Genomic DNA, 57524 nt, shown 5'->3' on the forward strand with positions numbered 1-57524 from the left:
CTTAATAAAGGCAGCTTCGGGCTTGTTCAACACCCGGATGAAGTGTCGGCTGCGCGACACTTATCCTTATTTGTTAGTCGCGAGGCACCGAGCGACAATTTTAAGCCGAACTAAACTTTGCGAACAACAAACTTTATGTGCTTTGATGCATTTAAGTCAGGCGCAGTCTCAAAGCGGCTACTCAATGAAACCACTTGGAACAAACAACGCCGCAGAAAACGAACTGACAACACCAAAAGGCGCTTTTGAAAAGCTAATCTCACAGTGCGGACTTTCAAGGAAGTCACTGAAACCACGTGGAACTTACCACACCAGAGAAAACGTCCTTTCAACAAATAAATCAGCTTTTGAACCAACAAACTCGCCGAGCCGAGTTGCAACCAAAAACAGACTCTCGATTATCCTGCTCTGTCAGCACCAAAGAACAAAATAACCGCTAAGAAACTTGCAAAACTTTGGACTTAAAACAGCTGAAACTGAGTTTTGACCATCGACGATGGATCTGTGTACCAAACAAACAGCAGCCAAATTTTGGGCTTAGAAACATGATTTTGATTGCTAGCTTTTTCTGGCGACTAACGCCGCCAACACAGGCGAGCGTAGCGAGTCCAGCCAGCTTGCTGGCGATTGTGATTGGCCTTGTTAAGTGTTCTTAGTGATATAGCTTATTAGGTGAGGTCTTGCTGCTGATGCTGGGCTAAGACCTTTTAATTCCGTTTCCCTCGAATCACCATCTGGTAGGTATACTGTTAATGTATCACCATTCACAAAATATTCGGCAGTGTATTTTTTCCCATTTACCTCAATACTTATTTCTTCATTCATAGATTATTCCGTTATTTTTTCATCTTTTATCGGTGTATAGCTGTAGGACATAGTTCCATTCCAACTTCGTATTTTATTACCACATGAACAGGTAAAGCTATCCTTGTCTCTACATGGATATTGCTTGCCAGTAACAGAATATATAGTGCCACATTGATCGCAGGTTTCTTTACCTAAATCTGATGTATCCCAAGTAGCCATAAAATTTCTCCTTATTCGTGGTTGACACTTAACGCCGCGCTCTGCGGCAAATTTGGAGCGCAGCGGAAAATTTGTCCGACAGCAGCGCCTTGTTAGCAGTGACTCAGTTCGACGGTTAGAAAGTCGAGCTGAGCCTAAACTACTCGACATTTCTTGACGCTGATATATTACTTTTTGTAACTGAATACATCTTTGAAGACGGCTATAATTCGATCTGAGTTCTCTGGTAAAACGACTTCTCCTGTTTCTATGTCGAAGAAATTTTCCAATACAGAAATATAGGCATGACCGACAGCTTGCGTAATAGCGATCGCTGTGGTAGCAGAAATTGCGCCTCCAATCAAGGTGCCTGCACCGGGAATGAATTTCAAGGCATTAGACACTACGGTTTTACCCACTTGTGCTAGTGCGGTGACACCCATGATGCCGGTTAAAACCGATGTCATTTTTGAGTTATCCGCATCTAGTTCGAACTCGGTATTAATTTTATAAATCATAGTACTTTGTATTGCCGCAATTATAGGTGCGTCAGACCCAGGAATCGGTGAAGCTCCAGCTGTTCCTGCAGCGGCGGAAGCAACGTGAACGACATTCCTAGCTCCCTTTTTTATCGCCGCAAGGCGCTTTTCTATTTTTAAGCGTTGAGCTTTGAGAAAGGCATTTTTTGCCGATTTCTTACCCTCAGGAAATCGCGCCTCAGTGACCTCAATCAGGGATTCAAGCCCTTTGACCTTTACCACAATATCTTCATCAATTTCATAGGGGACGGAATTAACGGAAACATAAGCTCCGTGCAAAAATTCTTTATATTTTTTGTCAATTATAAGCTGTGCTTCTTCGACAAACTCTCTCTCCGCTTTACCTATAACACGGGTGAAAACTACGATAGCAGGGATTTTACGTTTCTCAAGAAGACCTATTAACGTAAGGTCGCGGTCTTCCACTCTATCACTGCTGGCTTTAATACAAACCCAGCCAACATGAGGAATGTCACAGTCGTCATTGGCGTTATCAATGGCTTGCTTGAATTCATTTTCCAGTGATGACATTGTGTCTTTATAGTCTTCGGCCTCTATGCCTTTGGTGTCCCAAAGGCAAATACCTTTTTCAGGGATGGCAACCTTCTCAAGGTGCTGAGTGACAGGCTTTCCTACTCCGGCTTTAACAACTTCCTCGCCAAAAATAGCGTTAATCAAAGTGCTTTTACCTACACCACTGGCACCAGAAATAATGATATTGCATTGTTCTTTTTCATTCACGGCCTTATTTTTGGCTTTGTCATGATTAAATTCACCGTTTTCCTCATTGTAGCTGTCGCCAAGGAAATCCTTATAATCGCTCATTTCTTTTTCTCCATATCATTTCAGTTAAACGTTAGAATTATTTTTTTACTTATCGACTGCTCAGTGGTTGCTCTCGCTAACGCCGCCAACACAGGCGAGCGTCAGCGAGTCCAGCCAGCTTGCTGGCGTTTGTGATTGGCCTTGTTATGAGCTTCAAGTAAGACCAAAGAATTCATCACCGAACGTTCAACTAGGAGCCCATCCAAGATCTCAAATATTGAGATCCCAAACCAAGTGCCTTGCCCTGCCCTCCAACAGACGAGCCGATGTTAAACTTTTTGTTTTTATGCATCTCACGCGCGCGCATTAATTCCGAATTCTCTTCCTTGATTTCTATACATAATATCTATCGCATTCTGCAATCGCTTCGCTAGATCTGGATCATGGTTATTCGCCCATTCAATGCCTGAACGAGCCTTCTCAACATAATTGGCGCGTGTGGTGTCAGTGGCCATATCTACCGGCTGACCGGTCGCCACTGAGATTTTCATTGTCATTCCAAGAAACGGGGAACTTTCATCGAGCGACATTTTTCCAGTCTGGATTTGATCATTCATCCAATCAAACATTTCTTGCCGAGTCATACTTGTAAAGTCGGCTTGATTAGAGTCTTTTGATTTACTCGAATCGGTAGAGGCTGACTGCGCGACTTTAGTATTTAGAATGCTAGCAAATGATGCTGAATCATTACTGCTCTCTATTGAATTTTTCGGACCGGTGCGTTGACTGCTGTATTGATGGCTGGTTACTGTATCAATCTTCATAATGCTCTCCATTTTATTTTGTACACAACTAGAGTAATGCAAAATCTATTCCATACTTAAATTAGTATGATTTACGCAATCACTAGCTGCAATAGTCATCCTTAAATGGCAATAACTTTCCTCCATCGGTAATCAATTGCCGCTGGCAGATTACTGGCTCATAACGCCAAGCTCACCGGCACATATTGCGGAGAGCGCTTTTGTGTAAAATTGGAGCAACGCGACATACACAAAAACGAGCGTAGCAATATGTGTCCGCGTGCAGCTTTTTGTTATGTGCCTTCACTAGCGTTTCATTTTGTTGCGAATAGCAAAAGTGAGCAATGCAGCCTGTACAACACAGTATAGCCGCCCGAATCCTGCTAATAAGTTATACAAAATCAATAATAGCCAGTTCTGATCTATGAATGAGAGCAGTGTATCCTTTGTTGGCGTGACAAAAAAAGGCACGAAATCTCTTAGACTAAAAAATATAGAGCGAGCTACACTCCAATCTACTTGAAAACCGAATCCTGTATAAGCTACTCCCAAGGAAGATAGCACTACCAGCACAAATGCAATATAGATACAAAGTGAAATAATCGCTTGCGAAGGCTTCTCACCAAAACCACTCAGATATTTATATGCAATGAGAAAAACATATACCAAGTAATTTTTATCTTTCCTTGCGTTTATAGTAGCCATTTCTTTTTCTAGAAAATGCCACTTTGACACAAGCGAGTAATCTCTTTGATCAAACGCAATCTTTTTAAGATCTCTGTAAATTTCCTCAGCCTTTGAGGTGGAATCATCCTCTATTTCTTTATATTTTTCTGGAAATTTACAATTAGTAAATCTTAGGTATTCTAGATTTAATGAGGACAGCTTGATTTTTCCTGCATCAATATATTCGAGATATGCCTTACCCCCATTGAACTTGCAATACTTAAAATTTATGAAATCGTTGATTTCATTATCATGATAGTAAAGGTTCTTCTCGAAGATAGAGTTCACAATCCGGAATTCGGAGTTCTCATCATTATATTTAATATTATTGATTTCAACATCTTGATAAAATATCATCTCGTTAAAGTATATTGAGCACTTATAGTTATTTTTTCTGCACTCATTCACTTTGTGAATTCTTAATCGGCAGTCAAATTCTGAATTGTGAAAGGACATAGTGCCGATTTTACTATCACGAAGTTCGGCTCGCCTGCGAATAGTTGAGGATGTTACTGTAAGTTCTTCTATCTGCATATTGTGAGCATGAAGACCGTTCATCTCACATTTATCTATCCTTACGGATTTAATTTCTCCGTTAGAAAAAGAGCCTAAATTGTAACAACCAATAAATTGAAATATCTTTTCTGGCTGATTATATGAGTCAAATGAATTATTGAAACTTTCTGGAAAATAGATGTTATCAAAGCGTATGATCAGTTCTGCCTCCTGATTTTTTATCAGAATTTCGAGCTGCTCATCAAATTTCTTTTTTTCGAATTGACGTGATTTAGGACTGTAATCTGCCTTTTCGCCAATAAAAAATCCCTTTGGTCCTATGTAGTACTTCGGGGTGTGTAATAAACAGTAATGATGGCCATTCCTATCTTCATAAACTATCTCAGGAGAGATAGCTCTACAATCTGATCCTTTAGATCCACCCCAGTGGTAGCATGTTGCCACTTTATAATACCCCTTCTAGCACATAACGCCGCCAGCAGCGGCCGAGTGAAACGAGGTCCAGCGACCGCAGGGAGTGATGCTGACTGGCCTTGTTATGCCTAGTTGCAGACATCCATAGCCTCTATTTCCTTTACAGACTTACCATGAATAGAGTTTTTACTATAATGGTGCTTTACATACTTAAGGGCATCGACCTCATATGAAGAATTGTTAACACATAGCTTCCATTGGCTGCCATCTTTGTAAAGAATTCCATCTTCATGGTATCCAATATAACCGACGTACCCGTAGCCAGTTTTTTCTAATACTGACCCATCGACAAGTTTAAAAATATCGTCATTATGCTTATCAATCTCGACTTCAAATGCTTCAGTTGGCTGTTGCTTTGCAAGCTCTAGTTGAATCATATCCTCAAGTTGATTTGGGTTTTTTAATTCAGTTATTGCGAGACTAACGATGTCTTTTTTCTCGTCATCGAACATGGCAGTAACAGGGATGCAAACACCATTTATGTTTGAGTCTGGATATTCTTTTCCAAAAAAGACTGTAGATTTACACTCGCCTTTCCCATTTGCTAAGTAAGCACCTACGAAGTCAGCGAACTGACCTGAGTTTGCATTCAATGAGATCAGAAAAAAGATCAAGATGGTTAAATATCGCATTGACCCTCCATGGGCATAACGCCGCGTTAACTGGTGAAGTGATGGATGATGGCGGCTGTTTTGCGTATTTTTGCAAAACAGGTGACAGCATTATTGAGTCCGAGTTGAAGCCTGGTTATGTGAGTTAAATTTCACTAAGAATGCTCGCTCTCAGTTTTTGATACTCTTCTTCAGTAATGACACTCTGCTGTTTTAATTTGTGAATTTTTTGTAGCCTGTCTTCAGTATTGCTACTTGATTCAATCCCTTCAATTTTTAGGGTTCCCCCTTCTCGAAGAGATCCTTTAGAATTTAAACGCCAGCCATCACGCTCCAACAGATATTTCGCTCTTTTGACGCCACGAACTTTCGTTTTTTCAGCAACTTTTTCAAATCGTTCGAGTGCAGACTCATATATAGCTGAGTCCATTGATGGCCCCCTAAAGATCAGGGTACCTTCACCAGAGACCTCAGGATAATAACCTCGCACTTCAACACCATCGTCGTTTTTACCTACTGCTGGGAATACTCTAATCATTGAAGTCCAATAATCCAAGGCCCACTTTCTTGTTAAGGAATAACCTCTTATTGGGCCTGTAATATCTCCTATAGGTGTTTCTCTTCTACCATCTAACATTGCATCATAGGCGGCATTAAAGATAGCTTCTTCATCATTTGTAACAAAGATGTATTGCTCGCTATTTTGAAGTGTACTTTTGTGAGTAGCACACCCAAACAATAGAAAGGTTGCTAATAATAAGATAGTTAATCGCATTGTTACTCCTGTAGCACATAACATTTTAATAGTGAGCATGCGCATATATGTTCCAGTGCATGCGTTAAATAAAATATATAAGTTTATGATTATACTATTATTTTTCTCTTTTAGGGCAATAACTCCGTGTTAAAAACGAGCATGCTCGATATCTACACTACTTTGCGCGTTATCCACATCATCAGATTCTAACATCATCAATTTACTACCTTTTTCTGCATCTGGCTGCTGTACACGCGCAAGCTTTGTTGATAACGCGCATGCAAACTTCACAGCTTGCAATACACTGTATATACATACAGCCATCAACAAGAAGGAGCTGTCATGGCTGCCAGTCCGTTTTTGAATCGCATACGCCAAGAGCTGCGGTTAGGCGGCTACAGCATGAGAACCGAAAAAACCTACCTGCACTGGATCAAACGGTTTATTCGGTTTCATCAACTTCGTCATCCGGCCGACATGGGTGGGCCTGAGGTGCGCAGTTTCCTCACCTGGCTGGCCGCCGAGTGTCATGTTGCCGTCAACACGCAGAAAACGGCCCTCAATGCCCTGGCCTTTATGTATCACAAGGTATTGAACATCGAACTGGGCGAGCTGGATTTTCACCGCGCTACTCAATACCGCAGCCTTCCTGTGGTGCTTACCCAGGCCGAAGTCGCGTTAATCTTCAAACAACTGGATGAACGCAACCAACTGATTTTCTCTTTGCTCTATGGCAGCGGCCTCAGAATCACCGAGTGCCTGCGGCTTCGTGTGCAAGACATTGGCTTTAGCGACGGCTCCGTCACAGTGCGTAATGGCAAGGGCAATAAAGATAGAAAAACCATGTTAAGCCACCGGCTTCACGGCATGCTGCACCAGCAGATAGAAAGCGCCTTGTCGATCCAGCAGGCAGATAATCTGAAAGGCGTCGGCCCCTCGCTACCCTTCGCCCTTGGCAAAAAATACCCTAATGCCTTTCGGCAACCGGCCTGGATGTTTGTTTTTCCGTCGGTCAGCTTGTGCAAACATCCCATAACGGGAGTGATTTGCCGGCACCACCTGCATGACTCGGTACCACGCAAAGCGCTGAAAACCGCTGTCAGACAGGCCGGCATCAATAACAAACGCATTAGTTGCCACACCTTTCGCCATTCCTTTGCCACTCACCTGCTGGAAAGCGGACGTGATATCAGAACGGTACAGGAGCTGCTTGGCCACAGCGATGTTCGCACCACCCAGATTTATACTCATGTGATCGGTCAGCATTTTGCCGGCACCCACAGCCCGCTCGATTTCCTAGCCAGCTCGGAGAAAAATCAACCACATTAATCCATCGCTTTGAACAGCGCCCACGCTACCGCCGGACCGTGCAGGCGATCATCCCGGTTGCAACCCTGTAATTTTGCGTCTTATTTTGACGCACTGGCAGATTATTTCAATTGAGACCTATATAAAAATGGCCAGCAGGCTCAAAACGCCTATGCAGGAACACTTTTGCCCTCTTGGTCGAATACTCTTACCTAAAATAAGTCGACCCTACGAAAAACAACGATACCTCAGCTCCGTAGGCGCCAACTGAAGTGGCGGCTACCGGAACGCTGAACTTCGTGAAGGCTGGCATTATGTAGAATTAATCAATCTCCCCCTTTTAAACCTCACTTAATATGAAGAACAAAACCTTCAAGGGTAAAAGTATCTCGCCCGAAGTGGGCCCTGCATAGCCAGGCTGTTGCGCCGGGCCTTGCCGACTGCTACATTTGAATACATCATTTGTATGTTGGCATAATGCTATGTTTACTCCGGCAGCCCGGTTGCGTCATACCTTTAGTGAACTCGAAACGGCCATGGCGGCACTGGCCGATCTCATTAGCCAGGCAGCCGCCACGGCGCCGGTCAATGCCTGCTGCTTTCCCCTGCCCGAGGTGGCCAGTGGCGACGAGCACGAGCCGGTCACGCACATAGAGGTGTCCCGGCTCGATGGGGCGGCGGCCATCGCGGCCACGCTGGACGGTTATCGCCAGTGGTATATTCGGCCCGGCTGTTCGGCCAAGGCCAGTTTTCGCCTGCCCGGCTACCTGGTGCTGCCCTCGGCCCTCAAGCCACCACTTGCGGAAGTGACCGACGCCATCAACCGGCTCAAGACAGAATTCAAGGCCCGGGTGCAGGAAACCGAGGGCCGCGATCAAAAGTTTGCCCTGGTGCATGACACCCTGCCCGGCCTTATTACCCTGCAGGTTTACCGCCAGCTGGTATTGTTACCGCACCCGGTATCGCGGCTGGGCTTTACCTGGGCCAACAAGCAGATCATCCAGAAAATAGACAAGGACAAACTGGTCAAGCAACTCACCGACGCCCGTTTGTCTCCGCCCCCGCTCACCGATGCCCAGACCTGGATACAGTGTGTGGACCGGGAAATCTACGACGTAAAGCGGCTGCCGCCGGGGGTCGAGCTGCGCCTGCGCCGACCGGTCAAGACCCACCCCATGGTCAATGTGCGCTGGCGTGAAGACATCACCCCGCGCCAGCAACAGGTCAAGGCGCACCTGCCGCTGTTGCTGTGTCAGGACGAGCCGCCGGCGGTCACCGCGCTCGGTAACTATCCGCCCGCCACCACCCGCAAGCGACGGGCCGCCCGCATCACCGACGAGCCGCTGATCCCCCGGCTGTATATCTACCCCTACCGGCCGGAGAAGAGTGAGCCATAAACGGGATCCGGTCGCGGGCATCCATATCAAAAACCGAACATAGCGCAGGCTGAAACGGCGCCTGCGGCAACAAGACAAGATGCATTAACGCCGTGTATCGGATCTTGCGCTTCCATTGCCCTTGTGGTCACTCGTTGCCGGCGTTACCGGCTGCGGGCTCACCCCATAGATAAGAGGATCGGGGCAGATCCGGCACTGAAAGCCGTTTTTTAATGGGGCCGCAAGTGTTATAACTAGGGGCTGTCGCGATCTGCGACCCGAAAGACACTCTTTACTACAAGGATTTAACAAGACTATGTTTGAGAAGGTCACTGCTGCACCGGCCGACCCCATCCTGGGCCTGACCGATGCTTTCCGCAAAGATCCCCGTACCGACAAAATCAACCTGGGCGTGGGCATCTATAAAGACGAAGCCGGCCAGACTCCGGTACTGCGCTGCGTTAAAAAAGCCGAAGCCCGCCTGGTGCAAGAGCAAACCACCAAAAACTATCTCAGCATAGAAGGCGTCGAGGCCTACGGTAAGGTTGTGCAACAACTGCTGTTTGGCGCCGACTCTTCCATTATTGCCAGCCAGCGTGCCCGCACCGCCCAGGCCCCCGGTGGCACCGGTGCCCTGCGCATTGCCGGTGAGTTTATCGCTCGTCAGCTCGACACCAACACCATCTGGATCTCCAACCCCACCTGGGCCAACCACAGAGCCGTGTTTACCGCCGCCGGCCTGGAAGTGAAAGAGTACGGTTACTACAACGCCGACGCCAAGGATCTGGACTTTGACGCCATGCTGGCCGATCTGGCCCATGCCAAGGCCGGTGATGTGGTGCTGCTGCACGGCTGCTGCCACAACCCGACCGGTATCGATCCCACCGCCGAGCAGTGGGAACAACTGGCCAAATTGTCTGCCGAAAAAGGCTGGCTGCCGCTGTTCGACTTCGCCTACCAGGGCTTTGCCAGGGGCATCGAAGAAGACGCCTTCGGCCTGCGGGTCTTTGCCGAGCATAATGTCGAGCTGATGATTGCCAGCTCTTTCTCCAAGAACTTCGGTCTGTACAACGAGCGCGTGGGTGCCTTCACCCTGGTCGCCAAAGACGCCGATACCGCCAACACCTCGTTCAGCCAGGTGAAAGGCATTATCCGCGCCAACTACTCCAACCCGCCGTCTCATGGTGCCAACGTGGTTGCCATTGTGGCCAACGATCCCGAGCTGTATCAGGACTGGCTGGCGGAGCTGGCCGAAATGCGTGATCGCATTCAGGAAATGCGCACCCTGTTCGTGGAGAAGCTGTCCAGCCGCGGCGTGAATAAAGACTTCAGCTTTATCGCCCGCCAGAACGGCATGTTCTCGTTCTCCGGTCTGAACAAGGATCAGGTGGCCCGCCTGAAAGACGAATTCGGCATTTACATCGTCGGCTCCGGCCGTATCAGCGTGGCCGGTATCACCAAGTCGAACATCGACGCCCTGTGTGACGCCATCGCCGCCATTATCTGATTACTCCATCAGATAGCAAAAGGCCCCGCAGTGCGGGGCCTTTTTCGTTTATGGTCGCAACCGGTTCACGTATTCATTCCGGTCAGCACCTGCGCTCGCTCAAAACGACTGCCTCTATGGGCATTCGCTCCTTGCTTCATCGGCCAACCGGCAAACACGCCCTTTGCCCCCGGCCTTGGCACCGTACATGGCATTATCGGCGCGGCTCAACAGCTCGTCGGCACTGTCACCGTCTTGTGGATACACCGCAATGCCGATAGAGGCCGACACCTGCAGTTGATGCTCTCCCCAGGATAAGGGCGCAGACAATAGCGCCAGTATCGACTCGGCAATATCCCGGGTCACCTTCTCATCGTTAACCGAATCAAGCAGGATCACAAACTCGTCGCCGCCGATACGGGCGCAGCAATCGGTGGCGCGAAACCGGTTTATCAGCCGCTGGCCCAGCGCCGTCAACAAGGCATCGCCGGCGTCGTGGCCGTGGGTGTCGTTCAACATCTTGAAACCGTCCAAATCGATAAACAACAGGGCAAAAGACTGTTGCTCACGCCGGGCCCGATGAATGCTGCGCATCAGCTGTTCATTGAGCAGGCTACGATTGGCCAGGCCGGTCAGGGAGTCGTGCAACGCCAGATACTGAATCTGTTCCTGCTGTTGCTGTCGTTCCAGAATCAGTGCCGTTAAATGTGAAATGCGCTGAATCACCATCTGCTCATGCAAGCCGGGATGGCTTTTATGACGAGGAAACACCGCCAACAGACTCTGAGACATTTGGGTACTGAGCTGAATCGGCATTAACCAGCAGCCGTTCATCTCATAATCCCGTGCCAGCGTCAGCCAGGATTGCCAATGCGTACCGGGCTCTTTCGCCACAAAAACCTGCAACTGCCCCTGCTGCAACCCCGGCCGTAATACGCGCAGCAGGCTGTCGGTCTGCAGTTGATACAGCCGCTGCGAGAAGGACTCCGGCAACCCGGGAGCATGGTCAACCCGCAACCGCTCATTCGTGTCCATCTGTAACACCGCCACCCGGCAGCAATCCAGTTGTCGTTCCAGTGCCAAACACAGATGAGTCAGTATGTTGGCGGGCTGCTCGCCGGCGGTCGCCATTTCCAGCATTTCCCGTTCCAGGCGCAACAGGGCGTCAGACCGCTCCCGCTCGGTAATGTCCTGTCCGGTATAGATCAGATAACGAAGCAGCTGATCACCGTCGCGCACCGCTTTTATGGTCCAGCGAACATGCATCGACTCTCCGCCGGCATTGCTCATGCGACAGGTAAACGGCCGGGGTTCATCATGGTGGCCGCGACCATCCGGCAGGTGTTTGAGGCTGTCGAGACCCAGCAGCATTTTCAGCGGTTGGCCGTGTACTTCTTCTTCATTGACGCCGGTCTGCAACTCGCAACTGCGGTTGATGTTGACGATGCGGCCATGGGTGTCGGTCACCACCACCAGGGCACTGATGGTCTTGAGTACCGTATCGATAAACTGTTTTTCTTCGGTCAGTACCTGATGCACCTTGCGCAGCGCCTGCTCTTTATCGCGCAAATGACGCTCGCGCCGCACCGCATTGGTGGTGTCGTGCAACTGCACCAGTGTCAGCCCTTCTGCATCGTCCAGCGGGCGTAGCAGCATGGAATGATGAATCGGAGTGCGGGCACCGGACACGGTACGGCCATGCAACGGCAGTAGCTGGGTATGCAGCTGATGAGACAGCAGACGAGACAAACGATGTTCGCAGGCATCACCAATCGCCGACAGCACCACGGGCGGCAAGGGGCCGTCAAACAACTGCTCCAACCGCTGGCCACCGGCCGTATCGGCATCAATGCCCGTATAGCGCACCAGCCACTGATTCCAGAATCGCACCCGTCGCTCACTGTCCAGCAGCATGATACCGCTTTCTATATAATCCAGCGTCATCATGCTCATGTGCTGTCGGTTTGCTATCCGTGATGGATTCGTCATCGTCATTGCGTCAGTTCGGCCAGATAAAGGCGCAGCGCCTCAATAAAGGCATCCGCCGAATGCAAATCGATAAGAAACGCCAGGTACCCCTGCAGATCATTCGCACGCAGGCTGAAATCAATCTGCACCAGCATGATCATGCAGCTGTCACCCTGACCGTGCGACGATAGCCGGTTCAGCAGGTGCGGCGTATCCACATTGAATGCCTGGGGCAGATCGGTCTGAATTTGCCGGTTCAGCAGGTTGGCCAGGGTCGCCAGACAGTTGTTGAGCAGAATATTGCCAAGCTCGGCCAGGGTTTCCTGCTCCAGCTCGGTAATTTCGTCCGCCGACATGTCTGCACCCAATATGGCCCGTACCAGTTCAAGGCTGCGCTCTTCGGGAAACAGCAGGGCCGCCCGGCCACTCATGAAGCCCTGAAAATCCTGCATCACCCCCGCCAGCAAGTCCGGCATGGAACGGCAAAAAATTTCCTTGGCATCGGCAGACTCGAGAAACTGCAGCCTGGGCACCGACAGCAGCACTTCGTCCTGTACCAGTTGCGACAGCGCACTCGCGGCACGACCGACGCCAATGTTCATCAGTTCGACGATGACATCATGCTCATCGTCGGTCAGCACCCATGTCATGCGACGCCCTCGATAAACCGGGCCAGATCGTCCGGACGCGTCGGTTTTCCCAGAAAGGCCATGCCCAGCTCTTGCGCCCGTTGCATCAGGGCGTCCTGAATATTGGCCGTCACCAGCGCCAGTTTCATGGTTGGATGACTTTGACCAAACTCGATGGCGAGCGCTATGCCATCCCGCCCGGGCATATTGAAATCGATCAGCGCCGCATCGGCCTGTCGCTCCTGCATCAGCGCCTGCGCTTCGTCTGCCGACGCCGCCTGTAATATCTCGAATTCAAGGGGAAGGGCGTTCAGTTGACGCATCAGGCTGAGGCGAGCAACCTTGCTGTCATCGACCAACAGCAAGGTCATGGCGCGGGTGTGACTCATTGAAGTTTCCAAAACGGGAGTAAATAACAAGTCGACCATTATAAAGAAAAGCCACGATATTTAAATGGTTATAGATCAATCATTAACCGAACAACCGGTTCTCGATGAAGCGGCCGCGCTAACAGAGCCGACATACCGACACGACTCCCCGGCCACTCGGCGACAGGATGCTGGAGCAGGGTTGAAAACTGTCGTAGTATCAAGCACTCACTGCTAGTATTCCGGAGGCGTCCCCTCATTGCCTGAAGAAAAATTGCCCGAAGAAAACAGTACCGCACCGGCCCCCACCGCGCATCGACATGGTCGCCCCACCGTGTCGCGGCGGCGCTTGCGCGTGTGTCGGGAATGCGATCTCTTGCTGGCGTTGCCATCGCTCAAGTCGGGTGAAAAAGCCGATTGTCCGCGCTGCGGCCACACCCTGGTGCGCCGACATACCAACCCGGCCGAGCGCAGCCTGGCGCTGGCCATCGCGACCCTGATCACCCTGGCCCTGTCGGTGGCCTTTCCCTTTATCAGTTTCGACATCAGCGGCATCGGTAATCGTATCGAGCTGACCGAAACCGCCTCGACCCTCATCGGCATGCATCAACCTCTGGTGGCCCTGAGCGTGTTGCTTACCGTGATAGTGCTGCCCACCATCTATCTGCTGAGCCTCACCTGGCTGTGCCTGGGGTTGATTCTGCAGCGACCCCTGCCCCGCAGCCGACAGCTGGCCCGCACCCTGCGTCATGTGACCCCCTGGATGATGGCCGATGTGTTCGTGATCGGCACCCTGGTCAGCCTGATCAAAATCATCGGCATGGCTCACGTCGAGCTGGGGCTGTCGTTCTGGTCCTTCTGTGTCTACGCCCTCTTGCTGCTGCTGACCACCCAGTCGGTGGACAGCGACTGGCTGTGGTTTTCGCTCGATAAAGAGCCCCTGGCGCCGTCCGGCGTCAGAGTGGGCGTGGCCGCCTCCGAACAGGGTCTCTGCGGCTGCCACACCTGCGGCCTGGTCAATCGGCTGCCACCAGGCGGCAAGGGCCGCTGCCGACGGTGCGGCGAGCCGCTGCATCCTTATCACGCCGGTAATCAGGTCACCCTGGCGCTGCTGGTCGCCTCGGTGGTGATGTACCTGCCGGCCAACCTCTACCCCATCATGATCACCACGTCACTGGGCGATACCACGCCTTCTACCATCATCGGCGGCGTGTTGTTGTTTCTCCAGGACGGAGACTTTCCCATTGCCATGATCATCTTTGTCGCCAGCGTGCTGGTGCCGGTCAGCAAGATGCTGGCCCTGCTGTGGCTCTGTTATGTGGTGCGCCGGCAACAGCGCCCCCTGAGCCAGATGAGCCGTATTCGCCTCTATCGCATTACCGAATTTATCGGCCGCTGGTCCATGGTGGACGTGTTTGTGGTCGCCATTCTGGTGGCATTGATCCGTAACGGCTCCATCATGTCCATCGAGCCCGGCGCCGGTGCCCTGGCCTTTACCACAGTGGTGGTACTGACCATGCTGGCGGCCATGATGTTCGACCCGCGCAGCATCTGGCAGGGCGCCGGCTCACCCACTCCCCCGGACTTATCTGCTACCGGACCTCAGGGTCCATCCAAGGAATCTTCTCATGTCTGACCCCGTGCGCGCCGAACGACGGCCCCAGCGTTCTCTTTCTCCCATCTGGATAGTGCCTCTGGTGGCCCTGCTGATTGGCGCCTGGATGATTTACGATAACCTGAGCAAGCTGGGCCCGACCATCACCCTGATCATGGATAATGCCGAAGGCATCGAAGCCGGCAAGACCCTGATCAAGACCCGCAATGTGGAAGTGGGCCGGGTAGAGAAAGTCCGGCTGTCGGACGATCTCGAACATGCGGAGATCACCGCCCGCATGAGCCCCCAGGCAGAAGACATGCTCAACGAGGATACCCGGTTCTGGGTGGTCAAGCCGCGCATCGGTCGCGAGGGCGTCAGCGGCCTGGGCACCGTGTTGTCCGGGGCCTACATTCAGCTGTTGCCCGGTAGCAGCGAAGAGACCAAAGAGATATTCGACGTGCTGGAGCAACCGCCGGTGGCGCCGCCCGATGCGGAAGGGTTGCGCATCAACCTGATAAGCCAGGTGGGTAATGCCATTTCCACCGGCGATCCCGTGACCTATCAGGGGTATACGGTCGGCCGGGTGGAAGACAGCCATTTCGATCCGGAAAAGCGGGAAATGCGCCATCGGCTTTATATCCAGTCTCCCTACGAGGTACTGGTCACCAGCACCACCCGTTTCTGGACCGCCTCCGGGGTGGATGTGCGGCTGGACTCGGAAGGGTTCAAGGTGAATGTCGCTTCGCTGGAGTCGCTGATCGGCGGTGGCATCACCTTCGGCGTGCCCGAAAATGCCTCTATCGGCCGCCAGGCCAGGGAAGGCGCCAACTACGTGCTGTTCAACGATGAAGACAGTGCAAAAGAAGGCCGCTATGGCCAGTATCTGGAATATGTGATGCTGGTAGACGATACGGTGCGTGGCCTGAGCCCCGGCGCCCCGGTGGAATACCGGGGGGTGCGCATCGGTACCGTGGTCAGCGTGCCCTGGAACTTTACCGCGCCTCAGCCCGACTCGCTCAGCCGCTTTGCCATTCCGGTGCTGATCCGCATCGAACCCCAGCGCTTCGACGACACCGAGCAGGACGTGGATACAGAACAGTGGCAACAGCGGCTGGATCGCATGTTTGATCATGGCCTGCGCGCCTCGCTCAAGGCCGGTAACCTACTTACCGGTGCCCTGTTTGTGGATCTCAACTTCTATAAAGACGCGGTGCCCTTTCAGCGTATGACCTTTGTGCAAAAACAGGTGTTTCCCACCACCTCCGGTGGCTTCGCCCAGATTGAACAGAAGGTGTCCAACCTGCTGGACAAGCTGAACAAGCTGCAAATTGAGCCGGTGCTGGACACCCTCAACCAGACCCTGGCCAGCACCCAGAAGACCATGGACAAGGTCAACGGCATTGCCACCTCGGTCGATGCATTACTGGCGGACCCGGCCACCAGCCAGCTGCCGGAAAACGTGAACACCACCATGCGCCAGTTGCGCGATACCCTGCAGGGCTTTGCTCCCGACTCGCAGGGCTACCACGAGCTGACCCAGACCCTGTCGCGACTGGAAAAACTGATGCGGGATCTGCAGCCGGTGGTACGTACCCTGAACGATCAGCCCAACGCGCTGATCTTTGACAAGAAACTCACCGAAGACCCACAACCGAGGGCCAACAAATGATAACGACTTTTCGCAGCAAGCCGACGTTACTGCCCGGCCTGATATTCAGCCTGCTGCTCGGCCCCTTGCTGCTGGGCCTGAGCGGGTGCGCCGGCAGCGATGCCGCGCCAGCCAGCTATTTGCTGCCGTCCACCACACCAGCAAAGCAATACCCACATGCCCTGGCCATTAGCGTGGCGCCGGTCGGCATCGCCGGTCATCTGGACAGTGAGGGTATCGTGATGCAGTTGAACGATATCGAGGTATATCAGGCGCGCCAGCACCTGTGGGCCGAAGATATTGGCGAGCAACTGCAGCAACGGCTCACGCAGCGGCTGACGCTCAGCCTGCCCCGGTCGCAGGTGGTGGGCAAAGGCCAACCGATGTTGGAGGGCGTACCGGTAAGGGACGTCCGAATTCGGATGAGTCGTTTTCAGGGCCATCATGACGGCATGGCGCTGGCCGAGGGCCAATGGCAACTGCTGGATGGCAGCGGTCGCCTGCTTAAACAGACCGGTTTTCGGGTAGAACAACCGCTGACCGAAGACGGCTATCCGGCCCTGGTACGCGCCCTGGCCACCGCCTGGGATCGGGTCGCCGATCAGCTGGCGGCAGAGCTTGACCGACAGGGCTGAGTATTACCTGCCGCTACCAAGCCTGCCGGCTGAAGCGGCAGCTACGGGCATAACACCGATATCAGGATCACTCCGTATCCGGTTCGGTTTTTGACTCCTTCGTCTTGCCCTGTCGGTCAAGCCAGGGCGCCAGCCCCTTGGCCTCGTCGATAAACAGCTGCAGGTGAGGAAAGGGCATTTCAATACCGGCGTCATCCAGCCCCTGCTTGATGCTCTCCAGCAACTCGCAGGAGATACGGCCCTTCACTTCCACATCCTCCGCCCGTACCCACACCTGGGCACTCAGGTTCAACGACGAATCCGCCAGTTCGCGTAGCTGCACCCTGGGCGGCATCCGGTCGTTGGTGATCACCATGGGATGGGCACTCAGCAGCGGCATGATCACCGCCCGCGCCTGCTCGACCGACTCCTTATAGGCAATGCCCAGAGGAATGCGAATGCGGGTCGGCCCTTCGGCGCTGAAGTTGATGATGTCCGAGGTGGCCACACTTTCGTTGGGGATCATGGTAAAAATATTATCCCGGGTGCGCAGCCAGGTGGTGCGAAAGGCGATGCGCACCACCCGCCCCTCTTCACCGCGGATCTGTACCCAGTCACCGATGCGAAACGGCCGCTCGATAAGCAGGGTGATACCGGCAATAAAGTTGGCCAGGGTAGACTGGGCGGCAAAACCGACCGCGATACCCACAATCCCCAGACCGGCAACGATAGAGAGCACATCGAAGCCGAACTGCGCCATGACGGTAATGGCGCCCATGGCGATAAGCGAGACCGACAAGGTGTTCTTGCACAGTTGCTCCAGTGACGAGTCGATATGATGCCGTGACAGGCTGGAGGTAAGGCCGCGAGACAACAGCAACCAGAGCACATAAAAAGCCAGTGCCATCAGTCCGGCCCGGGCGGCCCCCTTGAGCACACCGTCGGGGGCACCGTATTGCGCCAGAATAGCCACAATGGCCGCCAGCCCCAACAGGTAGCGGAGCACGGTTCTGGCCGCCCAAAAAGGCCGCATGCCATAGTTGGCGCGTCCCAGTATCAGCTTGAGCAGACTGGCCAGCAGCCAATAGACGGTACCAAACAGCACCAGTATCATCACGGAAACCAGCAACTGCCCCACGGCAACGACCGCCAAGTCCTGCCAATTGAGCCCGCTTACCCCCAGCGCATCGCCGGTATCGGTCAGGCTTTCATAAAATTGTTTCCACAACAGGGAAATACTGGAGTCTGCCATCATCACATCCTTGTTTTCGGCTAAAGCGTCAGACTAAAAGTTCGGGCTGGCTGTTACCCTCGGCTAAACGCCAGTCGCATAAAACTATAGCATCTGCAGCAAGGTCAATAACTTAAGAATATTTCAGACAAACCTGATGAACGAAATAAAGGGCGTGAGGCCTCATCACCGAGGAAGATGCAGGGATGGATCATTGAAAGCATGACGTCTGGGTCCAACACGGACCCAGACGAGAGTGTTACTTGAATTTGTCGGCGGCATCCTTGAAAGAGCCCTTGAGCGTGGTCCAGGCACTCTCAAAGCCCTGTTTTATCGACTCCCAGCTTTCTTCGCTGCTGTTGGACAACTCTTCCAGTTTTCGCTCGCTTTGTTCGATTTTTGCATCCAGATCGTCGATGTGCCGGTTCAGTTCCAGTTGTTTGTCGGCACTGGCCGACGATGCCTGGGCCTTGAGCTTGTCCAGCTCTGCCTTCCATTCATCCAGCTTCGCTTGGGCCTTTTTCTGATACAGCTCTCTCTCATTCATGGGAACTCTCCTTATTGCGGTGATTGACAGCAGACCACCAGACAACGGGGCATGGAACGCCGACACCGACAGGTGCCGACCTGAAACACCTAGCCATAAAGCGACCACGGTTTCAATATTGACATATCCTTCCTCCCTGCCTACATCTATGTGGTGTTTGTAATTAGCCAATGGCACGGAGAAACACTAAACGATACGATGCACCACACCATGTTGATTTGTCTTTACAATTGACACCATTAAATTAACGGTTGGTTACCAAGAAGCTGTGTATTAGGATAGTAAACCAGCCTGTTAACGTCTGCAGACTGAAAGAAAACAGCAAATAGTCTCAAGTGTGTCTATTTTAATGTCGTATTTCCGGACAAGCTCCGAATAACCGACCGGACGATTTGAGTGCTTGGTTAGTGTTTTTATGATGGGTCCATTCAAGGAGTTTCTCATGAATACGATCAAGAAGTTTTCAATTGCACTTTGCGTCAGCGCCTCGCTGGCCCCCGCCTATATCCAAGCCCAAGGTATGTCATCTCATGAGTTTGGTCCCAAAGCGGGCGATCGGGAGTTTACCCTGTCCGGTGCAGGTACCAGCAGCAAGGATTTTGATAACGGTACCTTTGGTGTGTCGGGTGATGTGGGTTGGTTTTTATCCGACCAAACCGTGGCCGGGGTACGCCAGAGCATCAACTACGCCAGTGTAGATAATGGTGACGATGTCTGGAACGGCAGCACCCGAGGTTATGTGGACTACCACTTTGGCCAGCATCAGGCGCGCCCCTTTGTCGGTGCCTCGCTGGGTGGCATTTATGGTGATGGCGTAAAAGACACCGGTATCGCCGGTTTGGAGCTGGGTCTTAAATACTATGTGCTCCCTTCTACCTTCATTCTGGCCCGTGCCGAATACCAGTTTTTGTTCGACAGCGGCGACAGTGCCGAGGATAACATTGACGACGGTGCCTGGGCTTACGTACTGGGTATGGGCTTCAATTACTGACACCCTGCCGGCATAAGCCATACAAGCCAGCCCCTTGCAGGCTGGCTTTTTTGATGGTTACCGGATCACCGCCAACCCTTCGATGCGTTGAGCACAATTGGCCAGAATCCGTCTCTTCTGCTCATTCGACTTGTCACCCCAGCCGATGATTTCCGAGATGCTGCGATAACAGCCACGGCATACCTCATGCTCATCGAGTGCGCACTGTTTGATGCAAGGGCTGTTAACGCTCTCGACCTTGTCAATGTTCATCTGTATTCCTGTACTGAGTAAGTAGGCACGCCAAGCTGCCCATATTTTACATGATTTTCAAATCTCCTCGCGTTCATTCTACAGTTGAAAGAGTCACCGGCAAAAACCGCCACTCAACCTCAAGGAGCCATCATGAATTCAGCCAATCTTCATCCGGTATGGTATCTCGACACGCCCAGGCCCGGCCGCCTGGCCCTGACTCCCTGCCCCGGCACTCAACACGTCTCCCTAACCGACAGCCTGACTCAGCTGAATAACAACGGCGCCGGTGCCGTGATCAGCCTGACCACGGAGGCGGAGCTGGAAGAAAAAAACGTCAGTCAGCTTCCCGAGCTGGTCACTTCCCTCGGAATGCGCTGGCTGCATCTGCCCGTTCATGAAGACGAGGTGCCGGATCTGGTCTGCGAAGACAAATGGCAGGCCAATCAGCTGGCCATGCTGACTCAGCTGACCCACGGCAAGGATGTGGTGATCCACTGCATGACCGGCTCGGGCCGAGCCAGTCTGATTGCCTATCGTCTGTTGAGGGCATTGGGGGTAGAGCCGCAACAGGCACGGGAGCAGATCAAGGCGGTACGACCCAAGGCCTTTACCCTGCCCGAACAGAACGACTATATAAAAAGACTGGGTTAACCGATATGACAACCGCCAGCTCCCGGTAGCGCCAGCACCTCAAGCAGCCTCATTGGTGATAACATCGGCATATCATACTGTGCCGGCCTGTGGCGTCGGTAACCTTGAGGAACAACATGATCAGAAAAACCCTGATGTCCTGGAGCAGTGGCAAAGACAGCGCCTGGGCCCTGCACACCCTGCAGCAAAACCCCGCGTTCGAGGTGGTGGGCCTGTTCACCACCGTCAACGAAGAATTCGAGCGGGTCGCCATGCACGGCGTGCGGGCCGAGCTGCTGCGCCGACAGGCAGAGAGCATCGGCCTGCCGCTGGAAATCATTTATCTCCCCTTCCCCTGCAGCAACGAACAATATAACCAACGCATGACCGACTTTATCGACGGCGCCAAAGCTCGCGGCATCGACTGTTTCGGCTTTGGCGACCTGCTGCTGGAAGATGTGCGCCGGTACCGGGAGCAACAACTGATCGGCACCGGCATTGAGCCCGTGTTTCCCATCTGGGGCACGCCAACCGATACCCTGCCCGGCCAGATGTTTGCCGGCGGCCTGCGCACCGTGATCACCTGCCTGGATCCGAAAAAAGTCCCCGAGCACCTTGCCGGCCAGGAGCTAAGCCCGGCCCTGCTGGCCGAATTGCCCGAAGGCACCGACCACTGCGGCGAAAACGGCGAGTTTCACAGCTTTGTGTTTGACGGCCCCATGTTCCGGCACAAAATCGATATTCGCATCGGCGACACCGTCCACCGCGACGGTTTTGTGTTTGCAGATGTATTGCCCGAGCATGGCTGAACAGATGAGGCTCGGCCCATCGCCAGCACCCGTGTTTATTGCTCATCGGCCCCATGCGCCTGCTCCTTGCTCTAAACTGAGCCTGATGCCCTTGGAATTTCATCCGGTGCACACTGCCTACAGGGAGTAAATTGACATGAAACGCTCGCAACTATTCATTATTTCGCTGGTGGCTCTTGGGCTGAGCGGCTGTGACCAAAGCTCGAAGGCCTTCAGTCTGCCGCCCGGCGATATCGCGCAGGGGGAGCAGGTATTTATGGATATGCAGTGTCTGAGCTGCCATATCCTGGACGGATATGAACGACCGGAGGGGGAATGGGAACTGTCTGTCGCCCTGGGCGGCAAAGGCAAGAGCCTAAAAACCTACGGCGAGCTGGTCACCTCGGTGATCAACCCTTCACACAAACTGGCCAAAGGCCACGACATGTCGTCGATTCAGGTTGACGGCAAATCGGTGATGCCGGTCTACAACGATGTCATGACGGTATCGGAACTCGTTGATCTGGTCACCTTTCTGGAATCGAAATACGAACTGGAGCCTTACGACCCCACCATTTACAACCTTCATCATTGAATGGTTAACACGGCCCGGCTGAACAAGCCGGCCGTTTGAAGCACAGCCCTTGCCTCACGGCGCCCTTTGACAATCCATTACGGGAGCCTGGTACCCCCAGGTGATCCGTGCTTCACCCTGGTGTTCCCAAAAAGACTCGTTGCGGCCCTGATATTTGGCACCACTGGCGCTGGGTTGCAGAAACATCAGAGAAACGCTGTCGCCACGCTCGGCCATCAGCGTCGGCGGCTCGGTTTCAAAGAAAGTGGTTATCACTTCGTTCGCCGGGTTACCGTCACATACGAATCGAAACGGCCCTTTATGGGGCACCAGCCGGTAGCTAGCCTGCAACTCGGCAATGCGGCGCTGATATGCCCTCTCAATACATGCCCGCTTGTCGTCGCTTTTCCAGCAGTCGTTGCGGCCCTTGATCCAGCCTCTTTGCTCTGCCTTCAGCATCGGCGGATGCTCATTGCTCGCCTTGTTCAACGCAGCGGCGTAAACACCGGCCAGGGTACGGTCAAGCGCAGACAAGGCCTCGTCTTCGCAAACCATCGCCTCGATACTGCCCGCCTTGATCTGGTTACAGGCGAATGAAGGACCTTGGTGCTCAGTCGAGCCATGAGCGGTGCCATGAGTGACGCCATTGCCGGAATAAACAGAGTCACTGCCCCTCACCTGCCGATCGATATACTGACACCAGGCGGCACTGTTACGCGGTGGCACTTGTGGCTGCCCACGAATACCGAGCTTGAATTCGATGACCGACTTCCATTCGTCAGAGCCGACATCCGGGCCATGGCCCTGTCCGTCACCCGTAGCGACGGTTTGTTCTATCGCTTGGCTCCATGACTCGGAACAGAGCGCCTCCGCCTGCGCACCTTGCTGCTTGCCATTACCGGCCTGAACACCGATAGAAGCCACCATCAAGCACATTGCCAACCACTTGCTCATCACACTCCTCCCGCTCTGCCGATGGAATCACGGCCCGATGGCCACGTTAACGATTCAATGTCTACATTGGGACTTACTCATCGTTGAACAGGTGCCGGCTTCGTTTACACCATGACACCAGCATAAGCATCAAGGGCACTTCGATTAACACGCCCACTACGGTGGCCAGTGCGGCACCGGAAGACAGGCCGAACAAGATGACCGCCGTCGCAATCGCCACTTCAAAGTGATTGGACGCGCCAATCAACGATACGGGTGCTGCGTCGCAATAGCTTAACTTCAGCCATCTCGAGAACACAAAATACCCCAGTGAAAAAATCAACAGCGTTTGTATTATCAGCGGAATTGAAATCCATAGAATGGTCAGTGGATTGCTTACGATGACATCCCCCTTGAATGAAAAAAGAAGGATCAAGGTCACCAGCAGCGCCGTGATGCTGACCGGCGTTAGCCAGCGCAGGAAATACTCATTAAACCACTCGATGCCTTTATGGTTTATTATGATTTTTCTGGAGAAATAGCCGGCGACCAGCGGCAACGCCACATAGACAGCAACCGAAAGCACCATGGTCTGCCAGGGCACCGGCATGGAATTTATGTTTAACAGCAAGCCCCCCAATGGGCCGTAAAGAAACAGCATCATCAACGAGTTTATTGCCACCATTACCAGGGTGAGCCCGTCATTACCCTTGGCCAGATGCCCCCACATCAACACCATGGCCGTGCAAGGGGCTATGCCCAGTAGAATCGTTCCTGCTATATAACTTCGCCACAATTCCACTTCTTCGCCATTGGCCAGAGTTTCTGTACCCGGCAGGAAATCTCTGAACAGGTAACCCAAGAAGAAGTACGAGATGGCGAACATGCTGAATGGCTTGATGGCCCAATTGATGAAGAGTGTTAACAATACCGGCTTGGGGGTTTTCGCGGACTTGAGCACGTGAGCAAAATCAATTTTCACCATGATGGGATACATCATGAAAAACAGGCACACCGCAATCGGAATGGAAACTTGATAAATGGAGAGATCATTCAAGGTAGTCGCCACACCCGGCGCCACTTTTCCCAGCATGATGCCCGCACTAATGCAAAGCAGAACCCATAGGGTTAAATAACGCTCAAATATTGACAAGGTTTTTTCCGGCATCTCGGCTGACTCAACTTATGGTTACGTTTCATGAGCTTATCCCTAAGCCCGGCGGATAAGTGAAGCATAACGTAAATGGGTCGCCTGGTGGCGCTAGTCACCCTTGGCGGTGGAAGTGCGTAACGCCGCGATTGGGTCTTCATCGGCGACGAGTCCGTCTAGCTGGGTGCGAAAGCGCAGTGTATTCTCAGTAAATTCAAATACATATGCGGACTGGAAACTGCCTGTGCCTACCGAACGCGCAATAACAATGATCTCGGGCCGATCATCACCCACCACATCCGCAACAACGGCCTTTTCAAGCACGCCATCGCGAGGCCGAATGATACCGGCAAGGAAAAACGTCGTTTCATCCGGTGCTACCGCGGCCTGATAAAGTCGCACGCTGAAGCTGCCGATGGATCGTGCTTCCAGCTCACCTTCTGCCACCACCACCGTCTGGCCGGTGGGCAATGTCAGCTTCAAGACCGGGCTTGCCGGCTCTGCCGCCGTCACGGCAGCGACCAGCACCAGGAACATCAACAACATCCAGATTTTTGTCATCTTTTCACCTGCACTTTTTCAACTGCACCAAACATAGCGGTCATGCCGTTGGCTGTAGCATAACGCCCTGCCGCATGATCAGCCTCGCCATCACCGACCATGGCGCGATAAATAACGCTCGAAAGCGTGAGTCGATTTATTGCTCTGCATGCCTTGTTTTAAATTCAGGCATCTTCGGCCGCTTCACGTATGCGCTCTCTGCGATCCTGCTCTTCTTCCCTCGCCGCTTGTATTTCTTCCAGCACCGAGTCTACATCGGCGTTATCGCCGCTATCTTCAAATTCACCGGTGAGTGTGGAATTGGGCGTCAGGTTACCCTCTTCAAACAGCGCCCACATTTCCTTGGCATATTGGGTATGTAACAAGGCGGGAGCAAACTCGCCATAGTAACGTCGCATATTGTTGACGTCGCGGGCGAACATGGCTTGGGCGCTGTTGTTGGCGGCGGCATTCACCGCTTGGGGCAGGTCGATAATCACCGGGCCCTGATCATCCACCAGCACGTTGAATTCGGACAAGTCGCCGTGAATAATGCCCACACACAGCATCAGCTTGATGTAATGCATCATCAGCGCGTGATCTTCCATCGCCTGCTGTTCCGACATGGTCACTTCACCGAGTCGTGGAGCAACATCGCCCTCGGCGTCGGTCACCAGCTCCATGAGCAGTACGCCATCAACACAGCCAAAGGTGTTGGGTACACGTACATTGGCATTGGCTAACGCGGATAAGGCATCGACTTCGGCATTCTGCCAGATTTTTTCCTCCAGCTGGCGGCCATAGCTTGAACGCTTTTCCATGGCGCGAGCCTGCCGGCCACCGCGCACCTTTCGCCCTTCCTGATATTGCGCCGCCTTTTTAAAGCTGCGTTTAGCGGCGTCTTTATAAACCTTGGCGCAACGAATATGCTCACCACAGCGAACAACAAAAATGTCGGCTTCTTTACCGCTCATCAGGCGGCTGAGCACGTCATCGATTAAACCGTCTTCGACGAGAGGCTGTAGGCGTTTGGGTATTTTCACAGGCGGCCTGCTGAGTTGGGTCGGCTATTGATCATTGTTTATTGAATCTGTTCCGTATGTTTGGTGTGTTTCTGATTAAAACGGACAAGGGCAGTGTCCATGAAAGGGCTCGCCGCTGGCAGGGTGTGCAAAATATAAATCACTGGCGTGCAACAGCAACCGATCGGCCATTTGCTCACTCTGTTCATTGTTATAAAGATCACAGCCCAGAATGGGATGGCCTATGGCCTGGCTGTGAATGCGTAACTGATGGGTACGGCCGGTAACCGGGGTAAATTGCACCCGGCTGCGGCGCGGTTGCTCCAGACGCTGTAATACCCGATATTCGCTGGTGGCGGCCTTGCCGCTGGTGTGGCAAATTTTTACGCGAGGAAAATGCTGTTTATCTTTCGCGATGGCGGCGGTGATCAGCCCCTGATCGTCTGCCATCCAACCATCCAGCATGGCCAGATACCGCTTTTGAATGGCTCGCGTCTGAAACTGGTTATTGAGGTGTTGTGCAGACCCCGCATTCAACCCCACCACCATGATGCCCGAGGTGCCGAAATCCAGCCGATGCGGTAACTTGGCCTCGGGAAAGGCAGGCGTCACTCCGGCCTGGCCGTTGACCAGACGATAGTGTACCGAATCCCGATTGAGCGGATTTTTACCCGACAAACTGAGCAGACCGCTGGGTTTGTTGATCAACAGAATGTCGTCATCCTGATAGAGAATCACCACAACATCGTCACACACAGGTGCCACAAAATCATCATTGATGGTGTGAGCCGACCGGGCGATACCAGGCATTATATTCCCCGCTATTGATATACATAGGCCGGTGCCGCCCATGAGAGACCCATGTGGGCGGCACCGGCTTCACTCACAACGAAAAGAGCTTAACGTGAGTGTTGTTCGGCACGCTTGCCGCGTAATATTTTTTTCTTCGGACCGGTGCTTTTGCCGTTATTGGTCTTTTTCAGGCGCACGGGTCTCGCCGTGGTCTTGCCGCCCGTTTCATTACCGCTGTTGGCGCGGCGGGGTTTGCCTTTAAACTTGCCGTTACCTGAACCTTCCAGCTCAATCACGGTTTCACTGGCTTTGTTTGAACGCCCGGACAACACCTTGCGCGAGATGGTTTTCAACAGTGAACCACGGTCACTCACTTCAAAGCCCGGCTTGATGATACGTTTGATGTCGGTACCAATCAGCTTTTTAATACGCTCCAGGGTTTGCTCTTCTTCACGGCTCACAAAGGAAATGGCAGTGCCTTTCGCCCCTGCCCGACCGGTGCGACCGATACGGTGCACGTAATCTTCCGGCAAATACGGCAGGTTGAAGTTCACCACATAATCCAGGCCCTGAATATCCAGACCACGGGCCGCCACTTCGGTGGCGATCAGAATCTGGAGTTTACCGGATTTAAAATCGGCAATGGCACGGCGTCTTGAACCCTGGCTTTTATCGCCATGACACACTGCCGCTTCAATCTTTTTCTTTTTCAGACCGGCCAGCAGTCGCTCGGCCTGCTCCTTGGTACTGGTAAACACCAACACCTGGAACCAGTTTTTCTCTTCCAGCAGCTGTTCGAACAATTCGATTTTGCGGCTTTCTTCTACCGCATACACCGCATGTCTTACGGTCTCGGCCGTGCTGTTGATTTTGGTCACGCGGATCTGCTGATGATTATTCAGCACCTTGTGTGACAACTCGTTGACTGCCGGTGAAGTGGTGGCAGAAAACAGCAGGGTTTGGCGCTTGGGCGCGGTCAGTTGCATCAACTTCAGCACATCGGTGATAAAGCCCATGTCCAGCATGCGGTCGGCTTCATCCAGTACCACAAATTCAACGTCACTCAAGGTCACATTACCCAGGGTAAGGTGCTCCATCAAACGGCCGGGGGTGCTGATCACGATATCAACGCCTGCTTTTAACTTGTTGGCCTGGCCACCCATTTTAACGCCACCGTACAGGGCCGTTACGCTGATGGGCACAAACTTCGCGTAGCCATTAATGGCGTCGGCCAACTGCTCGGCCAGTTCGCGGGTTGGTGTCAGGATCAAGGTGCGAGGGCGACGCTCAACGGTTGCCTTGGGCTTGTCCAGCATGCGTTGCAGCACGGGCACGGCAAAGGCGGCGGTTTTACCGGTACCGGTTTGCGCGGTTACCTGCAAGTCTTTACCGCGACGGGCCGGCACAATGGCCTGAGTTTGTACGGGAGTCATTGCACTGTAGCCACATTCCACAAGAGCGCGTTGCAGATCCGGGGCCAAATCTAAAGATGAAAATTGCATGAGAGATCCTCTGTAGAGTCGCTACAGTCAAAAAAATGAGGGCAGAATATACAGTATTTTAGTGTGGGAAGAGAGGTTTGTTTGTCAGTTGGGTGAATTTTGTACAGCCTTGCTCGGATGGAAAAATGAAGGGAACGGGACGCTATGGCACGGGTGCCGGAGTCAAAAAAGCATCAGGGCTATGCCAAAAAGGAGCCCCGACTCAATCCGCGAAGGGCAGCGTAAACAGGCAGGCGTTGGTTAAACATGTGCGGCTTCACCCCGGGCCTGCCCGCTGCACCTTGCACGCCTATCGGCTGCGATAAGCGTCTTGTGGCCGGGTCTGATCAGGCTTCGGCGTCGTCCGCAACAGCCGACTTCGGCTGGTGGTTACACGCGCGGGCAAGAATCTCGACATAGAATTCGGGCAGTTCCTGCGCTACGGCTGCATCGATATGCTTGTTGATTTCAGAGGTAAAGATCGCTTCTGCTGCCGCTTCAGAGGCACCAAAACGACAATCGAAGGTCCAGTAGTCCATGCCGGCGGGCAGCGACTTGCGACGCTCTCTGTTGAGGTACTTTTTAATATCATGCTTGATTGAGTCCACCAGGCGAGCAGGTTGCAGCTTGGGGTGAGTTAACGCGATAGTCTTTTTCATGGATTTCCTACAGAAGTGCACTCAAGAGTTCAAGAATAAAGCTGAATGAGCTTTTAAAAGCGTATTCTACATGGATGAGTAGCAGATAACTGCCAATTTCTGCGACTTTCTGCCTCGAAAAAGGCAGTAAACGGCTCTGCATGGCACTTTATCAGCCGCCGCTATGCCGGTCTGGCACACCGGTGCCGGATTTTAAACCAAACCGGATATACCGGCGATTACCCCTTGTGGTTGCGCAGGTTACCTCCACCGCACTGCTGTGTTGCCGGCAGCAAAATCGGGCCAAGTCTCATGGTTTATCTTCGGCGTTCTGGGTCGGAAAAAGGTTTTCATCCTCTTCCATGACGGGCGTGAGCGGCTCGCCTTCCTCGTCCTGAAGCTGGTAATCGAACGCCGCCTGCAGGCCGGTTTCGTCCTTGATCTCTTCAACCTCTTCATGCTCGGGCTCCGGGTCAAGGTAGCGCGGGTACAGCGGCGACAAGAGGGACACCAGAATACCAACCGCGGCAAAGGTGGCAAACGCATCGGCGTAGCCGAATTCATGTATCAGCACCCCAACCACCGGTGAGCCGGCCGCCTGCCCCAGTGCCACGGCCATGAATGGCAGCACAGGTCCCATCGACAGTCGGCCCGGCAGCAGCCGAATGCCGGTCATCAAATAAAGCCCGGTCAGACTCATGTAAGCCAGGCCGAACACCAGGGCAGAAAATGCGCTGAGCACCAGTTGGCCGGGGCTGGCCGCCAACAGAGCCAGGCTTGCAGACAACATCACCAGCATCAGCGCGTGCGTAATGGGTGGATTGTTGCGATCGGCCAGATCGGCTATTACGGCCCCGCCAAGACCGGCAATGCCCACCGCCAGCCACAGCCAGCCGGTTGCGCCAGACGGCAGGTCGCCGAGGGTGGCCATCAGGTCGGGGGCGAAAATCCAGTATGCCGACGAGATAAAGCCCATCAGGAAGGCAAACAACGACAGCCTGAACAGACGAGACCACTGCAATGCACTGACGGCAGGCGGCGGCGCCGCGTCTGTTGGCGTGATCCGTGACACAGAAGGAATAAAGAACCAGGCAGACACCATGCCGATGCCCGCCAGCACGGCAAAAGAGACATACGCAAAACGCCAGGCGCCGGCCATCAGCAGCACCGCCGGTACCGCAACCGCCACTCCAATGCTGGTACCCGCGTTCATGACCGCGCTGACGCGCCCGTGCAACGAACGCGCTACCAGCGCCTGCATGGCCGCCGTGAGTGCCGGCATCATCAGGCCGGTGCAGATGCCACAGGCAAACACCCCTGCGCCAAGCGCTAACGCGTTGTCGGCCCGGCTGATCAACGCCAGCCCGACAACACCAAAGCCCGCAGACAACACCGCCGTATTGCGGGCTCCGAGGCGATCGGCGGCCATCGGCGCCACCAGTGTCGCCAGCAAAAAACTGATCAGCGGCAACGCACCGATAATGCCGATTACCGACGGCGTTAGCGCCAGTTCGGCGCGAATGGGCGGCACAAACAGCCCGAAGGCGAAGCGCGCAAGTCCAAAGCTGATGGCAATCAGCACGGCACCAAACAGTGCAAACCCGGTACTGGAAAGCGTCTTCATGTCGCCTCCCGGCAGGCATTCCCCACTCGCTTTTGTTTCATCTCGGCCTTCGCCTCCGACGCGCAACAATCGCCCTGATGCACAACATCCGACTTCGCGTTTATCACCATGCAGCCCTCGCACAAGGCCGGAATGCCGGCCAGGACATAGCTCTTCATACGGATGAGTATAGGGCCTATCAACAACATGTATTGACGGTCACCAGAGTGTATCAAGCGCCCGTTTCAAGGTGCATAAGCGCCTCGCTACCAAAACCCCTTTTCGCCCGCGCCTTTCCGCCGTGCCCGCCGATAACGGAACCGCAATCATCACCATAAAAACAGATAGTATCGAGAGTGGGGTCTGATTACAGGAGTTTCCACTTGGTGTTCTTTCGTCACTCCCCACGTGCGCTTTTGTCATTCCCACGAAAACGGGAATCCAGAGCTTATAGAATGTTCGGACTGCAAGCCGCCTGCAAAGTACTGCCGACCCTGATATCTATACTCATATGATTGGGCAATCATTTTTCCCTGTTCATTTTTCATTCTACCAATATCGCACTGACTCGGGCACCTTGCTGATCAAGTGTAAAGTGTCCCGTTACCACCAGCGTTAAATTTAAGTCCTCTGGCACCTGGCCCCTAAAAAAGTTAGATACATGCTCAAAATCATCAATGCCAGAAATAAAATCGATAGAAAATGAAATAATAATAAACAATGCCTTTAATTTTGTGTAATCAATTGAATCCACAAAATACTGTTCAAAGTAGTCCATATAGAAGTGTTCTTCTTTGGTATAACCTCCGCTGTATAAGGTTGCCGTGCTGCCTTCACGCATCACAAAGCGAAAGTCACCAAAATCCACACCTATCATATTATCACTGGTCAGAGTGTCTATAATATCATTTATAAAAACCTTATAACTTCCATCACTGACAACAAGCACTTTATCAATAATATCGGGGCAGTCAATTCCAGAATAAGGTTTTTCTGCTGTAGTGAGTATCAAAGTTAACGCATCTTTTGATCTTATATCATCTTGATTAGCACTCAACCACTCAAGGTCAGGCTCTATTAAAATAAAAAAATCGACTTCAACTGAAATGCTGCCTGCTTCATCTTTATCTACCAGATGAACTTTCGACAAACCATCAAGACATTCCGAGCTGAAATTAATAACATTAGTAACCAAAGAGCTGGCACTTTTAACATTAAACATAAATTACCTATTTATTAGGAAAGCATCTATTATTTAAGTAACTCGGCATAAATGTGTGGATAAACATTAATCCGCGTCAATGCTGGCAAGGCACTCAGGCAAACACTTCCACATCATTTACGCAAGGGCACTTAAAATTCTTAAAAAAATCCTAATGTAACTCCAAACCCAACCCCTGGCGTATAAAATTATGCCACAAATTAAGAATCACATTTAAACGCTTTTAGTTATGACCAGTTATATCTGTAGCGATTTCATTACTGCAAAAACCTCTGCACTTACAGATCTAGCGCGTTTCCCTTGACCATTGGGCTGCATTACAAACTGAAGCGAATCTTCCAGAGGAACTGCATTTCCGTTATAATCTTCACCTATATGGAATGAATTTGAAAATGCCGCAATCGAATTAGCAAAGTGGTGTATTATTTCGTTCTTGTCTGAATAATCACTTTCATCTAACTCAGACATTCCTGACAAAATAGCACAGTCAATTAGCGTGCCTTCAAGCCACTTTGATGTGGAGGAATAACCTACGCACCACTTCAGATTATTGCCTTCCAAGAAAACTTCCATTGTACTAGAGTTCTCACCAACAAAGCACGATCCTAACATTAACCCCGTAATATTACATTCATTGGATTTCAGCCCAACTTCCCAGATAAGATCAGAAATTGAAATATTACCAATTTTTTTCTTATAGCCATGAGCTGCAATATATACAGTGGTGTTTTTAAACTTTCTTTTACATAAACAATTTAAAGCCTTTATAAAACTACTTTTATCATAGAAATTTGCGTGATAAACCTCAGTATCACCAGCAAGTTTCCCTATACCTTCAACGAAAGGAGTAACACTTGTTCTATTTGAATCGTTACAATCTAACTCCCATGGAGATTCCAGAATCAATATTGCTCGATTAGAACTATGCTGTTTTTTCATATTATTATCCTTTTATACTTAGAGACCAGTTTTTTCATGATCTTGCCCTTCCATACTTTTACACACTGTTTTACTCATTTTTCTGAAAGCAGGCACGCTACCGCACGAATCTTGCGGGCGATCTGGCCTCTCCCTTCCCTGTTTGTTGTGAGGCGCTGTTACCGGCATTTACATTGAACTCGAATGAAGCCCTGCATTATACGGGGCAAGGGTTGCAGATTGGAAGCATCTCAACCACTGGATTCCCGCTTTCGCTGGAATGACGACATAAGTCCTGGGCTATTTGAGTAGTTCAGGCCACGCCGACATTAGCAGGAAGACAAAGGGATCGGCTCAGCCGACCTTCCGCGCCACGGGTGGCGCGGCTGAGCCCCGGATGTATTTACGGCGAGTGGCGGAGTCGCCCCTTTGTCCGACAAACTGAGAGTTACACACATACAAAAAGCCCCGCGACCTTTCGGTTGCGGGGCTTTGTTTCTTGGGGCGTTAATTAAGGTCCACTGAAGTGGACCCTACGGTAAGGCAGGGTAGCAACACCCCCACCCTGCCTCCCCCTGGCATAGCGCCGCCATTATGCCTGCCGGGCCGCAGCCAAGGGGGAGGAGTAGATAGAATTACACCACCGCTTCGCCGGCAAAGCCGCGCAGGCCCACTACGTGTACGTGTTCCTGCTTGCCGTGCACCTTGCGGATCAGCTTGTAGGTGGTGCCTTTTTCCGGGCTGATGTTCTCGGGCGCGGCAATCAGCAGCTGCATGTCCTGCCGTTCGCACAGCTCGAACAGGGTAGCGATGGAGCGGGCGTCCAGTCGGGCCGCTTCATCCAGGAACAACAGCCGGCAGGGCAATACGTCTTTGCTGCGCAGATGGCGGGATTCTTCTTCCCAGCTCTGCAGCACCATCAACAGAATGGCCTGGCCGGTACCAATGGCTTCACCGGTAGACAGGGCGCCGCTTTCGGCACGCAGCCAGCCGTCGGCACCACGCTGCACTTCAATGCCCAGATCCAGGTAGTTGCGATAATCCAGCAACGCCTGACCCAGCACCTGCGGGCTGCGGTCTCCCTGCTCCAGTTGCGGGTTCAGCCGCTGGAACAACTTGCCCATCGCTTCCGAGAAGCTCAGCTCCTTGCTGCTGAACAGGTCCTGATGGCGACCTTCGGGGTCGCTCAGCGCCTCCAGCAGGCGGCCGTAGGTGTCGCGAATGTTCACGTTCAGGCGCACGCCGGCCACCAGACCAAAGCTGATGTTCTGCAGGCCCTGGTTAAGCTGGCGAATACGGTTCTGCTCGCGGCGAATAATGGTGTTGATCTTGGCCGCCACTTCCACCGACGACAGCGACAACTGGCCTTCGCGCAGTTGCAGCTCGTCGGCCAGCCGGCCCAGCTCCACTTCCATTTCTTCCAGCGCTTCCACCGGATCGTCGGCCCGGATGATGTCGTGCCGAATACGAGCCTTGAGGTGACTGAACACCAGGATGTAGAACTGCACCTTCTGCAGGGTATTGCGGTTGCCCTCAGAGAGGCGCAGCGCGTCACGCAACTCTTCGTCGTGAGCCACCGCCAGGCGCAGGGCACCCAGCGCCTTGTCGGAAATGGAACGCAGCTCGTCGGCATCCAGATACGCCAGCTCGGGCCGGGCCAGGCGGCGCACCACGTCGTTGTCGCGCGCCAGTCGCACCACCTTGGCCCAGTTGGCCTTGTGGGCCACCAGTGCCTTGCGGGCGGCAAAATAGCCCTGGCCGTCTTTGCCGAGGCGCTGACTCAAGGATTCGATTTCGCGCTTGCTCACCTGGCGCTGGGCCTCGGTCTGGCTGCGCTTGCCACGGGTGTGCACCAGCTCGTTTTCAATGGAACGCTTGGCCTCGCGGGCCTTGTCTTCCATGTCGGACGCAAGCTGAATGCCCAGGGCGGTCAGCTCGTCACGGAATTCGTTAAGGGTGGCGCTTCTTGCATCGCGGCCGGTTACCAGCGCGGTGCGGGCCTGCAGGGCGTCGGTCAGGCGACCGTTCAACTGCTCGGCACGCAACCCGGCCTTGCGACGGGTTTCTTCCGCCTGCACCAGCTTGGCCTTGAGGCTGTCATTCATGGCCGAGCTTTGATCCAGCAACTGCTCGGCGTCGGCATAGGCCAGGTGCGGCAGTCGGGCCACCAGCTGGGTCAGGGCGTAGGTACGGTTACGCGCTTCGGTCAGCTCGGCCTCGGCCTCGGCCACCTGCTGTTGCAGGGCGTCGAATCCGGCGGGATCCTGGCGCAATACCTGCACCTGCTCGGCCAGGCGCCCCAGGCGCTGGCCGTGGGCGGCCATGAAGTCGCGGGCCGTATCCAGCTGGGCCATTTCTTCACGGGCGGCGGCCAGGCGTAGGGCCAGGCCCTCGTCGGCCAGCCAGTCTGCCAAGGGCAACAGCTTGTGCAACAGGCTCTGCTGCTCGCGCAGCTGGTTGCGCCGGGCCTGCCACTGATCGCGCTGGGCGGCAATGGTGGCCAGCTCCTGTTCCAGCTGATGCTGCTGGGCAGCCAGTTGTTCCAGTGCCGCTTCCGGATTATCGCCAAAGGCCAGTTGCAGGCCCTGACCAACAAACTCACTCAACTGGTGATACAGGCGGCTGTGCTTCTGCTGGGCAAAGGCCGACTCGGCATAACGGGCGCTCACGGTTTCCAGTTCGGCGCTCAGTTGCTCGATTTTGCCCTCGCGGGCGGCGCGGCCAAACATCGGCTCGGTCGGAAAACGGGAATAACGCAGCTGGCGTTCGCCGTTTTTCACCCAGATGGCGCCGTCCAGCTCGGTGGCGTGCAGCAGGTCTTCGTCAAAGGCGTCCGGGTTGCCCTGGATCAGGTACAAGTCTGCCGGGCACGACTCCAGTGCCTGCAGTTGCTCCAACGCCGCCTGCGGGTCGGCCACCACTATGCCGTTGCGGGCCGGGCCATACAACGCCTCGTAATAGGGCGCATCGTCTACGGCAATGTCGTCGTATACGTCGGCCAGCAGAGTACCGCCCAGCTGTTCGCACAGGGCAATCAGCCGTGGATCGGCGTCAACGCCGCTGCTCAGGCCGCGAATTTGCTGTTCCAGCTGCTGCTTGGTGGCCAGAGACTGCTGCTTGCTCTGCTCGGCCTGATGCTCGTCGCGCAGCGCCTGCTGCATGGCGGCAGTCACCTCGTTGCTGTCACTCAGCGGCAGGCCGGACAATTCGCGCAGCCGCTCCAGCTGCTGTTGGGCCTTGTGCCAGGCAGGAGCCTGGCCGCGCAGCGCGGTCACCTGCGGCGCAATCTGCCCCAGGCGAGACTGGCTTTGGCGCTGGGCGTCGGCACAGTCGGCCAGTTTTTCTTCCAGCTCGGTTTTTTGCTCGTCCAGCTCCGCCAGTTGCAGTTCCAACTCTGCTTCGTCCTGCACCGGACGGCCCAGCCGGGCCAGCTCGGCCTGCAGCGCCGTGGCTTTTTCGCGCTTGCAGGCGCCCTGCTCGGCGTCCTGCAACTGGCGACGAATGGCGCCGTCGCGCGCCAGCAGCGCCTGATATTCCCTGCCCTGCTCCAACAACTGGTTGGCGCGGGCAAAGGCGGACTCGCGGCTCACGTTACCGTCGATGGCCTGCAACAGCGACAGCGCCTGATCGTATTGCGCACGAGCGGCTTCGGCGAGCGAGAGCTGCTGGCGTTGTTCCAGCACCACGGCGGTTTGGGCCTGCTCGCGTTGCTGGTGCGCCTGCTCTTCGGCTTTGGCCTGCTCCGGGCTCAGCTCCGGCAGGCCGCAGCGCACCTTGGCTTCACCCAGGGCCTGACGGGCCTGACGATACTGAATGGCGCGGGTCTGCTGGGTGTCGAGCGCCTGCTGATAATCGGCCAGCTGGCTCTTGAGGCTGTCCACCTCTTCTTCGGCCGCCGCTTTGGTGGCGGTGGCTTCCTGCTGTTCGTCCTGCAGCTCGGCCAGGGTTTCTTCCTGAATGGCGAGCTTTTCTTCCAGCTCGTCCAGCTCCAGCTGATAACCGGTGATCTTTTCGTTGAGCTTGACCCCGCTCAGCACCCGCGCCAGATGCTCGGAGGCGATGTCCAGCTCGTCACCCAGCATGCGCTCGCGGGAGCCCAGGTGTTCCAGCTCGTCGGCCAGATAAATCAGCCGGGCCCGCTCTTCGGCCAGAATGCGGCGCTCTTCGGCCAGCGCCTTGCGCGCCGACAATGCCTGCTCCGACAGCCGCTTTTTCTCGGCGCTGTTGCGCACGTAGTCGGCGGCCACATAGTGGGTGGTTTCGGTGATCAGCTGGCGAAACAGATCCCGCTGACGCTGGGTTTCGCGAATGGCTTCCAGGGTACGGCGGTTCTCGAAAATCGCCGCTTCCATGTCGTTGAACGCCTTGCGAATACCGGCATTTTCCGGCAGCAGGTAGTCTTTGAGGCTGCGGCTGATGGTGCTGGAAATACCGCCGTACAAGGAGGCTTCGATCAGGCGATAGAACTTGACCCGATCGCGCTGATCCTTGAGCTTGCGCGGGGTAACGCCGGTATCGAACAGAAAATTATGATACTCGCTCACCGTATTGAAACGGGTAAAGCGCAGCCCGTCCTGCTGGGCCACCGCCTTCAGCTCGTTGAGCGAACGCACCTGGCCGCGGCCGTCGTCCAGCCGGTGCAGCAGCAGCGCGGTAGGCGTATGTTCGGGCTTGATGCCCTGCACGCTGAAGGGCGTGAGATTGACCTTGTTGTCGCGGTTGGCTACCTGCTCCAGGTGCACACCAAACCAGACCCGTTCGCCCTGCGAGGTGTCGACCTCAATCATCGAATAGCAGTGGCCGCGCTGCAGCTTGCCGTACAGGCCCTTGTCGCGGCTGCCGGACTGGCTGCCCGCCTCTGTGGTGTTGCGAAAGTGCAGCAGGCTGAGATCGGGGATCAAGGCGGCAATAAAGGCGGCCATGGTGGTGGACTTGCCGGCGCCGTTACCGCCGGACAGCGTGGTCACCAGGGTGTCCAGCTCGAAGGTACGGGCAAAAAAGCCGTTCCAGTTAACCATGGTCAGGGAATGAAACTTGCCCCGGCTGAAGGTGTTCAAGGTGTTTTCGGGCGTCGCTGAGGTGCTCACTGCTCGTTCTCCTGCTCTTCATCCTGGTCGTGGCCGGCCACCGCCTCGCCGTCTTTAATCATGCGCAACTGCAGTTCGCGCGGATCTTCGTCACTGCGCACGTCGGCGGCAAAGCGAAACACCGCTTCGGTAATGCGAAACTTGTCCTGGCTGCCCACGGCGCTGACCATGCCCAGCCGTTTGAGCCGGCGAATGGCGCTTTTCAGCTTGTCGGCCAGCTTGCGTTTGTCCAGATCACTGCCGCCGGCTCGCTGGTTGACCATGCGCAGCAGCGCGGCCTCGTTGGCCAGGGTCAGCACTTCTTCCTGCAAATCGAGCAGGGAAAAGACCCCTTCGTTGATCAAGCGGTCCGGGCTCAGATACAGGTAGCACAGTACCTTGCCCACCAGCATTTCCAGCTCGGACAGAATGGAGGTGCCCAGCTCGCTGGTGGAGCGCGGGCGCAGGTAATAAAAGCCCTCGGGGGCGCGCACCAGTTCAACGTGATAGCGCTGATAAAAGGCTTCCAGCTCCGGGTAATACTCCTGCAGCAGCGAATGCTGCTCCAGCTCGTCGGCGCTGATGTGGCGGCCGGCACGCAGCTGGTTGTCCAGCGCCGGAAACAGCGGGTTGGCAATGGCCTGAACCAGACGCGGGTCCAGGGCGAGATCAGTATTGGTCGATAACATGTGCTTGTACCTTGGCCCCGTGGGCGTTGATGCGTTGCCAGTCCGGCTGGGCGGCGCCCATGCATTCGGCGTTGGCGTGGCCCAGCTTGACCGCTTCGTCGATCAGCAAACGGGCAATATCGAAATGTTGGTATTGAGGATAATCGTGCAGGTAATCTCTGAGCACCGCCGCCATGTCGAGCGGCTTGCCGGCGAGCGGAAACGCCTGCAGGTGATCGCGTATGCGGCCCGACAGCTCGGCCGACACGTCCACCATGTCGTGATATTCCAGCTCGACCGGCAGCTCGCCGGTCACTTCTTCGGCGTAGGCGGCCATGGTTTCGTCGCGCAGCTCCAGCAGCGGCTGGGCCTGGGCGATGCACAGCCGCCAGTTGTGATCTTCAAACTGGCGAATGGACTCGCGCAACCGCTGGCTGAAGGCACGGTTCTTGTCCATGTCGATGGCGGTACGAATAAAACGGTGCACGTGCAGGTCGTACCGGGCCCACAGCTCGATGCACTGGCTGCCCCACAGAATAATGGCGTCCAGTCGGGCCTGCAGTTGCTGGCACAGCGGCGCCAGCGGCTCGCCGCGTTCGCTTTGTTGTAACTGTTCTTCGATGTTGAGCAGGCTTTGCTGCAGGCCATGGCCGGCCTTGTCGAGCGTGTCCTGCAGCTCGCGCAGGGTCAGGCCGGTTTCACGCAGCAGCTGTTCGCAGGCCGAAATGGCTTCGTGCCAGTTCTTGTTGAGCAGCGAGGCGATGTTGGCCTTGACCGCATTCTGCTGCTCGTCCATGGCGCGCTGGGTGTCGTCGATGCGCGCCAGCTGCTCGGAAACCGAATATTTGAGCCGGCCCGCCACATCCTGCGCCCATTGTTGTTCGTTCGGGCTGGCGGCTATGGTCTCGGCAATAGTGTCCAGATCCTGGGCAATCTGCGCCAGCTGCAACGACAGCTTGATTTGGCTGACTTCGCGCTGGGCGGCAAAGAATTCGACGATGGCCACGCCCAGTCGCGTCAGCCGGTACAGGCTTTCGCCCTCGCCCGGCTCGCCCTGAAAACGGCTCAGCAGCCGCTGGCGCACCAAATCGTTAATGGCATTGTTACCGCGGCTGGACTGGGTGTCTGTGGCCTGCTCGAAGCCCTTGCTCACAAAGCCAAAGGCGTGGTGCAGCTCGGCCTCGGTCAGTTGCGGCTGCTCGCCACCCCGCCCGAATACCTGTATCGCCAGCAAGAACGCCAGCCGCTCGGGCGGCAGGTTTATGCCTAGATTTTCCTGTTTGACCCAGCCAATCCAGTCCGGCAGGGTGCGGGACATTTCCGTCATCTTGCAGCTCTCTTCAGTTCTTGTTTCTGTACGCCCGAAAATGGAAACGTGGCTGGTATACGAGGCCACAGGGCTCACTCCGCCGACTCGCTATGAATACCTCCCTGTACGCTCGCACATGCCATCCATGGCATATGACGGTCGGCCGAGCCGAGCCCTGCACCCTCTTCTCGTGGCGTTGGCATCGCCTGCCATGGCTGACAACAACCCCACGTCGTGCGTGGAAGCGTGGGTTGAGGCAGCGCCGATGCTACAGGGAGGAGCAAGAGAGCTGTCCCGCCGACCATGATATGCCATGGCCGAAAATTGCTCCTGCCGTTCCGGCATTCCCGCCATCCATGGCGGTCAGATGGCATATCGAGCCTCCATGGGGCGAGCTTGCTTGCCGTGACGAGCTGTTTCAGCCTGACCGAATATCCAGTGAATGTTCGCAGCAGGTTGAAACAGCGAGTGTCATGTCACATGGCGTGTCGGCGGGGCTGTCCCTTGCTCCGACTCTTCCTGACACCTAAGCCCTCAACCAGCTTTCTTTGCCAACACGTGAATGTAGCGCCCCAGGTGCATGAAGGGGGCTTGTCGGGCGTGGGCCAGCTCCATGGCGATGACTTCGTCTGCCTGCTCGACCTTGATGCGTTTTTCCACCATATAGTCGTGGATCACCCGCACCCCACTACGCCCGGTTATAACAAAGCCCAGCTCGTCCAGCCACCGGTAAACCTCATCAGGTTTGCAGGGCCAGCCCGGCGTCAGTTTCTGGCGTCGTTTCTTGACCAGATTGGCGTGCACATAATCAAAGTGCCCCATCACCAGGCTGTGATACAGAAGGCCGTCGCGGTTATAGAACATCAAAGACAAGTGGCCGCCGTCGGCCAGCAGCGCCTGCAAACAGGCCAGCAACTGAGCCTGTTCCTGCACCCATTCCAGCACCGCATGGCACAAAATCAGATCGAACTGGCCCAGGTCCTCAACAGTTAACGACTGAATCGGCGCCTGAATAAACTCGAATTGCGCCAGCAGGCCTTTTTCGGCTACCTGCTCCTTTGCCAGCGCCAGCATTTCACCGGACAAATCGCACAGCACCACCTTGTGGCCTCGGGCCGCCAGCGGCTGCGACAGCGGGCCGAAACCGCCGCCCGCGTCCAGAATGCGCAGCGGCCGATCCGGCAAGTCGGCCAGCAGCTCGTCGATATCGCGGCTCAACACCGCCAGCCGAATACGCCCCTTGGTGGTGCCGTAGATATTGCGGGCAAAGGTATCACTCTTGCCGTCGAAATTGGTATTGCTCTTTATGACCTTGGGCTTTCTTCTCACCGGGGTGTTTCTTGCTGAGTCTGGGGGCGCTATTCTGGCACAACCAATACGGTTAACAAATGCGTGTGTACATGGGAACGATGTTTTTGGCGAAAAAATGGCTGGGTAGCCTGTTATTACCGCTACCTCTGCTGCTGATACTGGGCTTTTTCGGGTTGATTATGCTGGCAAGGCAGCACAGGCGCAGTGGAAGTGCGCTGATCCTGCTGTCGCTGACCGCCTTGCTGCTGCTGTCTACCCGGCCGGTGGCCAACCGGCTGATAGCACCGCTCGAGTCGCAATTTCCGCCCCATGTAATCGACATCGACTCGCCGGTGCAAGACATCATAGTGCTGGGGGCCGCCCAGGTGGCGGATCTGTCGCTACCGCTGCTGAGCCAGCTGGGTAACGCCGGGCTTATCCGTATCACCGAAGGTGTGCGGCTGGCCCATGTCTACCCCGAGGCGCGCATGATAGTAAGCGGCTATGCGGGCGGCGAAGGCCGTTCCAGCGCCGAGCTGTACGGCGCCGTGGCCCAGGCGCTGGGCATAGCGTCCAACCGGTTGCTGATGTTACCCGAGCCGAAAGACACCGCCGAAGAGGCCGCCGCCATTACCCCGCTGATTGCCGGGCGCCGGGCGCTGCTGGTCACCTCCGCCAGTCACATGCCGCGCGCCATGACGCTGTTCGAGAGCGAAGGCGCACAACCCCGGGCGGCGCCGGTGGGCCACCACGCCAAAGAGAGCAACGCCGCCCTGCCCTTGTACACCTATCTGCCCCGCGGACGTTATCTGGAGCGCAGCGAAATTGCCTGGCATGAATATTTAGGGCTAGGCTGGCAAGCCCTTCGGGCTGCGGGAAGTTCCAGGCCGTAAAGCTGTCTTTTGGGCACAGTTTACACATAGGACAAAGGGCCAGCTCCGCCGACCCGCTATGAATACATCCATGTACGCTCTCCGTTTCGTCCCTGAAACGGAAGGTCGGCTGAGCAGATCCCTTTGTCCTCCTTGAAGCTCCGGCGTCGCCTGTTTGTGATGCCAACAGCTAACTCGGGCGTCAAGAAGCAGGATTGCTTTGCAGTTTCCTTTACTTACCGCTGATCGCTTACAGCTTACCGCTGCCCGAAGGGGACTCTGGTCTTGCCGGATCCCTGCCCCTATAATGCCCTCATTTAACGAACAGGAAACAACACAAGATGCGACAGACTCTGGTAATGGGTAACTGGAAACTCAACGGCAGCAAAACCATGGTGGCCGAGCTGATCAATGCCCTCAAGGCCCCCGCCGCCGAGACCCCAAGCGTGGCCGTGGCGGTATGCCCGCCGGTGCTGTTTCTTGGTCAGGCCCAGGCACTGCTGACCGACAGCAATATTCTCCTTGGCGCGCAAGACGCAGATATCCATACCCAGGGCGCTTTCACCGGCGAAAACTCCCCGGCCATGTATGCGGAGTTTGGCGTGCATTATGTGCTGGTCGGCCACAGCGAACGCCGCACCCTGCACGGCGAAAGCGATGCCATGGTGGCCGCCAAGTTTGCCGCCGTGCAGCAGGCCGGTCTGGTGCCGGTGCTGTGCATCGGTGAAACCCTGGAGCAGTTTGAAGAAGGTGAAACCCGGGCCGTGGTCGAGCGCCAGTTGCATGAAGTCATTGCCCACTGCGGCATTGATGCGCTGGCCAATGCCGTGATCGCCTACGAGCCGGTCTGGGCCATCGGCACCGGCAGGACCGCCACCCCCGAGATTGCACAGAACGTGCACGCGGCCATTCGCGGTTTTGTTGCCGGGCAACACGCCGAAGTCGCCGCCGGGGTGCAGATCCTCTACGGTGGTTCGGTCAAGGGCGCCAGCGCCGCCGGCCTGTTTGCCATGGAAGATATCGACGGTGCCCTGGTCGGTGGTGCCGCCCTGCAGGCCGACGAATTTGCCGCCATTATTCGCGCAGGTGCGTAACAAGCACCGAAGGTTCTTTTCATTCCCACGAAGGTGGGAATCCAGTGCCCTGTACCATGGATTCCCACCTTAGCGGAGCATATCTGTACAAGGGCACTATGAGTGATCAATGCTTCCCGAAATAAAAATGGATGTAAAACGAGGGCGAGATGATTAAACGAATTGGAGTACTGACCAGCGGTGGCGACGCCCCCGGCATGAACGCCGCCATTCGCGCCGTGGTGCGAACCGGGCTACACCATCATCTGGAGGTGTTCGGCATTCACAGCGGCTACCTGGGTTTGCATCAGAATGACATAGTACCGCTGGATCGGCAGTCGGTGTCGGATGTGATCACCCGCGGCGGCACCTTTCTGGGCTCGGCCCGCTTTCCCGAGTTCAAGAACGAAAAAGTTCGGGTGGAAGCGGTCGAAAACCTCAAGAAACACGGCATCGACGCCCTGGTGGTGATCGGCGGCGACGGCTCCTACATGGGCGCCATGTGCCTGACCGAAATGGGCTTTCCCTGTATCGGCATTCCCGGCACCATCGACAACGACATTGCCGGCACCGACTACACCATCGGTTTCGACACCGCGCTTAACGTGGCGGTAGAGGCCATCGACCGGCTGCGCGATACCTGCAGCTCCCATAACCGCATTTCGGTGGTGGAGATCATGGGCCGCCATTGCGGCGACCTGACCTCCTCCGCCGCGGTGGCCGGTGGTGCCGAATACGTTATCGTGCCGGAAGTAGCCTTCGATCAGACCGAGCTGATTCAACAAATTCACGAGGGCGTGGCCAAAGGCAAGAAGCACGCCATTGTCGCCATCTGCGAGAACATGTGTGACGTCAACCGGCTGGCGTTCGATATTCAGGCCGCCACCGGCCGCGACACCCGCGCCACCATTCTGGGTCACATTCAGCGCGGCGGTACGCCCACCGCACAAGACCGCATCATGGCCAGCCGCATGGGTGCCCGGGCGGTAGAGCTGCTGCTCGAAGGCTACGGCGGCCGTTGCATGGGCCTGCAGAGCAATCACATAGTGCATCACGATATTATCGATTGCATCAAGCACCTGAAGCGCCCGTTCAACGAAGAAATGTACCAGTTGTCGAACACCCTGTTCTAAACGAAAAAAACGGCCAGACCGGTCGAATAAATTCGACCCTACGAACACCAGAACCACACCATCTGTCGTAGGGTCGACTTCAGTCGACCAACGGCATGACACGCAGGCCTCACGGTCCAATAAATTGGATCCTGCGAACACCAGAACCACACCATCCGTCGTAGGGTCGACTTCAGTCGGCCAACGGTGTTATACGCTGGCCTCACGGTCCAATAAATTGGATCCTGCGAACACCAGAACCACGCCATCTGTCGTAGGGTCGACTTCAGTCGACCAAGGGGGTTCAGCCGTGTTCTCGTCATTTCCGCCTGCTCGTGGAGCCAGCTCGCAAAATCGATAAGACCAGCCTGGCCTATGCTTCCCCCGCTCACGGCGATTGGCCATAATGACTCCCATTTTGTGTTTTCAAGGCCATGACCCGATGGATAACCTCGATGTAAATTTCATGGTGCTGCTGCTGGCCGCGCTGGCCTGCTTTGTTGGCGCCTATGTGCAAACCGCCATCGGTTTTGGCATGGCCATAGTGGCCGCGCCGATCCTGTTTTATCTGGATCCGGCGCTGGTGCCCGGCCCGCTGATGGTGGTGCTGCTGGTCATGTGCCTGATGAACGGCTGGCGTTTTCGCAAGGGGCTGGAGCTCAACCTGCTGGCGCCGGCGCTGCTGGCCCGCATTCCCGGCAGTGCGCTGGGGGTCTTGCTGCTGGCGCTGGTGTCCCAGCAGGTGCTGGCCATTCTTATCGCCATCACCATCATGCTCGGGGTGCTGGTGCGGCTGAAAGACATAGCACTGCCGATGACCCGCACCAACATGGCGCTGGGTGGCTTTATGTCCGGGGTCATGGGCACCAGCACCACCATCGGCGGGCCGCCGATGGTATTGGTGATGCACGGGGCAGACATGCACCGCATTCGCGCCAACCTGGCCGGCTTTTTCGTGGTGTCGACCATGATGTCGGTGGCGGCCCTGGCGCTGGGCGGTTTTCTAACCCAGGAGCACCTCATACTGGCCCTGCCGCTGGTGCCCGCGACCCTGCTCGGCAACTGGGTGGCGGCCCATACCCTGCATCTGGTCTCCCGGCCCGTGATGCACTACGGCTCTTTGCTGCTTTGTACCCTTGCCGTTATTGGCATGTTAATTAACACTTTTTTCTGAGGCCCACCCTATACCCACAGCATCTGTGGCATTGTTAAACGAGGCATAAAGTCCGATAATAACCGCCGTTATTTATTATCCGCCGAGTGATCATGTCTGAATACCTGCTGCTGTTTGTCGGCACCGTGCTGGTCAATAACTTCGTGCTGGTCAAGTTTCTCGGACTGTGCCCCTTCATGGGGGTGTCCGGCAAACTCGAGACCGCCGTCGGCATGGGGCTGGCCACCACCTTCGTACTGACCCTGGCTGCCGCCTGCTCTTATCTGGTTAACCAGTATATTCTGCTGCCGCTGGATCTGCTGTATCTGCGCACCCTGTCGTTTATTCTGGTGATCGCCGTGGTGGTGCAGTTCACCGAGATGGTGGTGCACAAGACCAGCCCTACCCTGTATCGCCTGCTGGGTATTTTTCTGCCGCTGATCACCACCAACTGCGCGGTGCTGGGCGTGGCCCTGCTCAACATCAACGAACAGCATAACTTCATGCAAAGCCTGGTCTACGGCTTTGGCGCGGCGTTGGGCTTTTCACTGGTGCTGGTGCTGTTTGCCGCCATGCGCGAACGTCTGGCCGGGGCCGATGTACCGGCGCCGTTCAAGGGGGCGGCGCTGGCGATGATCACCGCCGGCCTGATGTCACTGGCCTTCATGGGCTTTACCGGACTGGTCAAGTTGTAATATGAGCAATATTTTAATCGCCATCGCGGTGCTGGCGTTGCTGGCCCTGATTTTCGGCCTGATCCTCGGCTTTGCCGCCGTGCGCTTTCGGGTAGAGTCCGATCCCATCGTCGAGCAGCTCGACGAGCTGCTGCCCCAGACCCAGTGCGGTCAGTGTGGTTATCCGGGCTGTCGCCCCTATGCGGCGGCGGTGGCCGAGGGCGACGACATCAACAAGTGCGTACCCGGTGGCGATGCCACCATGCGCAAAATGGCCGATCTGATGGGTGTAGAGCCCCAGGCCATGGGTGAAGAAGCCGCCGCCCCCGTGAAAAAAGTCGCCTTTATTCACGAAGACATGTGCATCGGCTGCACCAAATGCATTCAGGCCTGCCCGGTCGACGCCATCGTGGGCGCCACCAAGGCCCTGCATACGGTGATTGCGGATGAATGCACCGGTTGCGATTTGTGCGTGGACCCCTGCCCTACCGATTGCATCGAAATGATACCGCTCTCGGTCACTCCCGATAACTGGAAATGGCAACTGCCGCCCATCGCCATCAAGCAGGTAGATTAAGATGTCGCTGTTACAGGATCTCAATGCAGGCAAACTGCACGGCTTTCATGGCGGTATTCATCCGCCCGAGCGCAAGGCGCCGGCCAACCTCACACCCATCAGCCATGCCGGCCTGCCGGAAGAGCTGGTGCTGCAGGTACGCCAGCACATAGGCCAGCCGGCCAAGATCAGGGTAAAAGCCGGCGAGCGGGTGCTCAGGGGCCAGCCCCTGACCGAGCCGCTCAACCCCATGATGATACCGGTGCATGCGCCCACCTCGGGCATCATTGCTGCCATCGAAGACAGACCCCTCTGCCATCCCTCGGGGCTCGACGGCCTGTGCATCGTGCTCAAGCCCGACGGCGAAGATCAGTGGCGCCCCCGCTATCCGGTGGCCGACTTCCGTTTACTCGGCGCCGACGTGCTGCTGGAGCGTATTCATCAGTCGGGCGTCACGGGTCTCGGCGGCGCCGGTTTTCCGGCCCACGTCAAACTGACGCCGCGCAAGAAAAAAATAGACACCCTGATCATCAACGGCGTGGAGTGCGAGCCCTATATCAGTGCCGACGACCGGCTGATGCTCGAACACCCGGCCGAAATACTGCTGGGCGTGGAGATACTGCGCCACATAGTGCAGCCGCAGCTCACCATACTGGCGGTGGAAGACAACAAGCCCGAGGCGCTGGCCGCGCTGCGCGCCGCCAACCGGGACCAAAACCTGCTCATCGTGGCGGTACCCACCAAGTATCCGTCCGGCGGTGAGAAACAGCTGATTGAAATTCTTACCGGCCTGCAGGTGCCCCGCAACGGCCTGCCTGCCGACATCGGCATCGTAGTGCAGAACGTGGGCACGGCTTATGCGGTCAAACAGGCCGTTATCGACGACGAGCCACTGACGCGGCGAGTGGTCACCCTGGCCGGAGAGGCATTTGCCGAGCCCGGCAATGCCTGGGTGCATATCGGTACCCCGATTCGTTATCTGTTGCAGCGCTATGGCCTGACGCCCGAGCCGGAGCAGCGCATCATCATGGGCGGCCCCATGATGGGCTTTACCCTGCACAGCGCCGCCGCGCCCATTATCAAGGGCAGCAACTGCATACTGGCGCCGAAACAGGCCGAGCTGGCGCCGCCGGCGGAAGAAATGGCCTGCATTCGCTGCAGCAACTGCGCCGATGCCTGCCCCGCCAGCCTGCTGCCGCAACAGCTGTACTGGTATGCCCGCAGTCAGGATCACGACAAGCTGAACAGCCATCATCTGTTCGACTGCATCGAGTGCGGCGCCTGTGCCTATGTGTGCCCCAGCAGCATCCCCCTGGTGCAGTATTACCGGGTGGCCAAGGCCGAGATTCGCCAGGCCCAGCGCGAAGCCGAGCTGGCCGAACGGGCCAAACAACGCTTTGAGGCTCGCCTGCAGCGACTGGCGCGCGAGAAGGAAGAACGTCAGGCTCGTCAGGCCAAGGCCGCCGCCGAGCGCAAGGCGCGCATGGCCGAGCAGGCCGCCGCCGGGGGCGAAGATCCGGTCGCCGCCGCCCTGGCCCGGGTCAAGGCCCGCCAACAGGAGCAGGCGCCCGACGACATGGCTGCCGCCCGCGCCGCCCGCAAGGAAGAAGCCCGCCGCAACCGCGAGCTGAAACAGGCGCAGGCCGGTGGGAAAAATGCCGCCGACGGCACCGCTGACAGCACCGACACCGATAAAAAATCGGCCGTGGCCGCCGCCGTCGCTCGTGCCAAAGCGCGCAAGGCCGCACAGGAAACGGGGGCCACTCCCAAGTCGGAAGCGCCGGCTGAAAACACCACAGCAGACGACAAGCAAGCCGCCATCAAGGCGGCAGTCGCCCGGGCCAAGGCTCGCAAGGCCGAACAGGCCGCTGCCGCGGCTAAACAGGCATCCGGCACCGAGGCGGAGCCGGCGAAAACCGAGACTCCGGCCCCGGCCGAATCCGCAGCCGACGACAAGAAAGCCGCCATCAAGGCGGCGGTAGCCCGGGCCAAGGCACGCAAGGCCGAGCAGGCCGCTGCCGCGGCTAAACCGGCATCCGGCACCGAGGCGGAGCCGGCGAAAGCCGAGACTCCGGCACCGGCCGAATCCGCAGCCGACGACAAGAAAGCCGCCATCAAGGCGGCGGTCGCCCGGGCCAAGGCACGCAAGGCCGCCCAGGCCGAGAAATCAGCGGCATCCATTTCATCCGATCGAGAAGACGAGTCCTAATGGCGTTTACCATCAGCAGTTCCCCCCATGATCGCGCTCCGCTCGACACCGCCACCCTGATGCGGCGGGTTTGTTACTGCCTGATACCGGGCATTGCCGCCCAGTGGTGGTTTTTCGGCTGGGGCAGCCTGGTACAAATTATGCTGGCGGTTGCCACCGCCTACGGTGCCGAGGCGCTGGTGCTGACCCTGCGCGGCCGGCGCCTGCAGCAACTCAGGGACAATTCGGCACTGCTGACCGCCGTGCTGATCGGCATCGCCCTGCCACCACTGGCGCCCTGGTGGCTGGTGGTGATCGGTACCGGCTTTGCCATTATCGTGGCCAAACAGCTGTATGGCGGCATCGGTCAGAACCTGTTCAACCCGGCAATGGTGGCCTACGTACTGCTGCTGGTGTCGTTTCCGCTGCACATGACCAGCTGGCTGCCGCCGCTGGAGCTGCAACTGTACCCGCCGACCCTTGCCGACACCGTGTCGGCCATTTTCACCGGCTTTACCCTCGACGGTTTCAGCCCGCACCAGCTGCGTGAGCTGGCCGATGGCACCACCATGGCCACCCCGCTAGACACCCTTAAAACCGGCTTTACCCAGGGCCACACCGGCAGCGAAATTCTGGCCAACCCGGTGTTCGGCGGCCTGGCCGGCATCGGCTGGCAGTGGGTCAACCTGGCCTATCTGGCCGGTGGTCTGCTGCTGCTGCGGCTCAAGCTCATCAGCTGGCCCATTCCGGTGGCCATTATCGGCAGCTTGCTGCTATTCAGCCTGCTGGGCTTTCTGATGGCGCCGGACGGCACCGCCAGCTCCATGATGCACCTGTTGTCGGGTGCCACCATGCTCGGCGCCTTCTTTATTGCCACCGATCCGGTGTCGGCCGCCACCACCTTTCGCGGTCGCCTGATTTACGGCGCGCTTATCGGTTTGCTGATTTACCTGATTCGCACCTTCGGCGGCTATCCGGACGCGGTGGCCTTTGCGGTCTTGCTGGCCAACATGACGGTACCCATGATTGATGCGCTGACCAAACCCACCACCTATGGAGCGGCCCGCTGATGCTGGAGATGATGCGCAAAAACGGGCTGACACTGGCGACCTTTGCCCTCGGCTGTACCGCCGTGGTGGCCCTGACCCACAGCCTGACGCAGAGCACCATTATCGAGCAGGAGCAGGCCCAGCTGCTGCGGGTGCTGGATGAACTGCTGCCGCCCGAAAGCCACGACGAACCCCTGTTCGACCACTGCGTGATGCTGAGCAGCGAGCCGTTTCTGGGCACGCACGAGGCCCTGCCGGTGTTCACCGCCGTGAAGAACGGCGAGCCACAGAGTTATGCCATCGAGGCCATTGCGCCCGACGGCTACAGCGGCGAAATCAAGCTGGTGGTGGGCATCAAGGCCGATGGCACTCTCAACGGCGTGCGGGTACTCAACCACAATGAAACCCCGGGGCTGGGTGACAAAATCGAGCTGAAAAAATCCGACTGGGTGCTGGACTTCAACGGCCAGTCGCTGCAGGGTGAGGAAGACCCCCGCTGGGCGGTACGCAGCGATGGCGGCCAGTTTGATGCCTTTACCGGCGCCACCATTACCCCCAGGGCCGTGGTCAAGGCGGTACACAAGGTACTGCTGCTGGTAAACCAGCAACCCCGCTTACTGACCCAGGCGCCAGCGTGTGGAGAATCCCTATGAACGAACAACACAAAGAGATTATTCGCCAGGGGCTGTGGCGCAACAACCCGGCCCTGGTGCAAATTCTCGGCCTCTGTCCGGTGCTGGCCGTGACCAGCACCCTGACCAACGCCATGGGGTTGGGTATTGCCACCATGCTGGTGTTGATTGGCTCCAACCTTACCGTTTCTCTGGTGCGCCAGTGGGTACCTAACGAAGTGCGTATTCCCATCTACGTGATGATCATCGCCAGTCTGGTCACCTGCGTGCAGCTGCTGATGAATGCCTATACCTACGGCCTTTACCAGTCGCTGGGCATCTTTATTCCGCTGATCGTGACCAACTGCGTGATCATCGGCCGGGCCGAGGCGTTTGCCTCCAAGAATACCGCCGGACTGGCGGCGCTCGACGGTCTGATGATGGGCACAGGCTTTACCGCCGTGCTGCTGGTACTGGGCGGCCTGCGCGAACTGCTGGGCCAGGGCACCCTGTTCGACGGCGCCGAATTGCTGCTGGGCGACTGGGCAACCAGCCTGCGCATTGATGTGCTGCACCTGGATAACGGCTTTCTGCTGGCGATACTGCCCCCCGGTGCCTTTATCGGTCTGGGCCTGATGATTGCCGCCAAAAACTGGCTGGACGGTCGGCTGGCTGCCCGCCAGGCGCCGGCACCCAAGGCCGAAGTCACCCGCGCAAGAGTGACCTCGCTATGAACATGGAAAAACGTCGCCAGATCCTGGAGCGGCTGCGGGCCGAAAACCCGCACCCCACCACCGAGCTCAACTTTCGCAATCCGTTTGAATTGCTGATCGCGGTGCTGCTCTCGGCCCAGGCTACGGATGTGAGCGTGAACAAGGCCACAGTCGGCTTGTTTGCCGCCGGTCCCACCCCGGCGGCCATGCTGGCGCTAGGCGTAGACGGCGTGAAGGAGCACATCAAGACCATAGGCCTGTTCAACACCAAGGCGGTCAACGTCATCAAGACCTGCGCCATACTGCAACAGTTGCACGGCGGCGAAGTACCGGAAAACCGGGAGGCGCTGGAAGCCCTGCCCGGCGTGGGGCGTAAAACCGCCAACGTGGTGCTCAACACCGCCTTCGGCTGGCCCACCATAGCGGTAGACACCCATATTTTTCGGCTCTCGAACCGTACCGGCTTTGCTCCGGGCAAGAACGTGGACCAAGTGGAGCACAAGCTGCTGAAATGGGTACCGGCGGAATTCAAGCAGGACGTGCACCACTGGTTTATTCTGCACGGCCGCTACACCTGCATCGCCCGCAAGCCCCGCTGCGGCTCTTGCGTGATCGAAGACCTGTGTGAATTCAAAGATAAACAGTATCCCGATACCTGACGGGAAATATCCGACCTCTACATCCACACCACTCTGGGAGTGTTAATCATGCGTATTCTTCACACCATGCTACGCGTAGGTAACCTGGACAAGTCCATCGCCTTTTATACCGATGTCATGGGCATGAAACTGCTGCGTACCAGCGAAAACACCGAATACCAGTACACCCTGGCCTTTGTCGGTTACGGCAAAGAAGAAAACGAAGCGGTACTGGAGCTGACCTACAACTGGGGCACCGAGCAGTATGATCTGGGCAACGCCTATGGCCATATCGCCATTGAGGCCGATGACATCTACGGCATGTGCGAACAGATCCGGGCCGCCGGCGGCAAGGTGACCCGCGAGCCGGGCCCGGTAAAGGGCGGCAGTACCGTTATCGCCTTTGTGGAAGATCCGGACGGTTACAAGATAGAGCTGATTGCCAAGGCCGACGCCGGCAAGGGCCTGGGGGAATAACTCCACAGGCTCTAAGCCGCACGCTAGTTCCAATGTAGGCCCCACTTCAGTGGGGCTTATTTTTTAGAACGGCCCATCGCGTAGGGTCCAATTTATTGGACCGGCAGGCCCGCGTGCAACACCCTTGGTCGAATAAATTCGACCCTACGAAAAACGGCTCCCATAGGTGCAAACCGGCAGACGAGAAAAATTATCAGGCGCGGAGACGGACAGTTCCCTCCTCACGCCTCACGCCTCACGCCTCACACCTCACACCTCACACCTCACACCTCACACCAATCAGCGTACGGGCAACTCCACATCTTCAAACAGTTTGTCTATTTCATCCGGTGATTTCAGGGCCGTGGCTTTGTCTACCCGCTCGCGGGTCAGGTGGGGCGCAAACCGTTCCATAAAGTCATACATGTAGCTGCGCAGAAAGGTGCCTTTGCGAAACCCTATCTTGGTGGTGCTGGCCGCAAACAGGTGGCTGGCATCGATGGCCACCAGATCCGTATCCTGTTCGGGATCCACCGCCATGCTGGCGAGCACACCGATGCCGATGCCCAGCCGTACATAGGTCTTGATCACGTCGGCGTCGGTGGCGGTAAACACCACCCTGGGTTCAAAGCCGGCCTTGTTAAAGGCAGTATCCAGCTCGGAACGGCCGGTAAAGCCGAATACGTAGGTCACCAGCGAATAATGGGCAATCTCGGCAATGTCCGGCTTGTCGATGGTGGCCAACGGATGGTCTTTGGGCACCAGAATACAGCGATTCCAGTGATAACAGGGCAGCATGATCAGATCCTGATACAAATGCATCGCCTCGGTGGCAATGGCAAAGTCGGACGAGCCTTTGGCTACCGACTCGCTGATTTGTACCGGTGTGCCCTGATGCATGTGCAACGACACCTTGGGATAGCGGTTGATAAAGCCCTTGATCACCTCCGGCAACGCATAACGGGCCTGGGTATGGGTCGTTGAAATATTGAGCGAGCCCTGATCCGGGTGGGTATGTTGACTCGCCACCGCCTTGATGCTCTCGACCTTGCCCAGAATTTCGCTGGAAATACGGATAATATCCTTACCAGCAGGCGTCACTTGAGTCAGATGCTTACCACTACGCTCGAACACCTGAATGCCCAGCTCATCTTCCAGCATCCGCACTTGCTTACTGATGCCGGGTTGCGAGGTATACAGGCTCTCGGCGGTGGCAGACACATTCAGATTATGGTTGGCAACTTCAACGATATAGCGTAACTGCTGCAGTTTCATGGTGGCTCGATAGTAAGGTGACATAGCTAAATATTATCAGACCCTGCAAAAATATCCTCTTTGGTAATCATTAATAACCAAAGGTTATATGCTAACAGATTAAACAATCAGCGGTTTTATGTCGTTAACCGTATGGGGGTTAGCCAAAGTCCGATGACTGGGGTAACATTTCACTTCACCTTTACCTATCCACGAGCCGCCGACAGATGACGCTGACACTGATCCTCATAGCCATAGGCGCCTTGTTGTTTCTGGTTATTGTTTACAATATTCTTCAGCAGTACCGTCAAAAACAGGAAGCAGAAAGACGCACCCTGTTACTCAAGCACAAAAACATCATCAACGAGACCGATGAATTGCTGTTGCACGCCGGCCAGTTGCCATACAGCAAGGCGCTGGTGATGATGCTATACAACCGTATTCTGTCCAGCCTGCACATCATGCGGCAACAAGACCCCGCCAGTACCCAGGTAAAATCCCGCACTACCAATATCGAGCAACAGCTGCAGCAGGTAAAAGAACATTATCAGATGGAGCAGGCCAGCCTGCAGCCACCCGAGTCGGATCGGCAGGCCATCCATATGCTGAAGATCGTGAAACGACTCCGTGCCCTGTTACGTATAGAACACAACAACGGCAAGCTGGGAAACCAGACGTTTGTCATCGAAGATCGTCGCCTGGAACTGATACAGCTGAAAATCAATCTGGCCAATCTGACCAAGCGGGCGCATCTTGCGCTGAATAATAAAAACAACCCGATGGCTCATCAGATGCTGACCAAGGGCCTGAGCGTACTGGAGCAGGTGCCCGACAAGGATGAGCAGCTGAAAAACATCGAAGAAAATCTGCAATTACGATTGAACGAGCTGAATAACAGCCAGATCAAGGTAGAGCAAGAGCAAAAGGCTCGCGTAGAAGAGCAGGAAAAGTCCGAACTCGATCAGCTGTTCGAGCCCAAACGAAAATGGTAACCCCTATACCGTCAATGCTGGATTTACTGGGCGATGTGCGCGGTTTTATGGCGCAACTGGAGCAGGGCCTGCTCGGTTATGGCCTGCCGCCGACCTTGGGCCACATGGATCACGTCTGTTATCGGGCGGCAACGCCGCAAGAATACCTGCGGCTGCGCAATGCACTGGCCCGGTTTGGAGACTGCCTGGTCGAAGGGATGATCGGCAACCGGCCCATCATTACTTATCGGCTGCATCAACCACTCGCCAGCCCCTTCGGGCCCGTCCCCTGCCTCGAACTGGCCGCGCCCAAGGCCGGTAAACAGCATCTGCACGGCCTGGAACACGGTGAAATAGTGGTAAGCAAGCTGCAGCAGTTACTCATCGATTACCCGAACACCCCCTTCAATACCAAGGGACTAGCGGGCTCCTCGCCCGAGCTGACCCTGGCGCTGCCCCCTTATCAAGTCAAGTTTCACCAACGCAGCCTGGCCGACACCATAGCGTTTGAAATCGCCCGCAACGAAGTAATACCGGTACCCGATGATTACTGGTCAAAAGACAGCGGTAAGCCTGTCTCTTAGTCACAAGTCTGTCAGTCCATAAGATATGCTCAGAGGCAACTGGGTAGCCTCTTCCGACACGCTAAACCGCATCCCTGCGACGCTCAGCACATGACGTCCTGTCATGTGATGGTCGGCTGAGTCTATCCCAGCCGCCTCTTTTCGGGCTCAGAGTCGTCGGTGAGCACCACTGAAACCCCCTCGGTGTTGAGCACCGGGCTGGCTGTCAGTATTCAACAGACTGCACCGGAGCTTCACGAAGCAGTCGCGGGGATTGCCGGAGTCGACCGTCAAATGTCATGGATGACATTTGCCGAGCGTCCCATGGATGGGCTTGAAGCGTGTCGACGGAGTGCAACCGCGCTACTGCTTCGCGTGGCGATCATTCTCAACGATTTGTGACTAAGAGACAGGCTTATGGCTGACAACTTACGGCTGATTCTTGGCGCAGCAACCGCAGGCTGAGGCCCGCCGTCACCATCAGTACCAGCATCATGCCCGCCGCTACCCCCGGCAATCCGGCCCACGCCCAGAACGGATACAGATAAACCCCGCCCAGACTGGCCCCCAGATAATAAAACACCAGATACAGGGACGACGCCAGGGCCCTGTGGTGCTGCACGCTGCGCCCTACCCAACTGCTGGCACAGGCATGGGCCAGAAAGAAGGCGAAGCTGTCCACCAACAGCGCCAGCAGGATCAACGGCAAACGATCGCTGAGCAGGCCGAGGTTGCCAACGGCCATGATACCGATGGCGCCCAGCAGGGTTCGACACAGACCGAAGCGACTGATCAGCCAGCCGCTGATGCCGGAGGCGAAGGTGCCGGTGAGATAGGTCAAGAACAGCAGGCCCAGCGCCGCCGGCGCCATCTTGATGGGCGGCTCCGATAAATAGAAGGCTACATAGGTGTATTGATTCAAAAACACCATGAAGTTGAGCCCGCCCACCAGATACACGGGCCACAGCAGGGGGTTGCGAATATGCTCAAGCAAGGGCCGGACTCCCTGCCCCTTGCCGGCCGGCACAAAGTAGCGTGACGGCGGCAACCATTTCAGCAACGGCAGCCACAACAACAGGCTAATCGCGCCCAGCACCAGAAAACTGGTCTGCCAGCCTCCGATCCACAGCTCGCCCCCCTGTTCACCCCATTGGGCCAGCAGACCACCGAATACCCGCCCGGCGATGCCGCCCATGGAATTGGCGGCAATATAAATGCCGATGCTGGTGACCAGCGCCCTGGGGGTCAACTCCTCTCCCATGTAGGCCACCGCAGTGGCCGGTAGTCCCGCCAGAAAAAAGCCCTGCACGCCCCGCGCCGCCAGTAACCAGCCGAAGTTCGGTACCAGCGCCATCAGCAGACTCAACACAATGGCGACCAGCAAACAGCCCAGCATGACCGGTTTACGACCCAGCCGGTCGGCAATCCGCGCCCAGAACAGCAGACCAACAGCCAGCCCCAGGGTAGAAATCGACAAGGCCCAGCTGGCCGACAGCGCCGACACATCAAAGTCCCGGGCCAGCAGCGGCAACAAGGGCTGGGTCAGATACAGATTGATAAACACCAGCATGGAGCCCAGGCCCAGTGTCAGGGTGGCGCGCCACCAGAGCCGGGTTTTCAAATCGATCATGGCTTACTCCCGAATGACAGCCTTGACCTTATTCCTCACCTGCGTATAAATGAAATATATAAAATTTATAAAAAAAATAACAAAACCTTATGCTTGAAACCAAATGGCTACGCCAGTTCGTTGCCGTCGCGCGAGCAGGTAACATCACCCGCGCTGCCGAGCAGCTGCATCTGGCCCAGCCCGCCGTCACCATGACCATCAAGAAGCTGGAGCAACAGCTCGGCATCGCCCTGTTCGACCGTCGCCAGGGCCGACTGCAACTGACCGCAGAGGGTGAGCGGCTTTATCAGCATGCCGAAGGGATTATCAATGCCCTCACTCTGGCCGAGCAGGACATGGCGGCACTGCACGATCTCAACAGCGGCGAAGTCAGTATCGGCATTCCGAGCATGCTGGGCTCCTTTTACTTTCCGCCACTGCTGATGGCGTTCAAACACCGGTATCCGGGTCTGTCCATTCGGGTCATTGAGGCCGGTACCCAGGATCTGCTGGCCCGGTTATGCCAGGGGCAGCTTGGGCTGGGCATAGTGCTGACCTCTTCCCTGCCGTCCACCCTGACCGGCCTGCCGCTGCTGCGAGAAGAAATGGTGGCGGTGGTCAATGGCGAGCATCCGGCCCGCCATCAGGCATCCATCGCCATCGACGACTTTCTGGGGCAAGAGCTGGCGGTGTTTCGTCACGGTTTCTTTCACCGGGAATATATCGACGAGATGGCGAAACAGACCGGCATCAGTCCCCATATCGGTTTCGAGAGCAACCTGATCCCGCTGTTAAAAGCAGTGGTGCGCCGAGGCTTTGCCATCACCACCTTTTTACGCATGGTGATCGAAGACGACGCCGACCTGTTTGCGGTGTCGTTTGCCGAGCCCTACTTTCTCGACCTGTGCCTGGCCTGGCCCTGTGACCGCCGCCTGTCCCGGGCCGAGCAGGCTTTTATCGATTTTATTCGAACGGAACCGGGTCTCTTTACAGCTTCAATCAAAAACGTTATAACATAACAAAAATTATCGGAGCCCGTTATGTCCCTCAAACCCTTTGCCCTCGCCCTGCCCCTGTTGCCCTTCGGCCTGTTCGCCCAGAGTTTACCCGGTGTACACGAGCACGGCTTCGGCCGCCTCAGCCCTGAGGGATCCCCACAATTTTTGGCACTTAATACGCATAATTTTTGCTCATTTCATCATAGGCCTCGGCAAG

Annotated in this window: 55 protein-coding genes; 26 read left to right on the forward strand and 29 right to left on the reverse strand. The window is 55.8% G+C overall.

Annotated elements, in window-relative coordinates; translation table 11 throughout:
• Positions 1 to 433 (forward strand): hypothetical protein (locus tag Q0753_RS14105; protein WP_298722401.1); only part of this gene is annotated, 433 nt, incomplete at its 5' end.
• Between the two features lie 209 nt (positions 434 to 642).
• Here the strand turns inward: Q0753_RS14105 and Q0753_RS14110 are convergent.
• The 7 genes from Q0753_RS14110 to Q0753_RS14140 all read right to left on the reverse strand — a co-directional run bounded on the left by Q0753_RS14110 (position 643) and on the right by Q0753_RS14140 (position 6214).
• Positions 643 to 825 (reverse strand): hypothetical protein, encoded by a 183-nt coding sequence (locus Q0753_RS14110; protein WP_298722404.1) that lies wholly within the window; start codon positions 823 to 825, stop codon positions 643 to 645.
• Between the two features lie 3 nt (positions 826 to 828).
• Positions 829 to 1026, reverse strand: a complete 198-nt coding sequence (locus Q0753_RS14115; protein WP_298722407.1) for a hypothetical protein — start codon at positions 1024 to 1026, stop codon at positions 829 to 831.
• Positions 1027 to 1193: 167 nt separating this feature from the next.
• Positions 1194 to 2369 (reverse strand): GTPase, encoded by a 1176-nt coding sequence (locus tag Q0753_RS14120; protein ID WP_298722409.1) that lies wholly within the window; start codon positions 2367 to 2369, stop codon positions 1194 to 1196.
• A gap of 293 nt (positions 2370 to 2662) precedes the next feature.
• On the reverse strand, positions 2663 to 3133 hold the full coding sequence (locus Q0753_RS14125) for a hypothetical protein (protein WP_298722412.1): 471 nt from the start codon (positions 3131 to 3133) through the stop codon (positions 2663 to 2665).
• 285 nt (positions 3134 to 3418) lie between these two features.
• On the reverse strand, positions 3419 to 4798 hold the full coding sequence (locus Q0753_RS14130; protein ID WP_298722414.1) for a hypothetical protein: 1380 nt from the start codon (positions 4796 to 4798) through the stop codon (positions 3419 to 3421).
• Positions 4799 to 4896: 98 nt separating this feature from the next.
• Complete coding sequence (locus Q0753_RS14135; protein WP_298722417.1) at positions 4897 to 5460, reverse strand: hypothetical protein; 564 nt, start codon at positions 5458 to 5460, stop codon at positions 4897 to 4899.
• A 124-nt stretch (positions 5461 to 5584) separates the two neighbouring features.
• Positions 5585 to 6214 carry a hypothetical protein gene (locus Q0753_RS14140; RefSeq protein WP_298722420.1) on the reverse strand — a complete coding sequence of 210 codons (630 nt, stop codon included), beginning with the start codon at positions 6212 to 6214 and terminating at the stop codon, positions 5585 to 5587.
• A gap of 324 nt (positions 6215 to 6538) precedes the next feature.
• Here Q0753_RS14140 and Q0753_RS14145 point away from each other — a divergent pair, with 324 nt between their 5' ends.
• From Q0753_RS14145 to Q0753_RS14155, 3 genes are all read left to right on the forward strand, one after another.
• Positions 6539 to 7525, forward strand: coding sequence for an integron integrase (locus Q0753_RS14145; RefSeq protein WP_298722422.1), 987 nt, complete (start codon positions 6539 to 6541; stop codon positions 7523 to 7525).
• Between the two features lie 461 nt (positions 7526 to 7986).
• Complete coding sequence (locus tag Q0753_RS14150) at positions 7987 to 8901, forward strand: DNA replication terminus site-binding protein (protein WP_298722425.1); 915 nt, start codon at positions 7987 to 7989, stop codon at positions 8899 to 8901.
• Positions 8902 to 9196: 295 nt separating this feature from the next.
• On the forward strand, positions 9197 to 10387 hold the full coding sequence (locus Q0753_RS14155) for an amino acid aminotransferase (protein WP_298722428.1): 1191 nt from the start codon (positions 9197 to 9199) through the stop codon (positions 10385 to 10387).
• A 114-nt stretch (positions 10388 to 10501) separates the two neighbouring features.
• On the opposite strand, the gene Q0753_RS14160 is transcribed toward Q0753_RS14155, so the two are convergent.
• Genes Q0753_RS14160 through Q0753_RS14170 form a run of 3 tightly spaced genes read right to left on the reverse strand, consistent with a single transcriptional unit; the run spans position 10502 to position 13352 of the window.
• Positions 10502 to 12319 (reverse strand): bifunctional diguanylate cyclase/phosphodiesterase, encoded by a 1818-nt coding sequence (locus Q0753_RS14160; RefSeq protein ID WP_298722431.1) that lies wholly within the window; start codon positions 12317 to 12319, stop codon positions 10502 to 10504.
• A 38-nt stretch (positions 12320 to 12357) separates the two neighbouring features.
• Entirely contained in the window at positions 12358 to 12984 is a 627-nt protein-coding gene (locus tag Q0753_RS14165) for a chemotaxis protein CheC (protein WP_298722434.1), read from the reverse strand.
• The gene (locus Q0753_RS14170; RefSeq protein ID WP_298722437.1) at positions 12981 to 13352 is read right to left on the reverse strand and encodes a response regulator; all 372 of its coding nucleotides are present in this window, start codon (positions 13350 to 13352) and stop codon (positions 12981 to 12983) included. Before Q0753_RS14170 ends, Q0753_RS14165 begins: the two co-directional genes overlap by 4 nt.
• A 238-nt stretch (positions 13353 to 13590) precedes the next feature.
• Here Q0753_RS14170 and Q0753_RS14175 point away from each other — a divergent pair, with 238 nt between their 5' ends.
• From Q0753_RS14175 to Q0753_RS14185, 3 genes are read left to right on the forward strand one after another with little or no spacing between them, the layout of a single operon-like run.
• Complete coding sequence (locus Q0753_RS14175; RefSeq protein WP_298722440.1) at positions 13591 to 14967, forward strand: paraquat-inducible protein A; 1377 nt, start codon at positions 13591 to 13593, stop codon at positions 14965 to 14967.
• The gene (gene pqiB / locus Q0753_RS14180) at positions 14960 to 16597 is read left to right on the forward strand and encodes an intermembrane transport protein PqiB (protein ID WP_298722442.1); all 1638 of its coding nucleotides are present in this window, start codon (positions 14960 to 14962) and stop codon (positions 16595 to 16597) included. Before Q0753_RS14175 ends, pqiB begins: the two co-directional genes overlap by 8 nt.
• A complete protein-coding gene (locus tag Q0753_RS14185) occupies positions 16594 to 17211 on the forward strand; it encodes a membrane integrity-associated transporter subunit PqiC (protein WP_298722444.1) in 618 nt (205 codons plus the stop codon). Before pqiB ends, Q0753_RS14185 begins: the two co-directional genes overlap by 4 nt.
• 67 nt (positions 17212 to 17278) lie before the next feature.
• Here Q0753_RS14185 and Q0753_RS14190 read toward each other — a convergent pair whose 3' ends face one another.
• Together Q0753_RS14190 and Q0753_RS14195 are read right to left on the reverse strand one after the other, a co-directional pair.
• A complete protein-coding gene (locus Q0753_RS14190; RefSeq protein ID WP_298722447.1) occupies positions 17279 to 18442 on the reverse strand; it encodes a mechanosensitive ion channel family protein in 1164 nt (387 codons plus the stop codon).
• Positions 18443 to 18680: 238 nt separating this feature from the next.
• On the reverse strand, positions 18681 to 18968 hold the full coding sequence (locus Q0753_RS14195) for a hypothetical protein (protein ID WP_298722450.1): 288 nt from the start codon (positions 18966 to 18968) through the stop codon (positions 18681 to 18683).
• Between the two features lie 442 nt (positions 18969 to 19410).
• Between Q0753_RS14195 and Q0753_RS14200 the strand changes: the two genes are divergently transcribed.
• On the forward strand, positions 19411 to 19959 hold the full coding sequence (locus Q0753_RS14200; protein WP_298722453.1) for a hypothetical protein: 549 nt from the start codon (positions 19411 to 19413) through the stop codon (positions 19957 to 19959).
• 57 nt (positions 19960 to 20016) lie between these two features.
• On the opposite strand, the gene Q0753_RS14205 is transcribed toward Q0753_RS14200, so the two are convergent.
• Positions 20017 to 20211, reverse strand: a complete 195-nt coding sequence (locus Q0753_RS14205; protein WP_298722456.1) for a DUF1289 domain-containing protein — start codon at positions 20209 to 20211, stop codon at positions 20017 to 20019.
• Positions 20212 to 20343: 132 nt separating this feature from the next.
• Between Q0753_RS14205 and Q0753_RS14210 the strand changes: the two genes are divergently transcribed.
• The 3 genes from Q0753_RS14210 (at position 20344) to Q0753_RS14220 (ending at position 22206) form a co-directional block, all read left to right on the forward strand.
• Positions 20344 to 20844, forward strand: coding sequence for a protein tyrosine phosphatase (locus Q0753_RS14210; protein ID WP_298722457.1), 501 nt, complete (start codon positions 20344 to 20346; stop codon positions 20842 to 20844).
• A 116-nt stretch (positions 20845 to 20960) separates the two neighbouring features.
• Positions 20961 to 21632: an adenine nucleotide alpha hydrolase gene (locus Q0753_RS14215; RefSeq protein ID WP_298722460.1), complete on the forward strand. Its 672-nt coding sequence runs from the start codon at positions 20961 to 20963 to the stop codon at positions 21630 to 21632.
• A 136-nt stretch (positions 21633 to 21768) separates the two neighbouring features.
• A complete protein-coding gene (locus Q0753_RS14220) occupies positions 21769 to 22206 on the forward strand; it encodes a cytochrome c (protein ID WP_298722463.1) in 438 nt (145 codons plus the stop codon).
• A gap of 54 nt (positions 22207 to 22260) precedes the next feature.
• Here the strand turns inward: Q0753_RS14220 and Q0753_RS14225 are convergent, their stop codons facing one another.
• From Q0753_RS14225 to Q0753_RS14290, 14 genes are all read right to left on the reverse strand, one after another.
• Positions 22261 to 23139, reverse strand: a complete 879-nt coding sequence (locus tag Q0753_RS14225; protein WP_298722465.1) for an MliC family protein — start codon at positions 23137 to 23139, stop codon at positions 22261 to 22263.
• Between the two features lie 73 nt (positions 23140 to 23212).
• Positions 23213 to 24286 (reverse strand): ACR3 family arsenite efflux transporter, encoded by a 1074-nt coding sequence (gene arsB, locus Q0753_RS14230; RefSeq protein ID WP_298722468.1) that lies wholly within the window; start codon positions 24284 to 24286, stop codon positions 23213 to 23215.
• Between the two features lie 93 nt (positions 24287 to 24379).
• Entirely contained in the window at positions 24380 to 24829 is a 450-nt protein-coding gene (locus tag Q0753_RS14235; protein ID WP_298722471.1) for a PliI family lysozyme inhibitor of I-type lysozyme, read from the reverse strand.
• A 164-nt stretch (positions 24830 to 24993) separates the two neighbouring features.
• Positions 24994 to 25851, reverse strand: coding sequence for a PA4780 family RIO1-like protein kinase (locus tag Q0753_RS14240; RefSeq protein WP_298722474.1), 858 nt, complete (start codon positions 25849 to 25851; stop codon positions 24994 to 24996).
• Between the two features lie 75 nt (positions 25852 to 25926).
• The gene (locus tag Q0753_RS14245) at positions 25927 to 26640 is read right to left on the reverse strand and encodes an RluA family pseudouridine synthase (protein ID WP_298722478.1); all 714 of its coding nucleotides are present in this window, start codon (positions 26638 to 26640) and stop codon (positions 25927 to 25929) included.
• Between the two features lie 89 nt (positions 26641 to 26729).
• Positions 26730 to 28124, reverse strand: a complete 1395-nt coding sequence (locus Q0753_RS14250; RefSeq protein WP_367179509.1) for a DEAD/DEAH box helicase — start codon at positions 28122 to 28124, stop codon at positions 26730 to 26732.
• 326 nt (positions 28125 to 28450) lie between these two features.
• Complete coding sequence (locus Q0753_RS14255) at positions 28451 to 28762, reverse strand: DUF6172 family protein (protein WP_298722484.1); 312 nt, start codon at positions 28760 to 28762, stop codon at positions 28451 to 28453.
• 289 nt (positions 28763 to 29051) lie between these two features.
• Positions 29052 to 30365 (reverse strand): CynX/NimT family MFS transporter, encoded by a 1314-nt coding sequence (locus tag Q0753_RS14260; protein WP_298722487.1) that lies wholly within the window; start codon positions 30363 to 30365, stop codon positions 29052 to 29054.
• 523 nt (positions 30366 to 30888) lie between these two features.
• Positions 30889 to 31566: a hypothetical protein gene (locus Q0753_RS14265; RefSeq protein ID WP_298722489.1), complete on the reverse strand. Its 678-nt coding sequence runs from the start codon at positions 31564 to 31566 to the stop codon at positions 30889 to 30891.
• Positions 31567 to 31803: 237 nt separating this feature from the next.
• Positions 31804 to 32505 (reverse strand): hypothetical protein, encoded by a 702-nt coding sequence (locus tag Q0753_RS14270; RefSeq protein ID WP_298722491.1) that lies wholly within the window; start codon positions 32503 to 32505, stop codon positions 31804 to 31806.
• A gap of 614 nt (positions 32506 to 33119) precedes the next feature.
• Complete coding sequence (gene mukB, locus Q0753_RS14275) at positions 33120 to 37571, reverse strand: chromosome partition protein MukB (protein WP_298722494.1); 4452 nt, start codon at positions 37569 to 37571, stop codon at positions 33120 to 33122.
• On the reverse strand, positions 37568 to 38239 hold the full coding sequence (gene mukE, locus Q0753_RS14280; RefSeq protein WP_298722497.1) for a chromosome partition protein MukE: 672 nt from the start codon (positions 38237 to 38239) through the stop codon (positions 37568 to 37570). Before mukE ends, mukB begins: the two co-directional genes overlap by 4 nt.
• On the reverse strand, positions 38220 to 39545 hold the full coding sequence (gene mukF, locus Q0753_RS14285) for a chromosome partition protein MukF (protein WP_298722499.1): 1326 nt from the start codon (positions 39543 to 39545) through the stop codon (positions 38220 to 38222). Before mukF ends, mukE begins: the two co-directional genes overlap by 20 nt.
• Positions 39546 to 40061: 516 nt before the next feature.
• The gene (locus tag Q0753_RS14290) at positions 40062 to 40835 is read right to left on the reverse strand and encodes a methyltransferase domain-containing protein (protein WP_298722556.1); all 774 of its coding nucleotides are present in this window, start codon (positions 40833 to 40835) and stop codon (positions 40062 to 40064) included.
• Positions 40836 to 40927: 92 nt separating this feature from the next.
• Here Q0753_RS14290 and Q0753_RS14295 point away from each other — a divergent pair, with 92 nt between their 5' ends.
• The 12 genes from Q0753_RS14295 (at position 40928) to gloA (ending at position 51933) form a co-directional block, all read left to right on the forward strand.
• Positions 40928 to 41710, forward strand: a complete 783-nt coding sequence (locus Q0753_RS14295) for an ElyC/SanA/YdcF family protein (protein WP_298722501.1) — start codon at positions 40928 to 40930, stop codon at positions 41708 to 41710.
• A 320-nt stretch (positions 41711 to 42030) separates the two neighbouring features.
• Positions 42031 to 42783, forward strand: coding sequence for a triose-phosphate isomerase (gene tpiA, locus Q0753_RS14300; protein WP_298722504.1), 753 nt, complete (start codon positions 42031 to 42033; stop codon positions 42781 to 42783).
• Positions 42784 to 42932: 149 nt separating this feature from the next.
• On the forward strand, positions 42933 to 43895 hold the full coding sequence (gene pfkA, locus Q0753_RS14305; RefSeq protein ID WP_298722506.1) for a 6-phosphofructokinase: 963 nt from the start codon (positions 42933 to 42935) through the stop codon (positions 43893 to 43895).
• 421 nt (positions 43896 to 44316) lie between these two features.
• Positions 44317 to 45048: a sulfite exporter TauE/SafE family protein gene (locus Q0753_RS14310; protein WP_298722508.1), complete on the forward strand. Its 732-nt coding sequence runs from the start codon at positions 44317 to 44319 to the stop codon at positions 45046 to 45048.
• Positions 45049 to 45140: 92 nt separating this feature from the next.
• Positions 45141 to 45722 carry an electron transport complex subunit RsxA gene (gene rsxA / locus Q0753_RS14315; RefSeq protein WP_298722512.1) on the forward strand — a complete coding sequence of 194 codons (582 nt, stop codon included), beginning with the start codon at positions 45141 to 45143 and terminating at the stop codon, positions 45720 to 45722.
• A gap of 1 nt (position 45723) precedes the next feature.
• Positions 45724 to 46278 (forward strand): electron transport complex subunit RsxB, encoded by a 555-nt coding sequence (gene rsxB, locus Q0753_RS14320; RefSeq protein WP_298722515.1) that lies wholly within the window; start codon positions 45724 to 45726, stop codon positions 46276 to 46278.
• A gap of 1 nt (position 46279) precedes the next feature.
• Positions 46280 to 48466 carry an electron transport complex subunit RsxC gene (gene rsxC / locus Q0753_RS14325; protein WP_298722518.1) on the forward strand — a complete coding sequence of 729 codons (2187 nt, stop codon included), beginning with the start codon at positions 46280 to 46282 and terminating at the stop codon, positions 48464 to 48466.
• Positions 48466 to 49515: an electron transport complex subunit RsxD gene (gene rsxD / locus Q0753_RS14330; protein ID WP_298722521.1), complete on the forward strand. Its 1050-nt coding sequence runs from the start codon at positions 48466 to 48468 to the stop codon at positions 49513 to 49515. The genes rsxC and rsxD overlap by 1 nt, the downstream gene beginning before the upstream one ends.
• Positions 49515 to 50147: an electron transport complex subunit RsxG gene (gene rsxG / locus Q0753_RS14335; protein WP_298722524.1), complete on the forward strand. Its 633-nt coding sequence runs from the start codon at positions 49515 to 49517 to the stop codon at positions 50145 to 50147. Before rsxD ends, rsxG begins: the two co-directional genes overlap by 1 nt.
• Positions 50144 to 50839 carry an electron transport complex subunit E gene (locus tag Q0753_RS14340; RefSeq protein WP_298722527.1) on the forward strand — a complete coding sequence of 232 codons (696 nt, stop codon included), beginning with the start codon at positions 50144 to 50146 and terminating at the stop codon, positions 50837 to 50839. Before rsxG ends, Q0753_RS14340 begins: the two co-directional genes overlap by 4 nt.
• Positions 50836 to 51477 (forward strand): endonuclease III, encoded by a 642-nt coding sequence (nth, locus tag Q0753_RS14345; protein ID WP_298722532.1) that lies wholly within the window; start codon positions 50836 to 50838, stop codon positions 51475 to 51477. The genes Q0753_RS14340 and nth overlap by 4 nt, the downstream gene beginning before the upstream one ends.
• A 48-nt stretch (positions 51478 to 51525) precedes the next feature.
• The gene (gene gloA / locus Q0753_RS14350; RefSeq protein WP_298722537.1) at positions 51526 to 51933 is read left to right on the forward strand and encodes a lactoylglutathione lyase; all 408 of its coding nucleotides are present in this window, start codon (positions 51526 to 51528) and stop codon (positions 51931 to 51933) included.
• A gap of 279 nt (positions 51934 to 52212) precedes the next feature.
• Here gloA and cysB read toward each other — a convergent pair whose 3' ends face one another.
• On the reverse strand, positions 52213 to 53187 hold the full coding sequence (cysB, locus tag Q0753_RS14355) for an HTH-type transcriptional regulator CysB (RefSeq protein WP_298722540.1): 975 nt from the start codon (positions 53185 to 53187) through the stop codon (positions 52213 to 52215).
• Between the two features lie 206 nt (positions 53188 to 53393).
• On the opposite strand from cysB, the gene Q0753_RS14360 reads away from it, so the two are divergent.
• Positions 53394 to 54158: a DNA repair ATPase gene (locus Q0753_RS14360; RefSeq protein ID WP_298722543.1), complete on the forward strand. Its 765-nt coding sequence runs from the start codon at positions 53394 to 53396 to the stop codon at positions 54156 to 54158.
• 14 nt (positions 54159 to 54172) lie between these two features.
• Positions 54173 to 54721: a VOC family protein gene (locus tag Q0753_RS14365; RefSeq protein ID WP_298722547.1), complete on the forward strand. Its 549-nt coding sequence runs from the start codon at positions 54173 to 54175 to the stop codon at positions 54719 to 54721.
• A gap of 394 nt (positions 54722 to 55115) precedes the next feature.
• Here the strand turns inward: Q0753_RS14365 and Q0753_RS14370 are convergent, their stop codons facing one another.
• Positions 55116 to 56330, reverse strand: coding sequence for an MFS transporter (locus Q0753_RS14370; RefSeq protein WP_298722550.1), 1215 nt, complete (start codon positions 56328 to 56330; stop codon positions 55116 to 55118).
• Between the two features lie 89 nt (positions 56331 to 56419).
• Here Q0753_RS14370 and Q0753_RS14375 point away from each other — a divergent pair, with 89 nt between their 5' ends.
• Positions 56420 to 57328, forward strand: coding sequence for a LysR family transcriptional regulator (locus Q0753_RS14375; RefSeq protein ID WP_298722553.1), 909 nt, complete (start codon positions 56420 to 56422; stop codon positions 57326 to 57328).
• The last annotated feature ends 196 nt before the right edge of the window (positions 57329 to 57524 follow it).

The sequence above is a fragment of the uncultured Oceanisphaera sp. genome (assembly GCF_947495715.1).
GTDB lineage: Bacteria > Pseudomonadota > Gammaproteobacteria > Enterobacterales > Aeromonadaceae > Oceanimonas > Oceanimonas sediminis.

Coding starts and splice junctions, on each gene's coding strand:
- Q0753_RS14200 (WP_298722453.1), top strand. CDS start 19,411: ATGAATACGATCAAGAAGTTTTCAATTGCACTTTGCGTCAGCGCCTCG.
- Q0753_RS14145 (WP_298722422.1), top strand. CDS start 6,539: ATGGCTGCCAGTCCGTTTTTGAATCGCATACGCCAAGAGCTGCGGTTA.
- pqiB (WP_298722442.1), top strand. CDS start 14,960: ATGTCTGACCCCGTGCGCGCCGAACGACGGCCCCAGCGTTCTCTTTCT.
- Q0753_RS14260 (WP_298722487.1), bottom strand. CDS start 30,365: ATGAAGACGCTTTCCAGTACCGGGTTTGCACTGTTTGGTGCCGTGCTG.
- cysB (WP_298722540.1), bottom strand. CDS start 53,187: ATGAAACTGCAGCAGTTACGCTATATCGTTGAAGTTGCCAACCATAAT.
- nth (WP_298722532.1), top strand. CDS start 50,836: ATGAACATGGAAAAACGTCGCCAGATCCTGGAGCGGCTGCGGGCCGAA.
- Q0753_RS14225 (WP_298722465.1), bottom strand. CDS start 23,139: ATGAGCAAGTGGTTGGCAATGTGCTTGATGGTGGCTTCTATCGGTGTT.
- gloA (WP_298722537.1), top strand. CDS start 51,526: ATGCGTATTCTTCACACCATGCTACGCGTAGGTAACCTGGACAAGTCC.
- Q0753_RS14220 (WP_298722463.1), top strand. CDS start 21,769: ATGAAACGCTCGCAACTATTCATTATTTCGCTGGTGGCTCTTGGGCTG.
- rsxG (WP_298722524.1), top strand. CDS start 49,515: ATGCTGGAGATGATGCGCAAAAACGGGCTGACACTGGCGACCTTTGCC.
- Q0753_RS14115 (WP_298722407.1), bottom strand. CDS start 1,026: ATGGCTACTTGGGATACATCAGATTTAGGTAAAGAAACCTGCGATCAA.
- rsxD (WP_298722521.1), top strand. CDS start 48,466: ATGGCGTTTACCATCAGCAGTTCCCCCCATGATCGCGCTCCGCTCGAC.
- Q0753_RS14250 (WP_367179509.1), bottom strand. CDS start 28,124: ATGCAATTTTCATCTTTAGATTTGGCCCCGGATCTGCAACGCGCTCTT.
- Q0753_RS14190 (WP_298722447.1), bottom strand. CDS start 18,442: ATGGCAGACTCCAGTATTTCCCTGTTGTGGAAACAATTTTATGAAAGC.
- arsB (WP_298722468.1), bottom strand. CDS start 24,286: ATGCCGGAAAAAACCTTGTCAATATTTGAGCGTTATTTAACCCTATGG.
- Q0753_RS14160 (WP_298722431.1), bottom strand. CDS start 12,319: ATGAGCATGATGACGCTGGATTATATAGAAAGCGGTATCATGCTGCTG.
- pfkA (WP_298722506.1), top strand. CDS start 42,933: ATGATTAAACGAATTGGAGTACTGACCAGCGGTGGCGACGCCCCCGGC.
- Q0753_RS14170 (WP_298722437.1), bottom strand. CDS start 13,352: ATGAGTCACACCCGCGCCATGACCTTGCTGTTGGTCGATGACAGCAAG.
- Q0753_RS14150 (WP_298722425.1), top strand. CDS start 7,987: ATGTTTACTCCGGCAGCCCGGTTGCGTCATACCTTTAGTGAACTCGAA.
- Q0753_RS14195 (WP_298722450.1), bottom strand. CDS start 18,968: ATGAATGAGAGAGAGCTGTATCAGAAAAAGGCCCAAGCGAAGCTGGAT.
- Q0753_RS14185 (WP_298722444.1), top strand. CDS start 16,594: ATGATAACGACTTTTCGCAGCAAGCCGACGTTACTGCCCGGCCTGATA.
- Q0753_RS14360 (WP_298722543.1), top strand. CDS start 53,394: ATGACGCTGACACTGATCCTCATAGCCATAGGCGCCTTGTTGTTTCTG.
- Q0753_RS14205 (WP_298722456.1), bottom strand. CDS start 20,211: ATGAACATTGACAAGGTCGAGAGCGTTAACAGCCCTTGCATCAAACAG.
- Q0753_RS14165 (WP_298722434.1), bottom strand. CDS start 12,984: ATGACATGGGTGCTGACCGACGATGAGCATGATGTCATCGTCGAACTG.
- mukF (WP_298722499.1), bottom strand. CDS start 39,545: ATGACGGAAATGTCCCGCACCCTGCCGGACTGGATTGGCTGGGTCAAA.
- Q0753_RS14370 (WP_298722550.1), bottom strand. CDS start 56,330: ATGATCGATTTGAAAACCCGGCTCTGGTGGCGCGCCACCCTGACACTG.
- Q0753_RS14375 (WP_298722553.1), top strand. CDS start 56,420: ATGCTTGAAACCAAATGGCTACGCCAGTTCGTTGCCGTCGCGCGAGCA.
- Q0753_RS14255 (WP_298722484.1), bottom strand. CDS start 28,762: ATGAAAAAGACTATCGCGTTAACTCACCCCAAGCTGCAACCTGCTCGC.
- Q0753_RS14110 (WP_298722404.1), bottom strand. CDS start 825: ATGAATGAAGAAATAAGTATTGAGGTAAATGGGAAAAAATACACTGCC.
- rsxA (WP_298722512.1), top strand. CDS start 45,141: ATGTCTGAATACCTGCTGCTGTTTGTCGGCACCGTGCTGGTCAATAAC.
- Q0753_RS14365 (WP_298722547.1), top strand. CDS start 54,173: ATGCTGGATTTACTGGGCGATGTGCGCGGTTTTATGGCGCAACTGGAG.
- Q0753_RS14295 (WP_298722501.1), top strand. CDS start 40,928: ATGGGAACGATGTTTTTGGCGAAAAAATGGCTGGGTAGCCTGTTATTA.
- Q0753_RS14135 (WP_298722417.1), bottom strand. CDS start 5,460: ATGCGATATTTAACCATCTTGATCTTTTTTCTGATCTCATTGAATGCA.
- Q0753_RS14155 (WP_298722428.1), top strand. CDS start 9,197: ATGTTTGAGAAGGTCACTGCTGCACCGGCCGACCCCATCCTGGGCCTG.
- Q0753_RS14215 (WP_298722460.1), top strand. CDS start 20,961: ATGATCAGAAAAACCCTGATGTCCTGGAGCAGTGGCAAAGACAGCGCC.
- Q0753_RS14340 (WP_298722527.1), top strand. CDS start 50,144: ATGAACGAACAACACAAAGAGATTATTCGCCAGGGGCTGTGGCGCAAC.
- rsxC (WP_298722518.1), top strand. CDS start 46,280: ATGTCGCTGTTACAGGATCTCAATGCAGGCAAACTGCACGGCTTTCAT.
- Q0753_RS14310 (WP_298722508.1), top strand. CDS start 44,317: ATGGATAACCTCGATGTAAATTTCATGGTGCTGCTGCTGGCCGCGCTG.
- Q0753_RS14235 (WP_298722471.1), bottom strand. CDS start 24,829: ATGACAAAAATCTGGATGTTGTTGATGTTCCTGGTGCTGGTCGCTGCC.
- Q0753_RS14125 (WP_298722412.1), bottom strand. CDS start 3,133: ATGAAGATTGATACAGTAACCAGCCATCAATACAGCAGTCAACGCACC.
- mukE (WP_298722497.1), bottom strand. CDS start 38,239: ATGTTATCGACCAATACTGATCTCGCCCTGGACCCGCGTCTGGTTCAG.
- Q0753_RS14120 (WP_298722409.1), bottom strand. CDS start 2,369: ATGAGCGATTATAAGGATTTCCTTGGCGACAGCTACAATGAGGAAAAC.
- Q0753_RS14140 (WP_298722420.1), bottom strand. CDS start 6,214: ATGCGATTAACTATCTTATTATTAGCAACCTTTCTATTGTTTGGGTGT.
- Q0753_RS14265 (WP_298722489.1), bottom strand. CDS start 31,566: ATGTTTAATGTTAAAAGTGCCAGCTCTTTGGTTACTAATGTTATTAAT.
- Q0753_RS14245 (WP_298722478.1), bottom strand. CDS start 26,640: ATGCCTGGTATCGCCCGGTCGGCTCACACCATCAATGATGATTTTGTG.
- Q0753_RS14270 (WP_298722491.1), bottom strand. CDS start 32,505: ATGAAAAAACAGCATAGTTCTAATCGAGCAATATTGATTCTGGAATCT.
- Q0753_RS14210 (WP_298722457.1), top strand. CDS start 20,344: ATGAATTCAGCCAATCTTCATCCGGTATGGTATCTCGACACGCCCAGG.
- rsxB (WP_298722515.1), top strand. CDS start 45,724: ATGAGCAATATTTTAATCGCCATCGCGGTGCTGGCGTTGCTGGCCCTG.
- tpiA (WP_298722504.1), top strand. CDS start 42,031: ATGCGACAGACTCTGGTAATGGGTAACTGGAAACTCAACGGCAGCAAA.